This window comes from Xanthomonas sp. NCPPB 1754, assembly GCF_041475725.2.
Classification (GTDB): domain Bacteria; phylum Pseudomonadota; class Gammaproteobacteria; order Xanthomonadales; family Xanthomonadaceae; genus Xanthomonas; species Xanthomonas euvesicatoria.
Genome location: NZ_CM192982.1, coordinates 2,183,531 through 2,241,201, shown reverse-complemented (window position 1 = coordinate 2,241,201; position 57,671 = coordinate 2,183,531). Strand labels below are relative to the sequence as shown.

Annotated in this window: 30 protein-coding genes and 5 pseudogenes (2 of these 35 running past the window's edge); 32 read left to right on the top strand and 3 right to left on the bottom strand. The window is 64.6% G+C overall.

Annotated elements, in window-relative coordinates:
• Positions 1-2,665 (bottom strand): annotated as a pseudogene (locus tag ACCQ15_RS09850) (TonB-dependent receptor) (its annotated part extends 245 nt beyond the left edge of the window); the annotation flags it as partial.
• A gap of 808 nt (positions 2,666-3,473) precedes the next feature.
• On the opposite strand from ACCQ15_RS09850, the gene ACCQ15_RS09845 reads away from it, so the two are divergent.
• From ACCQ15_RS09845 to ACCQ15_RS09690, 32 genes and pseudogenes are all read left to right on the top strand, one after another.
• Positions 3,474-4,214 carry a flagellar motor protein gene (locus tag ACCQ15_RS09845; protein WP_008576379.1) on the top strand — a complete coding sequence of 247 codons (741 nt, stop codon included), beginning with the start codon at positions 3,474-3,476 and terminating at the stop codon, positions 4,212-4,214.
• 6 nt (positions 4,215-4,220) lie between these two features.
• Positions 4,221-5,195 carry a flagellar motor protein MotD gene (gene motD, locus ACCQ15_RS09840; RefSeq protein WP_011347247.1) on the top strand — a complete coding sequence of 325 codons (975 nt, stop codon included), beginning with the start codon at positions 4,221-4,223 and terminating at the stop codon, positions 5,193-5,195.
• A 1-nt stretch (position 5,196) separates the two neighbouring features.
• Positions 5,197-5,979 (top strand): ParA family protein, encoded by a 783-nt coding sequence (locus tag ACCQ15_RS09835; RefSeq protein WP_003489696.1) that lies wholly within the window; start codon positions 5,197-5,199, stop codon positions 5,977-5,979.
• A complete protein-coding gene (locus tag ACCQ15_RS09830; RefSeq protein ID WP_011347245.1) occupies positions 5,976-7,250 on the top strand; it encodes a chemotaxis protein CheW in 1,275 nt (424 codons plus the stop codon). Before ACCQ15_RS09835 ends, ACCQ15_RS09830 begins: the two co-directional genes overlap by 4 nt.
• 102 nt (positions 7,251-7,352) lie before the next feature.
• Positions 7,353-7,661: an STAS domain-containing protein gene (locus tag ACCQ15_RS09825; RefSeq protein ID WP_003489692.1), complete on the top strand. Its 309-nt coding sequence runs from the start codon at positions 7,353-7,355 to the stop codon at positions 7,659-7,661.
• Positions 7,658-8,023, top strand: coding sequence for a response regulator (locus tag ACCQ15_RS09820; protein WP_002806565.1), 366 nt, complete (start codon positions 7,658-7,660; stop codon positions 8,021-8,023). Before ACCQ15_RS09825 ends, ACCQ15_RS09820 begins: the two co-directional genes overlap by 4 nt.
• Positions 8,024-8,056: 33 nt before the next feature.
• A complete protein-coding gene (locus tag ACCQ15_RS09815; RefSeq protein ID WP_008577777.1) occupies positions 8,057-10,066 on the top strand; it encodes a chemotaxis protein CheA in 2,010 nt (669 codons plus the stop codon).
• Between the two features lie 243 nt (positions 10,067-10,309).
• Positions 10,310-10,978 (top strand): annotated as a pseudogene (locus ACCQ15_RS09810) (MCP four helix bundle domain-containing protein); the annotation flags it as partial.
• Positions 10,979-11,106: 128 nt separating this feature from the next.
• Positions 11,107-13,380, top strand: a complete 2,274-nt coding sequence (locus ACCQ15_RS09805) for a methyl-accepting chemotaxis protein (RefSeq protein ID WP_372381459.1) — start codon at positions 11,107-11,109, stop codon at positions 13,378-13,380.
• 322 nt (positions 13,381-13,702) lie between these two features.
• On the top strand, positions 13,703-14,236 hold the full coding sequence (locus tag ACCQ15_RS09800) for a hypothetical protein (protein WP_372353901.1): 534 nt from the start codon (positions 13,703-13,705) through the stop codon (positions 14,234-14,236).
• A 537-nt stretch (positions 14,237-14,773) separates the two neighbouring features.
• Positions 14,774-15,517 (top strand): annotated as a pseudogene (locus tag ACCQ15_RS09795) (cache domain-containing protein); the annotation flags it as partial.
• Between the two features lie 231 nt (positions 15,518-15,748).
• A pseudogene (locus ACCQ15_RS09790) lies at positions 15,749-16,951 on the top strand (methyl-accepting chemotaxis protein); the annotation flags it as partial.
• Between the two features lie 66 nt (positions 16,952-17,017).
• The gene (locus ACCQ15_RS09785) at positions 17,018-19,807 is read left to right on the top strand and encodes a methyl-accepting chemotaxis protein (protein WP_372381457.1); all 2,790 of its coding nucleotides are present in this window, start codon (positions 17,018-17,020) and stop codon (positions 19,805-19,807) included.
• Between the two features lie 300 nt (positions 19,808-20,107).
• Complete coding sequence (locus tag ACCQ15_RS09780; protein ID WP_372364023.1) at positions 20,108-20,869, top strand: transporter; 762 nt, start codon at positions 20,108-20,110, stop codon at positions 20,867-20,869.
• A 13-nt stretch (positions 20,870-20,882) separates the two neighbouring features.
• Positions 20,883-23,255, top strand: coding sequence for a methyl-accepting chemotaxis protein (locus ACCQ15_RS09775; protein ID WP_372381456.1), 2,373 nt, complete (start codon positions 20,883-20,885; stop codon positions 23,253-23,255).
• 220 nt (positions 23,256-23,475) lie between these two features.
• Positions 23,476-25,734: a methyl-accepting chemotaxis protein gene (locus ACCQ15_RS09770; RefSeq protein WP_042841309.1), complete on the top strand. Its 2,259-nt coding sequence runs from the start codon at positions 23,476-23,478 to the stop codon at positions 25,732-25,734.
• A gap of 501 nt (positions 25,735-26,235) precedes the next feature.
• Positions 26,236-28,494: a methyl-accepting chemotaxis protein gene (locus ACCQ15_RS09765; protein ID WP_372381555.1), complete on the top strand. Its 2,259-nt coding sequence runs from the start codon at positions 26,236-26,238 to the stop codon at positions 28,492-28,494.
• A gap of 577 nt (positions 28,495-29,071) precedes the next feature.
• The gene (locus tag ACCQ15_RS09760) at positions 29,072-31,183 is read left to right on the top strand and encodes a methyl-accepting chemotaxis protein (protein ID WP_338338562.1); all 2,112 of its coding nucleotides are present in this window, start codon (positions 29,072-29,074) and stop codon (positions 31,181-31,183) included.
• A 156-nt stretch (positions 31,184-31,339) separates the two neighbouring features.
• A pseudogene (locus tag ACCQ15_RS09755) lies at positions 31,340-31,632 on the top strand (hypothetical protein).
• A 193-nt stretch (positions 31,633-31,825) separates the two neighbouring features.
• Positions 31,826-34,084: a methyl-accepting chemotaxis protein gene (locus tag ACCQ15_RS09750; protein ID WP_372381455.1), complete on the top strand. Its 2,259-nt coding sequence runs from the start codon at positions 31,826-31,828 to the stop codon at positions 34,082-34,084.
• A gap of 107 nt (positions 34,085-34,191) precedes the next feature.
• Positions 34,192-36,666 carry a methyl-accepting chemotaxis protein gene (locus tag ACCQ15_RS09745; RefSeq protein WP_372381454.1) on the top strand — a complete coding sequence of 825 codons (2,475 nt, stop codon included), beginning with the start codon at positions 34,192-34,194 and terminating at the stop codon, positions 36,664-36,666.
• Between the two features lie 584 nt (positions 36,667-37,250).
• A complete protein-coding gene (locus tag ACCQ15_RS09740) occupies positions 37,251-39,512 on the top strand; it encodes a methyl-accepting chemotaxis protein (RefSeq protein ID WP_209260819.1) in 2,262 nt (753 codons plus the stop codon).
• Between the two features lie 207 nt (positions 39,513-39,719).
• Positions 39,720-41,981: a methyl-accepting chemotaxis protein gene (locus ACCQ15_RS09735; protein WP_372357065.1), complete on the top strand. Its 2,262-nt coding sequence runs from the start codon at positions 39,720-39,722 to the stop codon at positions 41,979-41,981.
• 649 nt (positions 41,982-42,630) lie between these two features.
• Complete coding sequence (locus tag ACCQ15_RS09730) at positions 42,631-45,300, top strand: methyl-accepting chemotaxis protein (protein ID WP_372381453.1); 2,670 nt, start codon at positions 42,631-42,633, stop codon at positions 45,298-45,300.
• Between the two features lie 620 nt (positions 45,301-45,920).
• Positions 45,921-46,706: a flagellar brake protein gene (locus ACCQ15_RS09725; protein ID WP_008571502.1), complete on the top strand. Its 786-nt coding sequence runs from the start codon at positions 45,921-45,923 to the stop codon at positions 46,704-46,706.
• A gap of 135 nt (positions 46,707-46,841) precedes the next feature.
• Positions 46,842-47,324, top strand: a complete 483-nt coding sequence (locus tag ACCQ15_RS09720; protein WP_003486339.1) for a chemotaxis protein CheW — start codon at positions 46,842-46,844, stop codon at positions 47,322-47,324.
• Positions 47,325-47,776: 452 nt separating this feature from the next.
• Positions 47,777-48,160 carry a hypothetical protein gene (locus tag ACCQ15_RS09715; protein WP_003486337.1) on the top strand — a complete coding sequence of 128 codons (384 nt, stop codon included), beginning with the start codon at positions 47,777-47,779 and terminating at the stop codon, positions 48,158-48,160.
• Positions 48,161-48,243: 83 nt separating this feature from the next.
• The gene (locus tag ACCQ15_RS09710) at positions 48,244-50,625 is read left to right on the top strand and encodes a methyl-accepting chemotaxis protein (RefSeq protein ID WP_057680744.1); all 2,382 of its coding nucleotides are present in this window, start codon (positions 48,244-48,246) and stop codon (positions 50,623-50,625) included.
• Between the two features lie 242 nt (positions 50,626-50,867).
• On the top strand, positions 50,868-51,728 hold the full coding sequence (locus tag ACCQ15_RS09705; RefSeq protein WP_372381452.1) for a CheR family methyltransferase: 861 nt from the start codon (positions 50,868-50,870) through the stop codon (positions 51,726-51,728).
• 2 nt (positions 51,729-51,730) lie between these two features.
• The gene (gene cheD / locus ACCQ15_RS09700; protein ID WP_003486330.1) at positions 51,731-52,327 is read left to right on the top strand and encodes a chemoreceptor glutamine deamidase CheD; all 597 of its coding nucleotides are present in this window, start codon (positions 51,731-51,733) and stop codon (positions 52,325-52,327) included.
• Entirely contained in the window at positions 52,324-53,400 is a 1,077-nt protein-coding gene (locus tag ACCQ15_RS09695) for a protein-glutamate methylesterase/protein-glutamine glutaminase (protein WP_003486327.1), read from the top strand. Before cheD ends, ACCQ15_RS09695 begins: the two co-directional genes overlap by 4 nt.
• Before the next feature lie 78 nt (positions 53,401-53,478).
• On the top strand, positions 53,479-55,767 hold the full coding sequence (locus tag ACCQ15_RS09690; protein ID WP_031422456.1) for a sensor domain-containing protein: 2,289 nt from the start codon (positions 53,479-53,481) through the stop codon (positions 55,765-55,767).
• A gap of 398 nt (positions 55,768-56,165) precedes the next feature.
• Here ACCQ15_RS09690 and ACCQ15_RS09685 read toward each other — a convergent pair whose 3' ends face one another.
• Together ACCQ15_RS09685 and acnB are read right to left on the bottom strand one after the other, a co-directional pair.
• A complete protein-coding gene (locus ACCQ15_RS09685) occupies positions 56,166-57,011 on the bottom strand; it encodes an alpha/beta fold hydrolase (protein ID WP_033478484.1) in 846 nt (281 codons plus the stop codon).
• A 194-nt stretch (positions 57,012-57,205) separates the two neighbouring features.
• Positions 57,206-57,671, bottom strand: partial view of a bifunctional aconitate hydratase 2/2-methylisocitrate dehydratase gene (gene acnB, locus ACCQ15_RS09680; RefSeq protein WP_029819309.1) — the 3' portion only. It continues 2,126 nt past the right edge of the window; 466 of the gene's 2,592 nt are visible here — the last part of the coding sequence; its start codon lies off the right edge, out of view — the gene reads right to left on this strand; its stop codon occupies positions 57,206-57,208.

Below are 57,671 nucleotides of genomic sequence, written 5' to 3'. Positions count from 1 at the left end.
GCACGGTGACCGGTTGCCCGTCGACCATCATGTTCACGTCGCTGATGACGTCGACCGCAAAGTTCTCCACGTTCTTGCGGAACAGTCCCACACCTGCCACCGAGCCCGGCTGGAAATACCATTCCAGCCCCAGGTCGAACTGGTTGGCCTTGTACGGCTCCAGGTTCTTGTTGCTGCCCGAGCCGTACCAGCCCTGCTCGCTGGCACCGCCGGTCAGGCGCCGGTCGGCCACGTACTCGGGACTGTAAAACTCCAGGCTGCCGGGCGCGGCGATGTCGTTGTAGCTGGGACGTGCGATCACCTTCGCGGCTGCCGCGCGCAGCAGCAGGTTCTCGGTCAGGTCGTAGGCCAGGTTGAAACTCGGCAGCACGTCGGTGTAGTTGCGGTCCAGCCCGCTGACCACGAACGACTCGGTGCGTTGCACGCTGTCGGACAAACGCCAGTAGCCTTCGGTCCCGCAATAGGTGTCGGCCGGGGCGCCGCTGGGCGTGGCGGCGCCCTGCTGGCAGGCCAGTGGATTGCCGTCGGCGCCATCGAAGAAGTAGTCGTTGTAGGCGGTCACCTTGTCGGTGGAATCGGCACGCTGGCCGGTGCGCGCCACCCGCACGCCGACGTTGCCACGCAGCCGCTCGGTGTGGAAGTTGAGTTGCAGGTAGGTGGAATAGATCTCCTCGTCGACGTTGTAGACGAAGTTGTCTTCGCTGCGGGTCTGCATCGCGCCGTAGGTCTGGTTCAAGTAGCCGATGTAGCCCGGGAAGTTGATCGCCGGGAACGCGCTGGCGTTGACGCCACCGGCCAGGTTGTCCTGCGCGAACAGCAGGCCCGGCGAGAACTGGGTGGCGATGGCATTGCAGCGCCCGTTCCAGTAGCGGTTGTCGTAGTCGCCCGGGTCGGTGCCCGGGCACACCCAGTAGTTGTTGCCGGTATTGCGGTGGATGCCGCCGTCGCGCCGTTTAATGCCGAACTGCAGCGAGTCGAAGACCTCGCCATCGAAATGCCAGGTGGTATCGATCTGTGCGTACTGCTGCTGATTGGTGTTGCGGGTCCAGGACGAGCCGGTCGAGCCCAGGTCGACCTGTAGGATGCCGTCGCGCAGGTTTTGCATCAGCTCCGGCGAGAAGGTCATGGACGGCGTGCCGGTCAGGTCCCAGGCGCTGGCGAAATTGCCGTTGCTCCAGCTGCCGTCGGCGTTCTGCAGGCGCGGCTTGATCGGTAAGGAAAACTGCAGCTCCGGCCCGCCCTTGGCCCAGGTGCGGCCAACCTTGAACGCCACGTCCACCTGCTCGCCACGCCATTCGCCGCCCAGGTCCACCGTCTGCGACTGCGATTTCTCGATGTTGTAGCTGCCGGTGATCTGCGGCGTCGGCACCGTGCAGTCGTCCGAGCCCCAGCCGCCCGGCGGCAGGCCGGCCGCGGCGGCCTGCGCCTCGCTGCAGTAGTAGGTCTTGCCCGGACGCAGGCTGTAGGCGGCGCCAGTGACAATCGTGCCGCTGGGATCGAACTGCAGCCGGTCGAGCAGGCGCCCGCCGCGCCAGTTGCCGTCGCCGTAATAGCGGGCAATGTTCCACTCGGGAATCTTGATGGTATTGGTCTGCGAATTCTGCGACAGGTCAAAGCGGAAGTAGTTCGCGGTCAGGGTCAGGTCGTCGGTGGGCTTGAACTGCAGGGTCAGTTGCCCGCCCTTGCGCTCGCGCTCCTCGCGCTTGGCGTCCAGGCTGACCGCCGTCGGCATCATGAAACCGGTGGCGTAATTGCCGTCCTGGTTCCAGAAACCGGTCCCGCCCCACCAGTTGGCGTTGAAGTTCGACGGATTGCCGTTGACGTCGACTGCCGGGCCGACTTCGTCGCGGCCGTACCACTGCCAGCTCTCGGTACTGGCATCGAGCGTACGTGCGGTGCGCTTTTGCTGCGTGTAGCCAACGAAGACACCGAAGCGGTTGTCCTTGTCGTGCCAGGAGTACGAACCGGAGAACTGGCCGTCGGTCTTCTTGCTGGTATCGGACCAGGTGCCCTCGGCGGAGACGAAGCCGGAATGTGGCTCCAGTTCCAGCGGGCGCCGCGTCTGCAGGATCACCGTGCCGCCGATGCCGCCTTCGTCGATGCGCGCTTCCGGGGTCTTGTACAGCTCCGCGCTGCCCAGCAGGTTCGACGGCAGCAGCGTGTAGTTGAACGAGCGCGTGGGGTCGCCGTTGGATTCGGCGGTGGCGATGTAGTTGCCGTTCAATTCGGTCAGCACCAGCTCCGAGGACAGGCCGCGCACGCTGACGTTCTTGCCCTCGCCACCGTCACGGCTGATGACCACGCCGGGCACGCGCTGCAGCGCATCGGCCACGTTCTTGTCGGGGAACTTGCCCACGTCCTCGGCAGTGATGACATCGACCACGGCGTTGGCGTTGCGCTTTTGCTCCAGACTTTTTTCGATCGCGTAGCGGTAGCCGGTCACCGTCACCGCGTCCAGGTCCGTGGCCTGCATCGCGGCCTGGCCCGTGGGCGCCGGCGTGCCGTCGGCCTGCTGGGCGGAAACAGTGGTGGAGGCGGCGCTCGCGAACAAGGCGATGGCGATACCGGCGTACAGCGTGCTGCGGTTGCGTGCGAATGGCGTGCAGTTCATTTCGGTCGTGCTCTCCCAATGGTGATCGGCCTCGGCGGCTTTGTATCGATCCAACGACCGGACAACAACGCCGCGCGAAGTAACGCAAAAACATCCGGCACCGTTGCGGCGCCCGGTTTTCCTGGTCTTCTCCCCTCTTCTGCGCGGATGCGATTAGATCGTTCTAATGCCGTGCAAACCTAAGTAGCACAGCCCATGCGCCAACGCATTCTGCCGCGCAGCAGGCCGGCGGCGTTGCAAGCGCCACGATTGCGGCCGGGCTCGCCACGCTTGCACGCGGCACGCTACAGCCTGCCTGCTGCAGCAACCGCTCGATCGCGGCCCGCAAGCGCCCTCGCCCGCAACCAGGCGCAAGCGGTTTACCGTGGCGCCTGCGCGCGTTCCATCACTCACCGAGCTCAGCGAGAAGCAGGGTCGAACTGCGTGTCGGCACCTCTTGCCCATGGCCACAGCACGTCGCTTGCCGGCTATCGCCATTACAGGGACGTGCGGTGATGGCGAGTTATCAAGAATGTTGCAGAGTCGAAGAGACGGTTCCCGGCCGCGCTCGCGCCCTCACCTAAGCCGGGGACCAGAAGCTGCGCATGGACGTACCCTCACCCCAACCCCTCTCCCGGCGGGAGAGGGGCTTTAGTGCCGCGTCGGTCGTGTCTTCCTGTGTCCGCCTCGGTAACGCATGGGCTGACCTGCGGCACCACTGAGTTCATCGCAGCCTTCTACGACCGGGGAACCGGTCCCCGCCCGCGCGATTGCCCGCAACGACGTCGGCAATTCGCAGACCCATCCCCCAGAACGACAACTTTCTGGCGCGCCAACCGGGCGCATCTATCAAGTCCGCCGGGCCTGGGCCGATACCGCATGCATGGACAGACTCAGCGTAATCGGACTGGTGCTGGCGATCGTGGCGATCGTGGGCGGCAGCGTGTTGAAAGGTGCCGGCATTTCGTCGCTGTGGTCGCCGGCTGCCTTCGTGATCGTCATCGTCGGCACGGTGGCGGCGATCCTGCTGCATACCTCGCCGGCGGTTTTCCGGCGCGCGTTCAAGATCCTGCGCTGGGTGATCCAGCCGCCGGCCAGCGATCGCCCGCAGTTGGTGGCGCGTATCGTCGAGTGGAGCAATATCGCCCGTCGCCAGGGCCTGCTGGGCCTGGAAGACCAGTTGCCGCGTCAGGACGATGCCTTTCTGCGCAAAGGCCTGCAGATGCTGGTCGATGGCGTGGAGCCCGAATCCATGCGCCACATGCTGGAAATCGAAGTGGACAACCAGGAGCGTCAGGATCTTGCCGCGGCCAAGGTATTCGAGGGCATGGGCATCTATGCGCCCACCCTGGGCATCATCGGCGCGGTACTGGGCCTGATGGCGGTGATGAAGAACCTGGCCGACCCGGCCATGCTCGGGCATGGCATCGCGGCAGCCTTCACCGCCACCATCTACGGCATCGCCTCGGCCAACCTGCTGTTTCTGCCGGTCGCCGCCAAGCTCAAGAGCGTGATCCATTGCAGCACCAATGAGCGCGAAATGGCGATCGAAGGCCTGATCGCCATCGCCCAGGGCGAGAACCCGCGCAACATCGAGTCGAAATTGGCAGGCTACTTGCATTAGCGCGTTATGGCCCGTCGTCGCAAACACCACGAAGAACATGGCAACCACGAAGCGTGGGCGATTCCGTATGCCGATCTGATGACGCTGCTGCTGGCGTTCTTCGTGGTGATGTACGCCATCTCTTCGCTCAACGAAGGCAAATACAAGGTCATGGCGCAAGCGCTGACCAGCGCCTTCGGTGGCTCGTCGAACAAGGCCAGCCCGGTGCAGCTGGGCAAGACCCAGACCCTGGGCGCCGATTACGACCGCCCATCCGTGATCAAGGCCGGCGCGCCGATGGCGGCTTCCAATGGCCCGACCGACCCCACCCTGCTGCCGTCGATGGCCGCGCAGATGCGCATGCCGGTGTCGCTGCGCAACCAGGCGCAACTGGCGCGCGCACAGCGGCAGATGGATGCAGTGGAGCAACAGCTGAGCAAGACGCTGGCCCCGCTGATCGACAAGCAACTGATCACCATCCGCCGCAACGATCTGTGGATCGAGGTGGAGATCAACAGCGACATCCTGTTCGGCACCGGCTCGGCCACCCTGGCCGGCGGCGCCCGCGGGACGTTGTCCACGCTGGCCTCGGTGCTGCGCGATGCGCCCAATGGCGTGCGCGTGGAGGGCTATACCGATAACCAGCCCATCGCCACGGCGCAATTCCCCTCCAACTGGGAGCTGTCTGCGGCGCGTGCGGCAAGCGTGGTGCACCTGTTCGCCGACGACGGCATCGCCCCGCAACGATTGGCGATGGTGGGCTATGGAGAATTCCGCGCACGTGCCGATAACAGCACTGAGGCGGGACGGAATGCGAACCGGCGTGTGGTGTTGATCATCCTCGCTGACTCGGCTGGCTCACTCGCACCCGATCCGCCATCGCAATTAAATGCGACCGCCGCCGGGGCGCCCAAGCTTCCCAAGTCTGACGGCGGCCAAACGGCCGTCACCACCGAAAGCGGCACAAGTTCCGTCCCCGCCGTAATTCAAGGAGTGCAGTGACATGCGTATCTGGGCAATCGCCAACCAAAAGGGCGGCGTCGGCAAGACCACCACGACGCTGGCATTGGGTCGCGGCCTGGCCGCGCTCGGCCACCGCGTCTTGTTGATCGACCTCGATCCGCACTCCTCGCTCACCCGCGCCTTCGGCGTGGCGATCGACCCGCCGCCGCGCGGGGTGCTGGACCTGTTCGGCACTCCGCCAAGCGACCTGGCCAGCCTGGCGCATGAAAGCAGCATTCCGGGCCTGTCGTATGTGTGCGCGCAAGCCGCATTGGCCACGCTGGAACGCCGCAGCGCCAACCAGCCCGGCCTGGGCCTGGCGCTGCAGAACGCCATGACCCGGCATGCCGGCCAGCACGACTACATCCTGCTGGACTGCCCGCCAACCCTGGGCCTGCTGATGATCAACGCACTGGCCGCCTGCGACCGCGTGGTGGTGCCGACCCAGGCCGAGCCGCTTGCCCTGCATGGCCTGGCCAGCATGGTGCGCACCGCCGACATGGTGCAGCGCTCGCGCCGGCGCGAGCTGCCGGTGTCGATCCTGCCTACGCTGTTCGACCGCCGCACCCGCGCCGGCACCGAAACGCTGAAGGAAATGCAGGCCACCTACGGCCCGGTCGTCTGGGAAGACGCGGTGCCGGTGGACACCCGAATCTGCAACGCCGCCGCCCTGACCGTGCCCGCCGTTGGCGGCGACTATCAGGGCCGCGGCCTGTCCGCGTATCGCCGTGCGCTGGAATGGGTGCTGGCCGATGACGCGATGCGTATGGAGCAAGCCGCATGAGCAACCCCACCGCCAACGGTGAATTGGACGATTATCTGGAAGGCCTGCTGCACGATGCGGGCGTGGAGAGCGTTGCCCCACCTGCGGCCACCGCAGCCACGGTCGAAACGCCGGCACTTGCGCATGCAGATCTTGCGCTGGCCGAGCCGCCGGTCGAGACGGCCGCACTTCCCGAAGCCGCTACCGTCTCCGAAGCTGCCACCTCCAACGCGATTGCCGCAGCGCGCAGCGCCGATGCGATCGCCGCCGATTTCCTGGCAGAAATGGACGCCGACCCGGCGTTCGCACCGCCGGTCAAGGCCGCGCCCAGCGCTGCCGACATTGCCGCCGACTTCCTGGCCGAAATGGACGCCGACCCGGCCTTCGCACCGCCGGTCAAGGCCGCGCCCAGCGCCGCCGACATCGCTGCCGACTTCCTGGCCGAAATGGACGCCGACCCGGCCTTCGCACCGCCGGTCAACGCCGCACCCAGCGCCGCCGACATCGCTGCCGACTTCCTGGCCGAAATGGACGCCGACCCGGCATTCGCCCCGCCGGCCAAGGCCGCGCCCAGCGCCGCCGACATCGCCGCCGACTTCCTGGCCGAAATGGATGCCGATCCGGCGTTCGGAACCGCGCCCACTGCAGTGGACCTGATCACCGCCGATCTGCTGGCAGAAATGGATGCCGACCCGGCCTTCGGGCTGGAGGCCGCACCGGTCGCGGTGCCTGCACCCGCCCCGGCACCGGCGCCCGCCCCGGCCCCCCGTGCGGCACCGGCGCCGGCACGCGCGCCGGCACCGACCGGGCTGCAGGCACTGCTGGCACCCGGCCAGGCCGACAAGATTCACGCCGAACGCCGCGCCAGCGAACGCAGCACCCGCTGGCTGCGTCTGCGCTGCGGCGAGCAGACCTATGCGCTGGAATTGCTCAAGGTGCAGGAAGTGGTGCTGCCGGTGCCGCTGCTGCCGCTGCGCGGCACGCCCAGCGCCATGCTGGGCATCATGAACCTGCGGGGCCAGGTGGTCCCGGTGATCGATCTGGGCATCCACCTGGGCTCTTCGCCGGTGGACATGGACCTGCAGACCCGCGTGGTGGTGCTGGAAGAAAACGGCGAAACCATGGGCCTGCGCGTGTCGGCCGTGGAAGACGTCACCAGCCTCACCGATCAGCAGATCGAGCCGCCGGACAACGCCCGGCTGTGCCGCATCTACAACAACCTGTTCCGCGGTGTCGCACGTCTGGGCCATCAGCCGATGATCCTGCTCGATGCCACCCATCTGCTGCATTGACGCGCGCCTAGCTTGCTCGCACCTGCACGCACAACGATTCACCGTTAAAGCTTTTCCGCCCCCCGCCGTTAGTACGCATAGAACCATCCGTTCGGAGCAACAATGAGCACAGTGACATTGGGTGAGGATCTCGGCATCGAGACCAGCGCCGACCTCAAGCAAAAGCTTGCCGGATTCCTCACCCAGGACGGCGACCTGGTGCTTGATGCCGGTGAAGTCCGACGCATCCACACCGCCAGCGTGCAGTTGCTCTGCGCCTTTGTGCAGAGCCGCCGCCAGGCCGGCCTGCACACCGAATTCGATGGCTGCAACGACACTTTTAGGGATGCAGCGCGTCTGCTCGGCGTCACCGACGCGCTCGGACTCCCCGCATCCAATGACAACCTGAAATCTGTGGAGAACGCCGCATGAGCGCACGTATCTTGGTGGTGGACGATTCGGCGTCGATGCGCCAGATGGTCTCTTTCGCCCTCACCTCTGCCGGCTTTGCCGTCGAAGAAGCCGAAGACGGCGCCGTTGCGCTGGGCCGCGCGAAGGGCCAGCGCTTCAATGCGGTGGTCACCGACGTGAACATGCCCAACATGGACGGCATCTCGCTGATCCGCGAGCTGCGCCAGCTGCCGGACTACAAGTTCACCCCGATGCTCATGCTCACCACCGAGTCGGCGGCCGACAAGAAATCCGAAGGCAAGGCAGCCGGCGCCACCGGTTGGCTGGTCAAGCCGTTCAACCCAGAACAGCTGATCGCCACCGTGCAGAAAGTTCTCGGTTAAACCCTCCTCGCTTCAGCTTCGGATTTCACGCCCATGAGCATGGACCTGCAACGTTTCCACGCCACCTTTTTCGAGGAAAGCCGTGAAGGGCTCGACGCGATGGAGGCCGGGCTGCTGTCGCTTGAAGAAGGCAACCGCGACCCGGAAATCATCAACTCGGTGTTCCGCGCCGCGCACTCGATCAAGGGCGGCGCTGCCACCTTCGGTTTCGACGCCGTCGCAGGGCTGACCCACGTGCTGGAGACGCTGCTGGACGAGCTGCGCTCCAACAAGCGCCAGCTCGAACCCAATGCGGTCGATGCCATGCTTGGCTCGGTCGATGTGCTGCGCGCCCTGTTGCGCGAAGCCGAACACGGCACCCCGGCCGATCCGGCTGCGGTCAAGGCCGTGCACACCCGGTTGAATGCCGTGCTCGCTGGCGAAGCGCCGGCCGCCGCGGCGGTCGCCAAGCCCAAGGAAGAAGAACCCGAAGCCTGGCACATCGGTTTCACGCCGGCGCCGTCGCTGTTCATGAGCGGCAACGACCCGCTGCGCATCATCCGCGAGCTCGAACACCTGGGCCCGCTGCAGATCGCCGCGCGTCTGGAGCGCATGCCGGGTTTTGAAAACATCGATCCGCTGGAAGCGTATCTGGCGTGGGACCTGGGCCTGATCGGCAAGATTCCGCGCAGCAAGATCGAAGACACCTTTGCCTGGGTGGTGGACGACTGCGAACTGGACATCCGCCCGATGGCCGTGCCCGGCCCGCCGCCGAGCCTGGCCGTGGACGCTCCGGCGGCCGCACCGGTTGCAGCCGTTGCCGCTGCACCGGGCGCCGCTGCCGAACCTGCTGCCGCCGCGGCGACACCGGCCAAGGCCGCCGCTGCCGAAGCCGAAAGCTCGATCCGCGTCAGCGTCGACAAGGTCGATGCATTGATCAATCTGGTCGGCGAACTGGTGATCACCCAGGCCATGCTCAAGCAGGTCTCCACCGGCCTGGACCCGGCGCATGCCGAACAGCTGTTCGCCGGCCTGGATCTGCTCGAGCGCAATACCCGCGATCTGCAGGAAGCGGTCATCGGCGTGCGCATGCTGCCGGTGGATGCGGTGTTCCGCCGCTTCCCGCGCCTGGTACGCGACCTCTCCAGCCGCCTCGGCAAGCAAGTGCGCCTACGCACCATTGGCGAAAGCACCGAGCTGGACAAGGGCCTGATCGAAAAGATCGCCGATCCGTTGGTGCACCTGGTGCGCAACTCGATCGACCACGGCCTGGAAATGCCCGATGCGCGCCGCGCCTCCGGCAAGGACGAAACCGGCACGATTACCCTGGCGGCATCGCACCAGGGCGGCCACATCGTGATCGAAGTCAGCGACGACGGCCGTGGCCTCAATCGCGCCAAGATCCTGGAAAAAGCGGCCGAACGCGGCATCGCCGTGCCGGACAACCCGACCGATGCGCAGGTGTGGGACTTGATCTTCGCACCGGGCTTCTCCACCGCCGATGCGGTGACCGACCTGTCCGGTCGTGGCGTGGGCATGGACGTGGTCCGCCGCAACATCCAGGGCCTGGGTGGCGAAGTGCAGCTGGAAAGCAACGCCGGCAGCGGTACCCGCGTGTTGATCCGTCTGCCGCTGACCCTGGCCATTCTGGACGGCATGACCGTTTCGGTCGCCGGCGAAACCCTGATCCTGCCGCTGTCCTACGTGCTCGAAGCCCTGCAGCCGGCACCGGAAGACGTCCGCGCGATGGCCGGCGACGGTCGGGTACTGCGGGTGCGTGGCGAATATCTGCCGATCCTCTCGCTCACCAATTACTACGGCTTCGGCGGGCAACAGTCCTCCAAGGAATCGCTGGTGGTGGTGGTCGAAGGCGACGGCCAGAAGATCGCGCTGGAAGTGGACGAATTGCTTGGCCAGCAGCAGGTGGTGGTCAAGAACATCGAGAACAATTACCGGCGGATTCCGGGCGTTTCCGGCGCCACCATCCTCGGCGATGGGCGGGTCTCGCTGATCGTGGACATCGGTGGCCTGGTGCGCTCGCTCAAGGTACCGCAAGCCGCGTAATGCACTCGCCGCGGCCTGGATGCCGCGGCGCAAGGCTCCACCACGCCATCGATGCACGATGGGTGCTGGAGCGATCGCCGGCAGTATGGGGACTGCCGGCATCAGCAACACCCGTCCGGCCCGACACGACCGGCGGAGATTCTGGCCCTTTGTCCGGATCTTTCGACGCTGCCATCGTCATTCGCCCAACCACTGACGGGCGCCCACGAGGCCAGTCGTTCTCTGCAATACGAGAAGACCGCTATGAACTGGTTCCGCAATCTTGCCGTTGCCCGCAAGTTGGCCGTGGCGTTTTCCTTTACCGCGTTGATCACCTTGAGCCTGGGCGGGTTTGCGCTCGTGCGCATGCAGTCCAGCGCACATCTGTTGCGCGAGATCGGCACCGTGTGGGCACCGGCCGTGCAGCAACTGAGCGAAATGCGCGCATTGCTCGGCGAATTCCGCACCTACGAACTTGCCCAGCTGGCACACGCCGACGATCCGAAGGCGGTGCAGAATTATTTCGAACGCATGGACAAGGCGCGCGCCGACGTCGCGACGGCGCAGGACGCCTACGCCAAGACCACCACGGCCGGCAGAGAGACCGAGTTGTACGACGAGGTCAAACTGAAACTGGACGCGTACTACAAGGCCAACGCCGCACTCAGCGCCGCGGTGCGTGCCGGCGATCTGGTCACTGCCAATCGCGTTTCCGATGAGCAATCGCGCCCGGCGCGGCGCGACCTGTTCGCGAAATTGGTCGAGCTGACCAAGTTCAACGTCGCCCACATGGACAGCGAGATCGCGCAGGCCGAGGCGACCTATCAACGCTCGGTGCAGGTCATGCTCGTGGCGATGGTGCTGGTCGTGCTGCTGGCTGCATTTGCCGGTTGGTTCATCGCCCGCAGCATCGCCGGCCCGCTCGCGTTGGCCATGCCTCGCGCTGGCCCCACCGAGCACCATGAACGCCAGCATGCTGCAATGCAACATGCGACTTCAGAATTCCGGGTGGCGAACGCTACCGGTGTATCTCTTTTCCACCCTCCCCAGAGAGAAACACCATGAAATTCCTGCATTCCATGACCGTCGGGCGACGCCTGGCGGTGGCATTCGCGTTGCTGATCGCGTTGCTTGCCGGCTCCACCGCCCTGGCGCTGTCCCAGTTCAAGACCGTCCAACATCAGGTCGCGATCATCGTCGAGGTCAATAACCGCAAGGCAGCGCTGCTCAGTCAGATGCGCGAGAGCAACATGCTCGGCGAGCGCTACATCCGCGACTTCATGCTGGCGACCCCGCAGCAGCGGCCCGCTGTCGATGCGCAGCTCAAGGCCAATCGCGAACATTACGCGCAGTTGTGGACCGCGTTGAAACAGCTGCCGACCAACAGCGACGGCCTACGTGCTCGGCAGGCCATCGAAGACAGCCTCACCGCTGCCCGCGCCACCAACAACCGGCTGCTGGGCCTGGTACGCGAAGGCGACCTGGAGGGCGCAAAGCAGCTGCTCAGTGGGCAGGCGCAGCCGTTGCTGGAGCGCCGCTCCAAGGCGATTGCTGCCGCGGTGGAATTGCAGAATCAGCAGAATGCCGCCGGCGCGGCCACCATCCTGGGCAGCGTGGCGCTGGCAAACCGTGCCTTGATCGCCTTCGGCCTGCTCGCGGCCGGCCTGGCCGCCGCGTTGGCGTGGCTGATCTCGGCCAGCCTGGTGCGGCCGCTGAAGCAGGCCACGCAGGTCGCCGATGCGATCGCCCACGGCGATCTGGATCACCCGATCGGCCCGCAGCCAGGCGATGAGCCCGGCCAGTTGTTGACCAGCATGCGCGGCATGCAGGAGCAGCTCAAGGCCGTTGCCGCCGCGCAGCAGGAGATGGCCCGCCAGCACGACAGCGGCAAGATCAGCTTCCGCATGGACCAGGATGCGTTTCCCGGGCAATACGGCAGCATGGTGCGCGATACCAATGCTCTGGTAGATGCGCATATCGCGGTCAAGCTCAAGCTCGCGCAGATCATGTCGCGCTACGCCATCGGCGACCTGAGCCAGGACATGGACCGCCTGCCGGGCGAAGAAGCCGTGTTGAGCGAGACCATGGACACCGTCAAATCCAACCTGACGGCGATGAACAGCGAGATCAAACTGCTGGCCCAGGCTGCGGCCGATGGCGACTTCAGCGTACGCGGCGATACGGCGCGTTTCCAGCACGATTTCCTGGCAATGGTGGAAAGCCTCAACCGGCTGATGGCCACCGCCGACGGTAATTTGGGCGCGCTGTCGAAGGTGCTGCAGGCCATTGCTGCAGGTGATCTCACCCAGCGCATGCAGGGCGAGTTCAACGGCGTGTACGCGCAGATGCGCGACGATGCCAACGCCACCACCGAACAGCTCTCCAGCATTGTCGGGCGCATCCAGCACGCCACGGTGTCGATCAATACCGCGGCCAGCGAGATCGCCGCCGGCAACAACGATCTGTCGCAGCGCACCGAACAGCAGGCCGCCAACCTGGAAGAAACCGCGGCCTCGATGGAGGAGCTCACCTCCACCGTCAGGCAGAACGCCGAAGGGGCACGCCAGGCCAACCAGCTTGCGATCGGCGCGGCGGCTGTGGCGTCGCAAGGCGGCGACGTGGTCGGCAAGGTGGTGTCCACCATGGCCGACATCGAAGTCTCGTCGAAGAAGATCGCCGATATCATCTCCGTCATCGACGGCATTGCCTTCCAGACCAACATCCTGGCGTTGAACGCCGCAGTGGAAGCGGCGCGCGCAGGCGACCAGGGCCGCGGATTCGCGGTGGTGGCCAGCGAAGTGCGCACGCTCGCCCAGCGCTCTGCCGGCGCAGCCAAGGAAATCAAGCACCTCATCGACGACTCGGTGAGCAAGGTCGCCGAAGGCTCCGTCCTGGTGGACCAGGCCGGCAAGACCATGGCCGACATCGTCGCCAGCGTGCAGCGCGTCACCGACATCATGGGCGAGATTTCTGCCGCCTCGCAGGAACAGTCGGCCGGGATCGAGCAGGTCAACCTCACCGTGACGCAGATGGACGAAACCACCCAGCAGAACGCGGCGCTGGTGGAAGAAGCCACGGCCGCGGCACGTGCAATGGAAGAGCAAGCCGGTCAGTTGTCCGATGCGGTATCGATCTTCAAGGTGCAGCAGGTCGCCGGTGTGGTGCCCGCGGCCAAGCGCCCTGCACCGCTGCGCCTGGCCGCTGCCACGTCGGCCAGCGTTGCCAAACGCGTGACCGGCTCGGCTGTTACAAAACCCAGCGCCGCCCCCGCCCCAGCGCAACGCCGGCTGGCTGCCGCGGCCGGCAACAGCGAGTCGAACTGGCAGGAGTTCTAAGCCCACTGCAGATACACGGCCGCCGGATCAGACGGCAGGTGGTCCCCAGGCCCCGGCAGCAATGTCGGGGCTTTTTTTTGGCGGGGAAAACCCTGCCGAGGCAGTGTCGCGTGTCGTTGTCGACAGCTTGCGGTGGGCGCATGAGGCTGTGCGCGTGCCTTCATCCGGCGCTGCGCACCGGCTTTCCCCGCAGGAGAAGGAAGTCATTGCGACGACCATGCAAGCGTGCCGCTGGTCGAAAATCGGTCAAGCGCAGGCTCGTGCGGCCGATACAACAAGCACTGAGGGCCGCATTGCCCGCGCTAGATCGAAGGACGTCCGCATGCACACCGCCAACTCCAACCGCTCTGCCCGCAACGTGCTGGGCTGTGTGTTCACCGTCGCGTTGCTGGCTGCGGGCGTCTCGTTGCCGCCCTCCTTCGCCGCCCCGGCAGCGCCGGTCTCGGTGCTTCTGGACAATGTGCCGGTTACTGCATTGCAGGCGCTGGCGGTGGATCTGGCGCAGTTGCGCGACGATCAACGTGCACAGCTTGCCGCCAGGCACGATGCGGCGCGTATCGAAGCCTACGACGAGCGTCTGGGCAATCTGCACCAGCGGATCGCACGGCATGCCGGCTACTTCCAGGCCACCGCGCCGCAGGGCGAACAGGCACGCAAATTCGCGCTGGTACAGCAGCAGCTGGGCAAGTATCTGGCACAGCACCGTCAGGCCAATCGCGCCCTGCACGAAGGCGACCTGCAATACGCACAAGCCTTGTCGCTGGGCCATAGCGGCGATACTCGCCACGTCTTGTGGACCGAACTGCAGAGCCTGCAGCAATCGGTCGCCAGCGTGAACGTCGCGCAGCGCAACTGAGCCGCTGCAGGCAAACCTTGCCACGCAGCGCCCGGGCAACATCACGCGTAGCACGCACCAGTTCACGCTGAACCATCACGCCTTATGCGGCTGAGTTCATCGGCGCGGCGACTGCACAATCTCCCGGCCCGCCCGCCGGTGCCGTTCACACCGTGCGCTGCCCGGTGCCGCATGCGCAGCGCCTGCGCCAGGACGCTGAGCGCCGTCACCGCATTGCCTGATGAATTCGCCGGGCAGCTGTGAGCCGTTCAATGGTCGCCGAAAGTGCAAACCGCCACCGTGCCCACGCCGTCGGCGATCGCGTGACAGCATGTCTTTCAGGCACTGTCTGGTTCGCTGTCATGCCCAGCGCGCTGCCACTGCGCCGAGCACGCAACGCGCCGTGCCAGCGCGTTAACGCACTGAGCAGAGCCACACCATTCGCAGGTCGACTCCGCCACGAATCGTCCGCCACCTGCGTTGTGTCCGGCTCAACATTTTCGGAATCAGGTCGCTATCCGACTTACAACGGCCACATTCCTTTGCTGGATATCTGCCATGACGCTGAAGACCACGGTTGCGAAAACGCTGGCCAATGTGCCGCTCAAGCGCAGGTTCTTCGCCCAGACTGCCCTGGTTGCGCTGGGCATCATTGCGTTGGCGGTGATCGCCGCACGCATGCAGTACGTCGACCTGACCGATACGCGCCGCGATGGGCTCAAGAGCCAGATCGAGATGGCGACTGCGGTGGTCAATGGCTATGCCGAGCGCGCCGAAAAGGGCGAGATCGACGTGGAGACCGCCAAAAAGAGTGCGCTGCATACCCTGTCGACCATGCGTGCACGTGGCGGTGTGGATTACATCTACGTCACCGACCAGACGCCGACGATGCTGATGCACCCCACCCGCCCGGACCTGGTCGGCAAGCCGTTGAGCGACGTGCTCAGCCCGGACGGCAAGCGCGTGTTTCCAGCATTCGTCACCGCAGCGCAGGCCGGCGGCGGCTATGTCGACTACACCTGGGCCAAGCCAGGGCAGAAGGATCCGGTGCAGAAAACCTCGTACGCGGCGCTGTACAAGCCGTGGGGCTGGGTGATCGGCACCGGCGTGTACCTGGACGACACCCAATCTCAGGCGCTGGTTTTCACCGGCATCGTTGCGCTCGCCGGTGGCGCCCTGGTGCTGATCAACCTGCTGGTGGGCTGGCTGATCGGCAATTCCATCCTGGAGCCGGTGTCGCGTGCCCTGGCGGCCATCAAGGGCGTGGCGCGCGGCGACCTGAGCGTGCGTACCGCCGAACACGGCACCGATGAAATCGGCCAGATGCTCAAGGCGACCGACGAGATGGTTCATACCTTGGAGCGCTTCTCCGCGCAGACCAAGGTGATGGTGCACATGCATGCCGGCGACGATGTCACCCACCGCATGCCGACCGATTTCCCGGGCGTCTACGGCGAGCTGGCCACCGGCATCAACACGATGATCTTCGAGCACCTGGATGCCATCGTCGATGCGATCGGCATCCTCAACGAGTATGCGCAAGGCGACCTGTCGCGCAATGCCGCGCGCCTGCCCGGCACGCGCGCGGTGCTGCATGAAGCGATGGACGCAGCCAAGGCCAGCCTGCTGGCGATCAACACCGAGATCAAACGCCTGGCCCAGGCCGCGGCCAACGGCGACTTCAGTCAGCGCGGCGATGCGACGCGCTTCAAGCACGACTCGGCGCGCATGATCAACGACCTCAACGCGATGATGGAGGTCAGCGACCGCAACCTGGGCAAGCTGTCCGAGCTGCTGGCGTCCCTGGCCGAAGGCGACCTCACCGCGCGCCTGGACGGCCAGTACCATGGCGTGTTCGCGCGCATGCGCGACGACGCCAACACCACGGCCACCCAACTGGCCGGCATCGTCGGGCGCATCCAGCAGGCCGCCAGTTCCATCACCGGCTCGGCCAGCGAAATCGCCGCAGGCAACAACGATCTGTCCCAGCGCACCGAACAGCAGGCCGCCAATCTGGAAGAAACCGCCGCCTCGATGGAGGAGCTCACTTCCACCGTCAAGCAGAATGCCGAAAGCGCACGCCAGGCCAACCAGTTGGCGATCGGCGCCGCCAGCGTGGCCTCGCAGGGCGGCCAGGTGGTGAGCCAGGTGGTGGACACCATGTCCGGTATCCAGACCTCGTCCAAGAAGATCGCCGAGATCATCAGCGTCATCGACGGCATCGCCTTCCAGACCAATATCCTGGCACTGAATGCCGCGGTGGAAGCCGCACGTGCCGGCGAACAAGGCCGCGGATTTGCGGTGGTCGCCTCGGAAGTACGCACGCTGGCCCAGCGTTCGGCCAATGCGGCCAAAGAGATCAAGCACCTCATCGACGATTCGGTGGGCAAGGTGTCCGAGGGCTCGCTGCTGGTGGATCAGGCCGGCAAGACCATGGCCGAGATCGTCTCTTCGGTGCAGCGCGTCACCGACATCATGAGCGAAATTTCTGCCGCCTCGCAGGAACAGTCGGCCGGGATCGAACAGGTCAACCTCACCGTCACCCAGATGGACGAGAGCACGCAGCAGAACGCGGCGCTGGTGGAAGAAGCCACCGCAGCGGCCAATGCCATGCAGCAGCAGGCGCAGCAGCTGGATGAGGCGGTGTCCAGCTTCCGGATCGTCGCTGCCACCTCCAAGACGTTCGGCCATGCCGGCACACGCGCGCCTGCGCGGGCTGCGCTGGCCGCCTACTGACCGCACATGCCCCGCTCCGGCGGGGTTGTCTTCTCCCTTTTCCTTTTTCCTTCCGCGGCTACGCCCATGACCTCGCCTTCCACCCACTCACGTTTCAGCGGACGCCTGGCGTACCGCCTGATGTTCGGTACGGCAGTCATTGCGTCGCTGTGCTTCGGTTTGACCGCAGCCATCACCTATTGGCAAAGCAGTCGCGCATTGAGCGCCTCTGCGCAGGCCACGATGCAAAATGCCGCGCGCTACCAGGCCGAGCAGATCGGCAGCGAGCTTGGCCAGGCGTTGACGACCGGCCAATCGCTGGCCACCACCTTGCTGGTGCAACGCGCCAATGGCGGCATCAGCCGCGACAGCGCCGCGGCAGTGGTGCACGACCAATTGCTGGACCACCCCGAGTGGGTCGGCATGGGCACCTTGTGGGAGCCACAGGCCTTCGATGGCAAGGACAGCGCATTTGCCAATGCCAAGGGCCACGACGCCACCGGCCGCTTCATGACCTACTGGGGACGCAGTGAGCAGACACTGGTCCGCGAGCCGCTCACCGATTACGAAACCCCCGGCCTGGGCGACTGGAATCTGAAACCGCGTGCACTGCTGCGGCAGACCGTGGCCGAACCCTACGATTACAAGATCGGCGGCAAGACCGTGCTGATGACCACCTTGTCCATGCCGATCCTGCAGGACGGCAAGTATCTGGGCGCGGTCACCGTGGACGTGGCACTGGCGGCATTGCAGCAGCGCCTTGGCGCCTTGCGCCCGATGCAGGACGGTTATGTCGAACTGCTCTCGCCTGCCGGCGTGGTGCTGGCATCGCACGACACCACGCGCATCGGCAAGCAGGTCACCGACGCACGCCACCGCACCATGCTGGAGGCGATCAAGGCCGGCAAGGACGCGTTGGATTTCACCCCCGATGCAGACGGCGCAGTCAGCGCCTACGTTCCGCTGCAGATCGGCAAGGCGCAAGAGCGCTTCGCGCTGGGCGTGGTGGTGCCGTATGCCACGATCATGCAGCAGGCGCATCACCTGCTGTGGACCATCCTTGCCGTCGGCCTTGGCTCGGCGCTGGTGCTCAGCGTGGCGCTGTTTGCGCTGCTGCGTCGCCAGGTGGTGCGGCCGCTGGAGGCCGCCGCGCACGTGGCCGATGCGATCGCCTCGGGCAAGCTCGACAACCAGATCGCCGTGCAGCGCCAGGACGAAGTGGGCCGCCTGATGGGCGCCATGCAACGCATGCAGAGCGACCTGCGCGAGCGCATCGAGCGCGATGCGCAGGTGGCCAACGAAAACCTGCGCATCCGCACCGCGCTGGAACATTCGGAAATGGAAGTACTGCTGGCCGACGAACAGCACAACGCGGTGTTCATCACCCAGGCGCTGCACACCTCGTTCAAGCAGGGCGAGCCCGCCTTTCATGCCAAGGGCCAGACCGGCTTCAGTGCCGATGCGGTGGTCGGCAAGCCGATGGACTACGTGTTCGGCAACGATGGCGAAGGCGCCGCGCGTACGCAGCGTCTGCGGCAGCTGCAGTCCACCACCACCGAGCGCTACCGCTTCGGGCCGGTGACGCTGGATCTGACCATGACCCCACTGTATGCCCCCGATGGCCGTCGTAGCGGCAGCATGCTGCTGTGGCGCAATATCAGTGCCGAAGTCAGCACCCAGCAGGAAGTGGCCGAGCTGGTGCAGTCCGCCTTGATGGGCGATTTCGGCCAGCGCCTGGCGCTGGACGACAAGCATGGGTTCTATCTGGAATTCGGCCGGCAGCTCAATGGCCTGCTGGAAACCACTTCGCTGAGCCTGGAGCGGATTTCCAGCCTGCTCAGTGCGCTGGCCGAAGGCGACCTCACCGTACGCATGGACGGCGACTTCCAGGGCGTGTTCGCCCGCATGCGCGACGATGCCAACGCCACGGTGGCGCAGCTCACCGGCATTGTCTCCGGCATTCAGACCTCGGCCACGCAGATCAGCGCAGCCGCCAGCGAAATTGCTGCCGGCAACAACGATCTTTCCCAGCGCACCGAACAACAGGCCGCCAATCTGGAAGAAACCGCGGCCTCGATGGAGGAACTCACCTCCACCGTCAAACAGAATGCCGAGCATGCGCGTCAGGCCAACCAGCTGGCCATCGGCGCAGCCGACGTGGCATCGCATGGCGGTTCGGTGGTGGCGCAGGTCGTCACCACCATGTCGGGCATCGAGACCTCGTCCAAGAAGATCGCCGAGATCATCAGCGTCATCGACGGGATCGCGTTCCAGACCAATATCCTGGCCTTGAATGCCGCCGTGGAAGCGGCGCGTGCCGGCGAACAGGGCCGCGGATTTGCCGTGGTCGCCTCCGAGGTGCGCACGCTGGCGCAACGTTCGGCCGGTGCTGCCAAGGAGATCAAGCACCTGATCGACGATTCGGTGAGCAAGGTGGAACAAGGCTCGTCGCTGGTGCATCAGGCCGGCACCACCATGAGCGAGATCGTCGCCAGCGTGCAGCGCGTCACCGACATCATGGGCGAAATCTCCGCCGCCTCGCAGGAGCAGTCGTCGGGCATCGAGCAGGTCAACCTCACCGTGACGCAGATGGATGAAGCCACGCAGCAGAATGCCGCGCTGGTGGAAGAAGCCACTGCCGCAGCGCGTGCGATGGAAGAACAGGCCGGCCAGCTGACCGAGGCGGTGGCGGTCTTCAAGCTCAATCATGCGGTCAAGCCCGTGCTGGCTGCGTCCACTGTCAAACCAGCGGTGCGCGCGGTGGTCACCACCAAGCCGGCAGCCGCCCGCGGCAAGCGCGTGGCGACACTGCTGCCTCACTCCGTGGGCAAGTCCTCCGGCACTGCCGGTCACGACAGCCAGTGGCAGGATTTCTAACCGCCCTGCGCGCAGTGGATTGCAAGCGAACACAAGCGTAATCGCACGCACGCAGCGTTACTTGCATTCCACAGCTGCATCCCGCACGGCGCGTCATCGGCGCGCCGTGCATGCCCTGCCCCTTCCGCTCGTCCGACGCGCATCAAGAATCATGCAGCGTTGCCGTTAGTGTGGATGACATCGACTGCCTGCGCCACACCGCAGCAGCCGGTCCAGCAGTGCATGCGTGCTGTCGCGACCAACGCAGCCAGCGCATGCATCCGGATAGTTGTTTCCGCAGGTCGTCACGCAAGGGATGCCATGAAGCCGTCTGTTATCGCCAGCTGTTTTGTGCTGTTGGGTGTGATGGGTCATGCCCGCGCTGAAGACCCGATCGCGACCGACCGCCCGGATTTCGTGGAATCCAGCCTCACCGTCGGCGACCGCCGCGTGCAGGTGGAAACCAGCGTCGCGTGGGAACGCGACGACGCGGTGAATGCATATTCCACGCCCACGCTGCTGCGCTACGGCCTGGGCCAGACCTGGGAATTGCGGCTGGAAACCGATGGCTGGCAGCGCATCGACCTGCCTGGCGATGCGCAGGTAAGCGGCATGTCCGACGTCTCGCTCGGCATCAAACATCACCTGGCCAGTTCCGACGATGGCAAGACCTCGCTGGCCTGGTTGCTGCATGTGGATCTGCCCAGCGGCGCGCAGGCATTGCGCGGCCATGGTGCGCGCCCCTCGTTCCGGCTGGTGGCCGAATGGGAGCTCAGCGACAGCATGTCCGCGGGCATGATGCCCGGGGTGATCTGGGACGACGATGGCCAGGGTAATCGATATACCGCCGGCATCTTCGGTGCCGTTCTCGGCAAGGCCTGGAACGACCGCGTGCGCTCGTTCGTCGAAGTGGCGTTGCCGCAGATCGCCAACAGCGACGATGGCGGCACCGTGGCCCTGCTCGATGTCGGCTCGGCCTGGCTGCTGAGCAACGACGTCCAACTGGACGCTGTCTACAGCCGCGGACTCAACGACCGCTCACCGGATCACGCGCTCGGCGTGGGCCTGTCTTTCCGCTTCTGACACGGGTTGCACCATGAAGATCATGCACATGCTGGGCGTCCTGGTGCTGGTGGCCGCATTGGCCCTGCTCGCCTTGGGTGGCGTGGGCTATAACGGCCAACGCGGCCTGCTCGATGCGATTGCCGCACAGGTCATCTCCTCCGATGCGCTGCGCAACCATATGCAGGCGGACATGATGCACGACGCCCTGCGCGGCGATGTCACCGCCGCGTTGCTTGCTGCCTCCACGAAAGACGATAAAGCCGTGGCGGCCGCGCGCAGCGCATTGGGCGAACACGCCGGCGAATTCCGCGAGTCGCTGGCAGCCAACCGCAAACTGCCGCTGGCCCCTGCATTGCGCGCCGATCTGGACGCGGTGACGCCGGCACTGCAGGCCTATATCGCATCCGCCGACCAGGTGGTGAAGGCTGCCGAAACGCAGGCGGACAGCGCAGCGGCCTACGCGGATTTCAACGATAAATTCGGCCAGCTTGAAACCCGCATGGGCGCCATCAGCGAGCGCATCCTGGCCTTGAACGAGGCCAGCCGCCGCCAGGCCGAGCAATACAGCCACCGCGTGATGTGGCAGCAGGGTAGCGCCGTGGTGCTGGCATTGGTGTGCCTGGCGCTGGCGGCCGGCTGGATTCTGCGCTCGGTGTTCGGCCTGCTTGGCGGCGAGCCGCAACTGGCCATGGCTGCCGCGCAACACATCGCCGAAGGCCGCCTGGACCAACCGATCCCGGTCGCCGCAAAGCACTCGCGCAGCCTGATGGCCGCATTGGCGCGCATGCAGCGCGACCTGCGCGAGCGTCTGGAGCGCGAGCGCAGCATCGCAGCCGAAAACCTGCGCATCCGCACCGCACTGGATAACGCTTCCACTGGCATGTACATCGCCGACCCGGACCTCACCATCATCTACACCAATGGTGCGCTGCAAAACCTGCTGCACACCTACGCAGACGATATCCAGGCCTGCGCGCCTGCGTTCAATCGCACCGCCAACCTGGTCGGCCAACCGGTCTCGCTGCTGGAAGTGGGCAACGCACAGGACGCGGAGATCTATCAGCGTCTGGACCGCCAGGGCGCTGCCCAGCGCGAGGTGCAGTACCGCAGCACCTGCATCGCACAGAACGTTTCGGCAATTCGCGACGAGGCCGGCGCGCATCTGGGCTTTGTCTGCGAGTGGCGCGACCGCACGGCCGAGGCGCGCGTGGAAATCGACGTTGCCGACGTGGTGCGCAGCGCCGCTGCAGGCGATCTTTCCAAGCGCATCGACAGTACCGGGAAACAAGGCTTTTTCCTGCAACTGGCGCAACAGCTCAATGCCTTGCTCGATGCCAACGCGGTCAGCATCGCCGAAGTGTCGCGCCTGCTGAGCGCGCTGGCCGACGGCGACCTGAGCGCGCGCATGCAGGGCCAGTTCCATGGCGTTTTCGCCACGATGCGCGACGACGCCAATACCACCGCCGAGCAACTGGCGCTGGTGATCGGGCGTATCCAGCAGGCCGCCGGCAGCATTCATACCGCCTCCAGCGAAATTGCTGCCGGCAACAACGACCTGTCGCAGCGCACCGAACAACAAGCGGCCAATCTGGAAGAGACTGCCGCCTCGATGGAAGAGCTCACCTCCACCGTCAAACAGAATGCTGAAAGCGCACGCCAGGCCAACCAGTTGGCGATCGGTGCGGCTGGTGTGGCTTCGCAGGGCGGCGCGGTGGTGGCGCAGGTGGTCACCACCATGTCCGGCATCGAAGTCTCATCGAAAAAGATCGCCGAGATCATCAGCGTGATCGACGGCATCGCGTTCCAGACCAACATCCTGGCGCTCAACGCCGCCGTGGAAGCGGCGCGCGCCGGCGAGCAGGGCCGCGGTTTCGCAGTGGTCGCCTCCGAGGTGCGCACGCTGGCGCAGCGGTCGGCCGGTGCCGCGAAAGAGATCAAACATCTGATCGACGATTCAGTGAGCAAGGTCGCCGAGGGCTCGCAGCTGGTCCATCAGGCCGGCACCACCATGGCCGATATCGTCGCCAGCGTGCAGCGCGTCACCGACATCATGGGCGAGATCGCTGCCGCGTCGCAGGAACAGTCGTCGGGTATCGAGCAGGTCAATCTCACCATCACCCAGATGGATGAGGCGACCCAGCAGAACGCCGCATTGGTGGAAGAAGCCACTGCCGCTGCGCGCACCATGGAGGACCAGGCCAGCCAGCTGGCGCACGCAGTGTCGCGCTTTACCCTGGCCGATGCGCCGCAGGCGCAGGCTGCAATGCCTGTGGCCACAATGCCCGCCGTGGTCGCCGTTGCCCGGGCAAGCAAGCCCAGCAGGCGTGCGCCGAGCGCTCGCAAGCCGGCAGTGAACGCGTCCGCGGCCACCGCCGGCAACGACAGCCAGTGGCAGGACTTCTGAGCAAGCCGGTGCGCGACGGCGGCCCGGATCTGGCGCCGTGACGCAGAGCGCTGTTTAGCGGCCCTGCGACTCGGCCACATCGCCGCGACAACTGTATTGCGGCGTTTTCGCGTAATCGGCAGGCGCTTGCCTGCCCGTTAATACTTCACAACTAAATAAGTTGGCGTTTCAGCCGTTAGCTTGCTGGATAACGCCGCTAGGCAATGTTTCGGAGCAAGTGATGAATAAGTTCAACGACTGGCCAATCCGCCGCAAACTCATGTTTGCCTTCTGTCTGAGTGCCGTGCTCACCGCATTACTGGGCGGTTTGGGCTTTTCGCGCATGAAGCAGATGCAGAGCGAAACCACCTTGATCAACCAGGACGTGGTGCCGGTGTTGAGCCGCCTGTCCGAGTTGCGCGGTTTTGCCGGCGAATTCCGCGTCTACGAAGTGGGCCAGTTCCTCAACCTGGAAGACCCGGAACGCTATGCGTATTTCTTCAAGCGCATGGATGAAATCCAGGCCAAGTACGCCGACACCCAGAAGCAGCTGGACGCCAAGATCGATGCGGCCTCGCCGTTGAAGGCCGAGTACGCCAGGCTCACCGATGCCAGCGCCCGCTATTTCGCCGCCAACCAGCAGCTGCGCAAGCTCTATGCAGAGCCCGACCGCGCCGCTGCGATGGAGTTTTCGCGCAAGCAATCGGGCGAGATCCGCAAGGAACTGTTCGCCTCGGTGGACAAGCTGTATGCACAGCAGTCCAAGGCGCTGGGCGACATGGTGACTGCCAGCGCCAGCTCGTTCAAGCTGACCAGCGCCGTGCTGCTGATCGGCACCTTGCTGATGGCGGCCTTGTCGGTGACCTTCGGTTGGTTGATCGCGCGCAGCATCACCAGCCCGCTTGCCAAGGCGCTGGGCGCCATCCAGGCGGTCTCGCGTGGCGATCTGGGCGTGCAGGTGGGCAAGACCAGCAAGGACGAGATCGGCCAGATGCTGGAGGCCACCGGTGGCATGACCCAGATGCTGCGCCGTTTCTCCGACGAAACCGCGCGCATGTCGCACCTGCATGCTGCCGAAGACATCACCCACCGCATGCCGGAAGATTTCCCCGGCGTGTACGGCAACCTTGCCACCGGCATCAACACGATGATCTTCGAGCATCTCGACGCCATCATCGATGCGGTGCGCATCCTCAATCAATATGCCCAGGGCGACCTGAGCGAAGATGCGCGTCGCCTGCCGGCCAGCCGCGCGGTGCTGCATGAAGCGATGGATGCGGCCAAGGCCAGCTTGTTGTCGATCAACACCGAGATCAAGCACCTGGCACAGGCGGCCGCCTCTGGCGATTTCAGTGCGCGTGGCGATGCGCAGCGCTTTAAGTACGACTTCGCCGTGATGGTGTCGGATCTGAACTCGATGATGGAAGTCAGCGACCGCAACCTGGGCAAGCTGTCGCAGCTGCTCGGCGCCGTGGCCGAGGGCGACCTGACCGCGCGCATGGACGGGCAATTCCACGGCGTGTTCGCACGGCTGCGCGACGACGCCAACGCGACCACCCAGCGCCTGACCGACATCGTGGGCCGCATCAAGCACTCCACCCTGGCGATCAACACGGCCGCCGGCGAGATTGCCGCCGGCAACAACGACCTCTCGCAACGCACCGAGCAGCAGGCGGCCAACCTGGAAGAAACCGCCGCTTCGATGGAAGAGCTCACCTCCACCGTCAAGCAGAACGCCGAGCACGCGCGTCAGGCCAACCAGCTGGCCATCGGCGCGGCAGGCGTGGCATCGCACGGCGGCAACGTGGTCGGCCAGGTGGTCACCACCATGTCCGGCATCGAAACCTCGTCCAAGAAGATTGCCGAAATCATCAGCGTCATCGACGGCATCGCGTTCCAGACCAACATCCTGGCCTTGAATGCCGCGGTGGAAGCGGCGCGTGCCGGCGAGCAGGGCCGTGGCTTTGCCGTGGTGGCCTCGGAAGTACGCACGCTGGCGCAGCGTTCGGCCGGTGCAGCGAAGGAGATCAAGGGCCTGATCGACGACTCGGTGAGCAAGGTGGCCGAAGGCTCGGCACTGGTGAATCAGGCCGGCAGCACCATGGCCGAGATCGTCTCCTCGGTGCAGCGTGTCACCGACATCATGAGCGAAATCTCTGCCGCCTCGCAGGAGCAGTCGGCCGGCATCGAGCAGGTCAACCAAACCGTCACCCACATGGACGAGGCCACCCAGCAAAACGCCGCATTGGTGGAAGAAGCCACCGCCGCTGCACGCTCGATGGAAGAGCAGGCACAGCAACTCACCGAAGCGGTAGCGCTGTTCCGCCTCTCGGCCGAACTGGAAGCGGTCACCCGCGCAACGCCGGTGGTACGCCAGATCGCCGCCAAGCGCCCGGTGGCGGCCAGCACGCCTGCCACCAAACCGCATGCCGCGCGTCCGGCGGGCCGCGCAGCAGTGGCAATGGCGCCGTCCAACGAATCCGATTGGTCCGAGTTCTAAGCGCGCGAGACGGCTGCGCTCACCGCCAAGTGGGCGCGACCTGTGCCGGGTCTGGCAAATACTACGTAGGTATGCGGATCCTGAAGTCGGTCTCCGAGTGTTGGACTATTCGCCATGTTGTACGGTCGTTAAATCAGCCGCATGGCCTTGAAATGGCAACTGTTATCGAAGCCGCGCCCTCAAAAAGCGCGGCTTTCATTTTGGCGCACTGTCGAAAACAGACTCTTCAGTACGATTCAATATAATATTTGGATAAATTTCATATTTAAATTAAATTTATACTGTAGAGCTCGCATTGCCAACCATAATCCACAGGGAAAACTCCGGCAGAATAAAAATTTATTTCACAAGCCTAACTTGAGTTATATTTTTTTTGATATCGAGGTATTCAGTAGATGCTCTCAAGCGCCGTTATTGGGCATAGCGAGACGTCAGACTGCACTCGACTGGCGTTTCCGCATCGCTTGCTTTTATCGCGCAACGCTTGCCAGGAACCCTGTCATGACCTCACTTCTTCAACGTTACAACGTCGGCCCACGTCTAGCGGCCGCCTTCGCTGTGCTGATTGTGCTGTCGGGCCTGATCGCCTTGATCGGTTATCGCGGATTGACGTCAGCACGTGCTTTGGTCGACGGCATCGTGAACCAGAACATGGCGAAGATTCGCCTGTCCAACGACATGATGAACGCCAATTTCATTATCGGCACGCAGCTGCGCAATCTGGTATTGCCTACCAGCGATGAAGAGAATCGCCAGTTCGTTGCCAAGATCCAGTCTGCGCGTGCCGACTACACCAAGGCGCGCGAAGCGTTGTATGCCATGCCGCCCTCAGAGCAAGGCAAGATCCTGCGTACGGAGATCGACGCCCGCCGCGCCGAAGTCAAGGGTTTGAATGACAAGGTCATCGATCTGGTGATGACCGGGCACAGCGACGAGGCACTTCCCTTTCTGCTGAACAAGGCGGCGCCCGCCATGCAGGTCTGGCAGGACAAAATTGCCGAAAACATCGCCCTGCAGGAGAAGCAGGCAGCAGACGCATCGGCTGTCGCATTCAAGTCCATGGACGACTCGCGCAAGCTGTTGATCGGCGGCTCGCTGCTGGTCGTGCTGCTGAGCGGCGCGCTGGGCGTGCTCATCACCCGCAGCCTGACCCAGCCGTTGAGCCGCGCGACCCGCGCCGCCGAATCCATCGCCGGCGGCCAGCTGGGTAACGACGTGGACACCCACTTCAACGACGAAGCCGGGCGCCTGCTCAAGGCGATGAGCAAGATGCAGCTGCAACTGCGCAGCCTGATCGACGCGCAGATCGAGATGGCCAAGCGTCATGAAGAAGGGCAGATCAGCTTCCGGATGGATGCCACTTTGTTACCGGGCGACTATGGAAACATGGCGCGTGGAACAAATGAACTAGTTGCAGGGCATATCGAAACAAAGATGAAGCTCATGCAGATCATGGCGAGGTATGCCGTCGGCGATCTAAGCGAGGACATGGAGCGGCTGCCGGGTGAGAAAGCGCTGCTGACCCGCACGATGGACGAAGTGAAGGCCAACCTGTCTGCGATGAACCACGAAATCAAGCACCTGGCGCAAGCTGCGGCCAATGGCGACTTCAGTGCCCGCGGCGATGCAGAGCGGTTCCAGTACGACTTCCGCGTGATGGTGGACAGCCTCAACACCTTGATGTCTACCGCCGACGGCAACCTGCAATCGCTCTCGGGCTTGTTGCAGGCGATCGCTGCCGGCGACCTCACCGCCCGCATGAGTGGCGAATTCCACGGCGTGTTCGCGCAGATGCGCGACGATGCCAATGCCACCGCCACGCAGCTGGCCGAGATCGTCAGCGGCATCAAGGCCTCGGCTACGTCGATCAGGGGTGCGGCAAGCGAAATCGCCGCTGGCAATCAGGACCTGTCGCAGCGTACCGAGCAGCAGGCTGCCAACCTGGAAGAAACCGCTGCCTCGATGGAAGAGCTCACCTCCACCGTCAAGCAGAATGCCGAAAGCGCACGCCAGGCCAACCAGCTCGCCATCGGTGCGGCCAAGGTGGCCTCGCAGGGCGGCGAGATCGTCAGCAAGGTGGTTGGCACCATGAGCGGGATCGAAGCCTCGTCCAAGAAGATCGCCGACATCATTTCCGTCATCGACGGCATCGCGTTCCAGACCAATATCCTGGCCTTGAACGCGGCCGTGGAAGCCGCACGCGCCGGCGAACAGGGCCGTGGCTTTGCGGTCGTGGCTTCGGAAGTGCGCACCCTGGCACAGCGCTCTTCGGGCGCGGCCAAGGAGATCAAGGACCTGATCGACGACTCGGTGCAACGGGTGGCCGAAGGCTCGGTGCTGGTGAACAGCGCCGGCACCACCATGGGCGAGATCGTGGCCAGCGTGCAGCGCGTCACCGACATCATGGGCGAGATTTCCGCGGCCTCGCAGGAGCAGTCTGCCGGGATCGAGCAGGTCAACCAGACCGTGACAAGCATGGACGAAACCACCCAGCAGAACGCTGCGCTGGTGGAAGAAGCCACCGCTGCAGCACGCGCAATGGAAGAACAAGCCCAGCAACTGACCGAAGCGGTGGCACTGTTCCGTCTGTCGGCGGACATGGAAACGGTGACCCGCACCGCGCCGGCGGTGCGCCAGATTGCCGCCAAGCGTCCGGTTGCGGTGAGCAAGCCTGCAATCAAGCCGCCTGTCGCGCGCCCGACGGCACGCGCCGCTGTCGCGTCGGTCGCAAACGACGCGTCCAATTGGGCCGAGTTCTAATACCGGCCCCGGGGCTGCACCTGGACACCGCGCTCGCCGGCGAGCGCGGTGTTTTTTTATGGGCAGTGCTTCTGGCGCCAGGCGCATTGCCGGGCATCACATGCGTCGCGGCAGCACGGCCGCATGGGGCTTGCGCACACACAAAAAACCTCCGGTGGCGCCTGCACTGACGCCCCGCCCCGGCTTTGCATGCGCTTGATCAGACCGGGGTGCCATCGCCAACAGCCCGCATCGGCAGAGCCCGCTTTTTTCGAACATAAATGCCATCGAAATTGCGTGACGAATGCGTGACGAAACTCTTCAGTCGAGAGTGGTTGCGCCGCTAGCTATGTCAGCAACGAGGCACGCCTGCGAGCGCGAGAACGCCTCACTGCACTGCGCCACCACACGGCCGATCACGGGGGACCGAACGGATGGCTCCCACTACTCAGATTGTTACCACCTCAAGGCACATTCGATGAAACAGCTAAGTCTTTCGACACAACTGGCACTGGGTTTCGGCACAGTTGTTCTTGTGCTCTTGATCGTCGCAACGGTAGGCCTACGTGGGCAGTCCCAGCTGTCGGACGCGGTGGCCATGAACGACCACACCTATCAGGTCATCGGCACCGGCCGCGCCATGTCCATTGCCACGGTCAACATCGAGACGGGCGCGCGCGGCTTTATGCTGTCCGGGCAGGACCAGCATCTCACGCCGTACAACAACGGCAAGGTGCAGTTCGAACAGGAATTCACCAACGCCAAGACCTTGACCGCCGACAACCCGGTGCAGCAGGAACGCCTGCAGCGCCTGCATGCGGCGTATGAGCAGTTCATGGGCTTTGAGGACAACCTGATCGCGCTGCGCGGCAAAAGCAGTGATACAGAGCTGTCCGCACTGCTGACGCAATTCAAGGCCGGCCATGAACGTGCGGCGATGGGCCAGATCCGTCAGCTGCTGGTCGACTTCGAAGCGCAGGAAAACGAATTGCTGGTCAAGCGCAGCGCAACCTTGAAGGCCGCCAAGGCCAGCAGCCGTTGGTCGATGATCATCGGCAGCGGCGTCGCGGTGCTGGTGGCGCTGGCCAGCGGCTGGCTGATCCGTCGTCGCCTGATCAATCGCCTGGGTGAGGCCTCGCACGTGGCCGATTCGATTGCCGCCGGCAACGTGTCCATCAGCGTGGACAGCAGCGGCACCGACGAGACTGGTCGCCTGCTCGCCAGCATGAGCAAGATGCAGCAGCAGTTGCAGAAAGTCTTGCACGGCCAGCAGGAAATGAAGCGCCGGCACGATCAGGGCGAGCTGAACTTCCGCCTGGACGAAGCAGCGTTTCCTGGCGACTACGCCACCATCGTGCGCGGCAACAACGACCTGGCCGCCTCGCATGTGGCCGTGATGATGCGGTTGGCGCAGATCATGGGCCAATACGCTGTCGGCGACCTGCGCGAAGACATGGAAGCCCTGCCCGGCGACAAGGCCGTGCTCAGCGACACCATGGCCAAGGTCAAGGGCAACCTGTCTTCGGTCAATCACGCCATCAAGCACCTTTCCCAATGCGCCGCCAATGGCGACTTCAGCGCCCGCGGCGATGCCGAGAATTTCCAGCACGACTTCCGGGTGATGGTGGACAGCCTCAACACCTTGATGGCCACTGCCGACGGCAACCTGCAATCCCTCTCGGGCTTGTTGCAGTCGATCGCTGCCGGTGACCTCACCGCCCGCATGAGCGGGGAGTTCCATGGCGTGTTTGCACAGATGCGCGACGATGCCAATGCCACCGCCGTGCAGCTGGCCGAAATCGTCACCGGCATCAAGGCGTCGGCCATCTCGATCAAGGCCGCTGCCAGCGAGATCGCTGCCGGCAACAGCGACCTGTCGCAGCGTACCGAACAGCAGGCTGCCAGCCTGGAAGAAACGGCCGCCTCGATGGAAGAGCTCACCTCCACCGTCAAGCAGAACGCCGAAAGCGCACGCCAGGCCAACCAGCTCGCCATCGGCGCGGCCAGCGTGGCCACCCAGGGCGGTGAGATCGCCGGCCAGGTGGTCGAAACCATGGCCGGCATCGAGGCCTCGTCCAAGAAGATCGCCGATATCATCTCCGTCATCGACGGCATCGCCTTCCAGACCAATATCCTGGCCTTGAACGCGGCGGTGGAAGCGGCACGTGCCGGCGAGCAAGGCCGCGGCTTCGCCGTGGTGGCTTCCGAAGTGCGCACGCTGGCGCAGCGCTCTTCCGGCGCCGCCAAGGAGATCAAGGACCTGATCGCCGACTCGGTCGAACGTGTGGCCGCCGGTTCGGTGCTGGTCAATACCGCTGGCAGGACCATGGGCGAGCTGGTGACCAGCGTGCAGCGGGTCACCGACATCATGGGCGAGATCTCTGCCGCCTCGCAGGAACAGTCGGCCGGCATCGAACAGGTCAACCAGACCGTCACCCAGATGGACGAAACCACCCAACAGAACGCCGCGCTGGTGGAAGAAGCCACTGCCGCCGCGCGCTCGCTGGAAGAACAGGCAGTCGGATTGACCGAGGCCGTGGCGGTCTTCAAGACCGAGCAAGGCACCACCAGCACGGTCCGCACGGCATCCGTCGCCAAGGCGGCGCCGGCCGTGCGCGCCAAGCTGACCTCGATCGGCGGCAGCGCTGCCGCCAAGCCGCGCGCGGTTGCTGCATCGACGACCGTCGACACCAGCTGGCAGGAGTTCTGATCAGCACGCACTGGCGTCGGTGGGAGTGCTCACTGATGCCGTGCGCCAGGCAGCCGCTCCACACATCAGTCGTTGCAACACGCAGGGCCCGAGCCAGCATATGCAACCCGCATGCGCTGGCTCGGGCCCTCATTGCATTGATGGGCGCCGCTGGCGATGGGCCAGACTGCTGCGCCCTGGAGGGCGTCGACTGCCAGCGCGAACCGCCAGGGCGACACGCGCCTGCAGCCGGCACGCGTCGGCTGACTTGCCCCTTTCTGATCGGCCCTTCCCCAAAGACCCACTGGAACATCAGCCGCAAGGTGGCATTGGCGCCCCGACCGGCGTGCATGTCGAGCGCCCTTCCCTTCGCGCGCGCTCATCGCTGCTGCACCTCGCCCGGCAGGGCCTTGCATCGGCACGCGTCGCTGCCCGCTTCCGTGAACGATGCCAGCTATAAAAAACGCTAAATAGCGAGCTCAAGTATACGACCAGGTCGCCGCTACCTGCCCTGCAATCGGGACGGAGCCGACGCACGCCAGCAGCGCCAGCGCCAGGCGTCATGCGGCCGCCCTAGCTTGCAGGGGGTGCCGACCGTGATCGCGAGGCCGCCGCCGTTGCCTCCAAGCGCCTCCCTCTCCTCCTTCCCGGCAGGTATGTTTCATGATCGGCTTTCTCCAACGCTATAACGTCGGTACCCGCCTTTCCGCAGCGTTCGGCTTTCTGATCCTGTTGTCCTGCGGCCTGGTGGTCGCGGGCCTGATGACCTTGGCGCAAGCGCGCGGGCGCATGGATTCGATCGTCAAGCGCAACATGACGATCCTGGAATATGTCGGCGAGATGCGCAGCGCCAGTGCGGACATTGCCGTCAACCTGCGCAACATCGTGCTGCCGACCACGCAGGAAGAGAACATCGGCTTCGCAAAAATCGTCGAGCAGCAGCGGCAGTACTACAGCGACATCCACGACAAGCTGTACGCCATCCCGCCGTCCGACGCCAATGGTGCGGCAATGCGTCGGCAAATCGATCTTGCCCGCGAAAAGGCGCGTGTCGCCAATCAGCAGGTGCTGGACCTAGGCATGAACGGCAAGCCCGACCAGGCGCTCAGGGCGCTGATGCAGCAGGCCGCACCGGCAAACCAGCAATGGCAGGACGCGCTCAATGCATATGCCGCACGCCAGCGCAGCCGTGGCGCGGCGGCCTATGCCGATGCAAACACCGCGATGGATCGTGGCCGGGCATTGCTGATCGCCGGCGGCCTTGCGGTGATCTTGGTCAGCAGCCTGCTGGCCTGGTGGATCACCCGCAGCCTGACCCAGCCGTTGAGCCGTGCCACCCGTGCCACCCGTGCCGCCGAGGCCATCGCCGAAGGTCGCCTGGACAGCGACGTGCACACCACCGCCACCGACGAGCCGGGCCGGCTGCTCAGCGCCATGGCCAGGATGCAGACGCAGTTGCAGCGTTTCTCCGGCGAAACCACGCGAATGATCGCGCTGCACGCCGACAAGGACATCAGCCACCGCATGCCGCAGGACTTCCCCGGCGTGTATGGCGAACTGAGCAAGGGCATCAACACGATGATGTTCGAGCACCTGGACGCCATCGTCGATGCCATCGAAGTGCTCAACGAATACGCACGCGGCGATCTGCGCCGCGATGCACGGCGCCTGCCAGGCAGCCGCGCGGTGCTGCACGAATCGATGGATGCGGCCAAAGCCAGCCTGCTGGCGATCAACACCGAGATCAAGCGCCTGGCCAGCGCGGCGGCTGCCGGCGACTTCAGCGCACGCGGCGATGCGCAGCGGTTCGAGCACGATTTCCTGCGCATGGTGCAGGACCTCAACGCGATGATGGAGGTCAGCGACACCAGCCTGGGCAGCTTGTCGGCACTGTTGCAATCGATCGCCGCCGGCGATCTCACCGCCCGCATGCACGGCAACTTCCACGGCGTGTTCGCCAAGATGCGCGACGACGCCAACGCCACCACCGAACAGCTCACGCGCATCGTGGTGCGGATCCAGGGCGCGGCCGGCAGCATCAGCGCGGCCACCGGCGAAATCGCCGCCGGCAACCAGGATCTGTCGCAGCGTACCGAACAACAGGCCGCCAACCTGGAAGAAACCGCGGCCTCGATGGAAGAGCTCACCTCCACCGTCAAGCAGAACGCCGAAAGCGCACGCCAGGCCAACCAGCTCGCCATCGGCGCCGCCCGCGTTGCGTCGCAGGGCGGGGAGATCGCCAGCAAGGTGGTCCAGACCATGAGCGGGATCGAGTCTTCGTCCAGGAAGATCGCCGACATCATCAGCGTCATCGATGGCATCTCGTTCCAGACCAATATCCTGGCGCTCAACGCCGCGGTGGAAGCGGCGCGCGCTGGCGAACAAGGCCGCGGCTTTGCCGTGGTGGCCAGCGAAGTGCGTACGCTTGCGCAGCGCTCCACCGCAGCGGCCAAGGAGATCAAGAGCCTGATCGACGATTCGGTGCAGCGCGTGGCCGAAGGCTCGCTGCTGGTGCACAGCGCCGGCACCACCATGGCCGAAATCGTGACCAGCGTGCAGCGCGTCACCGACATCATGGGCGAGATCTCCGCGGCCTCGCAGGAGCAGTCGGCCGGCATCGAGCAGGTCAACCAGACGGTGACCCAGATGGACGAAACCACCCAGCAGAACGCCGCGCTGGTGGAAGAAGCCACTGCCGCCGCACGCGCGCTGGAAGAACAGGCGCTCGGATTGACCGAGGCCGTGGCGGTCTTCAAGACCGACAGCAGTGATGCATCGCAGGCATCGCGTGCAGCCTCACGACGCCCGACAGCAGCGCCCGCGCTTTCGGCCAGGGCGGCGGCAGCCGGCCGCGCCCCTGCCGCCACGCTGCGCGCCGTCGTCGCTGCGCCCAGCAACGACAGCAGCTGGCAGGAGTTCTGAACAGATCGCCAGCACTGACTGAACCGGACGGGTCGGCAGCGCTGCTGATCCGTTAAAGGCGTACACCTCCTTAGCCGATAGCCTGCTTACATCCATGAGACGCAACAATGACCACCTCACCCACCCTGTCGCCGCAGACCGTTCCCGCTTCGCCACGCCGCTGGACCAGCCGTTGGGACGACCTGGCCATCGCCAGGAAACTCGGCATCATCGGCGTGCTTGCGTTGGTGGGGCTGGTCATTCCGGTGCTGCTCTATAGCGGCAAGCTCAATGAAAGCGTCGCCATCAGTAGCAACGAATTGCGCAGCTACGCGCCGCTTGGCCAAATGCTGGGCCTGATCACCGACCTGCACGCAGCCCATGTGGATAGCGGCAGCGCCGCCAAAGACGCCGCGCAGCGCGCCGAGCGCGATCTCGCCCAGCTGCTCGCCACCACGGCCGGCATGCCCGGCTTCGAACGCAGCCAGAAGCAATTGCTGGCCTTGCAGCAGCGCCATGTTGCCGGTGCCGCCGCAGAAGGCTACGCCGCCGTGAGCGAGCAGGCCTTCGCCGCGCTCGATGCATTGCGCGACGACAGCCAGCTGGTCTACACCCCGTACATCGAGAGCTACCACCTGGTGGTGTCCACGCTGATCTACAGCCCCGAGACCACCGAATCGCTAACCCGTCTGGACGCCGCCAGCGACCCCTCGCAGGCGGGCGACAGCCGCGCCATGCTGCGCGAGCAGCTCGATCAACTTGACCGAAACCATGTGCGTTTCCGCCATGAGCTGGACAAGGCGATGGGCTTGTTGGAACAGCCCGACCCCGCGCTGGCCGATGCCGCCAAGGCCGAAGCGACCCAGGCAAGCGCCGCACTGGCCGCACTGGGGTCCGCCCTGGACGGCAACGATGCCAAGGCAGACGCACAGTGGAATGCCGCACTCGATGCGCTGGGCCAGACCATGCGCGAACTCAGCAACGTGTCCCTGCAAGCGCTGCAGCGGCAATCCGAACGTCACCTGGTCGACGCACGCAACGCGATGTGGCAAGCGATCGCCGGCCTGTCGGTGCTGGCGCTGCTGATCGCCGCGCTGTGCTGGTACACCTTGTCGCGCCTGACCCGCAATGTGCGCCGTGCCGCGACGGTGGCCGCCAATATCGCGCAGGGTCGGCTGGACGATCAGGTCAGTGCCGCCGGCCGCGACGAAACCGGTCAATTGCTCGACACCATGCGCCAGATGCAAGGGCAACTGCAGCGCGTGCTCAGCGCGCAAAGCGAAATGGCGCAGCGCCACGATGCCGGCCAGATCAGCTACCGCATGCAGGCAGACAGTTTCCCCGGTGCCTACGCCACCATGGTGCACGACACCAACGCGCTGGTGGGCTCGCACATTGCGGTCAAGATGAAGCTTGCGCAGATCATGTCGCGCTATGCCATCGGCGACCTGAGCCAGGACATGGAGCGCCTGCCTGGCGAAAAGGCCGTGCTCACCGACACCATGAATACCGTCAAGGCCAACCTGTCGGCGATGAACAGCCAGATCAAGCTGCTTGCGCAGGCCGCAGCCAATGGCGATTTCAGCGTACGCGGCGACGCACAGCGCTTCCAGTACGATTTCCGCGCGATGGTGGACAGCCTCAATCACTTGATGGCCACCGCCGATGCGAATCTGCACGCGCTCTCGACGGTGTTGCAGGCGATTGCGGCGGGCGACCTCACCGCCCGCATGCACGGCGATTTCCATGGCGTGTTCGCGCGCATGCGCGACGACGCCAATACCACCGTGACCCAGCTGGCCAATATCGTCGGGCGCATCCAGCAGTCCACCAATGCCATCAACGATGCCGCCAGCGAAATTGCCACCGGCAATCAGGACCTGTCGCAGCGCACCGAACAGCAAGCGGCCAATCTGGAGGAAACCGCTGCCTCGATGGAAGAACTCACCTCCACCGTGCGCAACAACGCCGAGCATGCGCGCCGCGCAAACCAGCTGGTGGTCGGTGCGGCCACGGTCGCCTCGCAAGGCGGTGCGGTGGTGGGTGAGGTGGTGGGCACCATGGCCGGCATCCAGACTGCATCCAAGAAGATCGCCGACATCATCGGCGTCATCGACGGCATCGCCTTCCAGACCAATATCCTGGCCTTGAACGCGGCGGTGGAAGCGGCACGCGCGGGCGAACAAGGCCGTGGCTTTGCGGTGGTGGCCAGTGAAGTGCGCACGCTGGCGCAACGCTCGGCCGGTGCGGCAAAAGAGATCAAGCACCTGATCGAGGACTCGGTCAGCCGCGTCGAACACGGCAGCCAGCTGGTGGGCCAGGCCGGTCGCACCATGCAGGACATCGTCGATTCGGTGCAGAACGTCACCACCATCATGCATGAGATCAGCGAGGCCTCGCAGCAGCAGTCGCAAGGCATCGAACAGGTTGGCCAGACCGTCGCGCAGATGGACCAGGCCACCCAGCAGAACGCCGCGCTGGTGGAACAAGCCACCGCCGCCGCCCGGTCGATGGAAGAACAGGCGCAGCAATTGCGCGATGCGGTCTCGGTGTTCCAGTTGCAGGCCGGGTCTGCGCATCGTCGCCTGGGCCACGCTGCCTGAGGCAACGCCTGGCGGTCGATCGGCCCCTGGGACGCTGCGCGCAGGCCTGCGTCCCACCTTTCACTGCCCGCTGCCTGCATCGGTCAGGCACCGGCGCAACGGCCGCACATCATCAACGCGCACGCGCTTCGCCCAGTGCGATCGGCAGAGCGCTATTGCCAGCGCGCATGCGTCGAGCGGCCCTGCGCGAGCGCAGATCCAAGCCACACATGCCAAACCGCCCTGGATCCAGACGCCTGATGGGCTGTCAGGCCTGTGAGCAGGAAGTGAAGGCGCGATCTTTCAGAGCCCCAGGAATGCCCCGTTTGACAGGCATTTCCAGGCGGTTGTGCACACCAGGCTCACCTCGGTGACGCCAACCCATACGCGTCCGGGCTAGCGAGTTCAGCAGCACCGACAGGGCGCCGTTACCAACCTCAAGCACGTGTACCTGCCCTGCAATCGCTGGCGTTGCGACCTTTTGATGTCGCAACGCTCGATGGATCGGTTCGACGCATGCCCGCATCGGCGCCACCAGCGTACCCAGTACGCCTCCCCGCCCTGCGCACTGCCCCTTTCCTGCCCATCGCCCTCGAGATCCCAACATGATTGCTCTTCTTCAACGCTACAACGTCGGCAAGCGCCTGGGCTTCGCCTTCGGCACGCTGATCCTGCTGTCCTGCGCCCTGGTCGTCGCTGGCCTGTATACGCTGGCGCAGGCGCGCCAAAGCCTGGATACGCTCGCTAATCGCAACATGGTGATCGTCCAGCGGCTGCAGGAAATGAACAACGCGGTGTCGGTCATTGCCGTGCAGCTGCGCAACATCGTATTGCCGACGCCAGACGAAGAAAATCAACACTTCGTGGCGATCATCCAAGAGCAGCGCCGCATCTACAAGGAAGCACACGACAAGCTCTACACCTTCTCGGCAACGCCTGTAGCTCAGGCGCTACGTGAGAGGATCGATGCCAACAACCAGGCCGCCCGCGCGCTCAACCAGCAGGTGATCGACCTGGACCTGGCCGGCAAAACCGACGAAGCGATGCCCTTGCTGTTGCAGCGTGCCGCACCGGCCACGCAGGCATGGCAGGACGCGCTGCTGGAGTATTCGGCGCTGCAGCGCCAACGCGCCCAGGAAGCCAATGCGCTGGCCACCACGGCGATGGCCCGCGGGCGTGCCATGTTGATTGGTGGCGGCCTGGCGGTGGTGCTGATCAGCGGTTTGCTGGCATGGCTGATCACCCGCAGCCTGGTGGTTCCGCTGACGCGCGCCACGCGCGCGGCCGAAGCCATTGCCCAAGGCAACCTGGACAACGACGTCAGCGCGAACTCCAACGACGAGACCGGCCGCCTGTTGCATGCCATGGACAACATGCAGGGCCAGCTGCGCAATCTGATTGCCGCACAGCTGGGCATGGCCAAGCGCCATGAAGAAGGCCAGATCAGCTTCCGCATGGATGCCGGCGCGTTCCCGGGCGATTTCGGCCGCATGGCCAATGACACCAACGAATTGGTGGCCGCGCACATCAAGGTGAAGATGCAGACCATCCATCTGATCGAGCGTTATGCCATCGGCGACCTGTCCGAAGACATGCAGCAGTTGCCCGGCGAGAAGGCGGCCATCACCGCGGCAATGAACCAGGTCAAGCACAACCTGTCGACCATGAACACCGAAATCAAGCAGCTGGCGCAGGCTGCGGCCAACGGCGACTTCACCGCGCGTGGCAATGCCGAGCAGTTCCAGTTCGATTTCCGCATCATGGTGGAAAGCCTCAACACCTTGATGGCCACCGCCGACGGCAACCTGCAATCGCTCTCCGGCTTGTTGCAGTCGATCGCTGCCGGCGACCTCACCGCGCGCATGAGTGGCCAATACCAGGGCGTGTTCGCGCAGATGCGCGACGACGCCAATGCCACCGCCGAACAACTGGCCAGCATCGTCGGCCGCATCCAGATCGCAGCCGACGCGATCGGCCTGGCCTCGGGCGAAATCGCTTCCGGTAACCAGGATCTGTCGCAGCGTACCGAACAGCAGGCCGCCAACCTGGAAGAAACCGCCGCCTCGATGGAAGAGCTCACCTCCACCGTCAAGCAGAACGCCGAGCACGCCAGCCAGGCCAACCAGCTCGCCATCGGCGCCGCTGCGGTGGCCTCGCAAGGCGGCGATGTGGTGGCCAAGGTGGTCACCACCATGTCCGACATCCAGGGCTCGTCCAGGAAGATCGCCGAGATCATCAGCGTCATCGACGGCATCGCATTCCAGACCAATATCCTGGCCTTGAATGCGGCGGTGGAAGCGGCGCGCGCCGGCGAACAGGGTCGCGGCTTCGCCGTGGTCGCCTCCGAGGTGCGCACGCTGGCGCAGCGTTCGGCCGGTGCTGCCAAGGAGATCAAGCACCTGATCGACGACTCGGTCGAAAAGGTCACGCAAGGCGCAACCCTGGTCGATCAGGCCGGTACCACCATGGCCGAGATCGTCGCCAGCGTGCAGCGCGTCACCAACATCATGGGCGAGATCTCCTCGGCTTCGCAGGAACAGTATGCGGGTATCGAGCAGGTCAACCAGACCGTGACCCAGATGGACGAAACCACCCAGCAGAACGCCGCATTGGTGGAAGAAGCCACCGCCGCCGCACGCGCAATGGAAGAACAGGCGCAGCAGCTGACAGAAGCGGTGGCGGTCTTCAAGGTGGCTGCGCATGCACCGGTGGCACGTCGGTTGTCGGCCATTGCCAGCGCACCGGCCAATGCCCGCTTCGCGCCGCGCCCGGCAGCACGCGTCACCCCGGCGGCCGCATCGCCACGTCGCAGTCCTGCGGGCAACGCCACATCGGCCGCAGAGCTGGGCGATTGGCAGGAGTTCTGATCGCAAAGGCAGCGTCACGCACGGCAGTCGGTTGCGAACGACTGCCGTGTTTATTCCTGAGAACCAGCTGTATCAAGCTTTCGAGCTCACTCAATCGATTGCAGGCAGCGCCGATAACGCTGCTTTGGCGACAAGCAACGTGAGCGCAATGCGTTTTTCCAGCCTGTCAGCGCAACCGCATTCCACCTTTTAGAGCCGAGCGATTCCATGAACTCTCTTCTGCTGCGTTTCAATGTCGGGCCGCGCCTGGCTGCCGCCTTCACCGTGCTGATCCTGCTGTCCGGGTTCATCGCCTTCATCGGCTATCGCGGGCTGACCTCTGCACGTGCGCTGGTGGATGCCCTGGTGCACCAGAACATGACCAAGATCCGCCTCTCCAACGACATGATGAATGCCAACTACGTCATCGCCGCGGAGCTACGCAATGTCGTGTTGCCGACCAGCAACGAAGACAATCTGAAATTCATCGAATCCATCAAGCAGGCGCGCGCCGACTACGCGAAGGCGCACGATGCGCTGTATGCCATCCCGTCTTCGCCGCAGGGCATCGGCATCCGTACCGAGATCGACCGCCTCGGGCAGCCGGTGCGCGACTTGAACAACCAGGTCGTCGACCTGGTGATGTCTGGCCACAGCGATCAAGCATTGCCGCTGATGCTTACCCAGGCCGCACCGGCGATGCAGAAATGGCAGGACAAGATCGGCGAGAACATTGCCCTTCAGGACAAGCTCGCCTCCGAAGCAGCCGAAGTGGCATTGCAGTCCATGGACGATTCGCGCAAGTTGCTGGTGGGCGGTTCGCTGATGGTGGTATTGCTGAGCGGCACCCTGGGCTTGCTGATCACCCGCAGCCTCACCCGGCCGCTGAGCCGCGCCACCCGCGCTGCCGAAGCGATTGCCGAGGGCAGGCTCGATAACGCCGTGCATAGCGATGCCAGCGACGAAACCGGGCGTCTGCTGCAGGCCATGGACAAGATGCAGTCGCAGGTGCGCAACCTCATTACCGCCCAGCTGGACATGGCCAAGCGCCACGATGCGGGCCAGGTGAGCTTCCGCATGGATGCCGGCGTGTTCCCCGGTGACTACGGCCGCATGGCCGGCGACACCAATGCGCTGGTCGACAGCCACATCCAGGTCACCGCGCGCCTGGCGCAGATCATGGGCCGCTATGCGATCGGCGACCTCAGCGACGACATGGACGCCCTGCCCGGCGAACAGGCCAAACTCACCGAGACCATGGCGCAGGTCAAACACAACCTGGCCGCGATGAATCGGCAGATCAAGCAGCTGGCACAGGCCGCCGCGGCCGGCGACTTCAGTGCTCGCGGCGACGCAGTGCAGTTCCAGTTCGACTTCCGCATCATGGTCGAGAGCCTCAATCAGCTGATGGCCACTGCCGATGGCAGCCTGCAAGCGTTGTCGGGCATGTTGCAGGCCATTGCTGCGGGCGATCTCACTGCGCGCATGGATGGCCAATTCCAGGGTGTGTTTGCGCAGATGCGCGACGATGCCAATGCCACGGTGACGCAACTGGCCGGTATCGTCGGGCACATCCAGACCTCGGCGGTCTCGATCAATGCGGCTGCCAGCGAAATTGCCGCCGGCAACAACGACCTGTCGCAACGTACCGAACAGCAGGCCGCCAACCTGGAAGAAACCGCTGCCTCGATGGAAGAGCTCACCTCTACCGTCAAGCAGAATGCCGAGGGCGCACGCCAGGCCAATCAACTGGCGATCGGTGCGGCCAGCGTGGCGTCGCAAGGCGGCGAGGTCGTCGGCAAGGTCGTGGACACCATGGCGGGCATCCAGGCCTCGTCGAAGAAGATCGCCGACATCATCTCCGTCATCGACGGCATCGCGTTCCAGACCAATATCCTGGCCTTGAATGCGGCGGTGGAAGCGGCACGTGCCGGCGAGCAGGGCCGCGGCTTTGCCGTGGTGGCCAGTGAAGTGCGTACGCTGGCGCAGCGTTCCTCAGCCGCCGCCAAGGAGATCAAGGACCTGATCGGCGACTCGGTGCAGCGCGTCACCGACGGCTCGCAGCTGGTGGACCAGGCGGGCCGCACCATGGCCGAAATCGTCTCATCGGTGCAGCGCGTCACCGACATCATGGGCGAAATTTCCGCTGCCTCGCAGGAGCAGTCGGCCGGCATCGAACAGGTCAACCTCACCGTCACGCAGATGGATGAGGCCACCCAACAGAACGCTGCCCTGGTGGAAGAAGCCACTGCCGCCGCGCGCGCGATGGAAGAACAGGCACAGCAACTCACCGAAGCGGTGGCGGTCTTCAAGGTCGATGCGAACGCACCGGTGGCACGCAAGTTGTCAGCCATCGCCAGCGCCGTGAGCCACCAGCGGCCGGCGACGCGCCCGGCTGCACGTGCCGCCGTGGTCGCGGCGACACCGCGGCGCGTGGCAGTGAGTGCAACCACGTCGACCGTTGGCGATGGCAATTGGCAGGAGTTTTAAGCGACGGCGCCGGAGCCCACCGGTCGCCGGCAGTGGCGGGCGACCGGCACCGCCAGCGGGATCGTTTTTAGTCGCGGTGGTGCATTCGGCCGCCGTACTCATCGTCAACCGGTCGCAGCTGCCGATGCGCGTTTCACGCAACACCGTTGTCCAGCAACACAGACGTTTCGAGAGCCTTTGATCCGCGCTCCGCAGATCTTGTGGGCCGCTTCCCTTGCGAGGGGAAGCGGCCCTTTTTTTTTGCTGCCATCCCGGAGTAAGACCGACAGACCGCACCAGCGCTCTTCAGGCGAAGCGGTGCGTAGCAACCGAGGATGTGAGCCAATTCCGGCTCCGGCCATAACCGCCTGGCGACTGCGCAACCCTCGCATTGGTTGCCCAGGATGTTGCTCGGACGGGCGGCCGCAACGCGCCATTTCGCCCGCCGTATGCGGCCCGTCGCCTCCCTCAAGGACACTTTTGGTTTCACCCAAAATTTACAATCGTCGGTGACAAGGTGGACGATGTGAAACCGCTTTCAGCCAGCGAATGCTGAATGGAATGCCTAATTTTGTGCTGATTTCAACGGGAACAATCAATTTCGAGCATAAACGGCCGCTACCAAGCTCACGCATTCGTAACGCCCTCCCCCGGGCAAGGTCGATTCCTCATGCATTCCTTCAAGCGCCTCTCGGTCGGTACGCGGCTCTCCGCACTGCTCACGCTGGTCATCGCCATTTCGCTGGGGCTGCTGGCCCTGACCATCTATCGCCAGTCCGCTGGCGATATCGAATCGCAGGTCAAGGCCGAGCTGCGCTCCAGCACCCGACTGATGCAGCAGTCGGTGGCGATGTACGACGTCACGCTCAGCGAAGGCACCCAGCGTCTGGGCAGCGTGTTCGACGACATGCTCCCCACCGGCGCGCGCGAACTCGATAGCGCCAGCACGGTCACCATCGGCGAGCAGAACACCCCCTCGCTGCGTGCCGGCAAGCAGGCATTGAATCTCAATTTCGACGCCGTGGACCGCTTTGCCAAGGCGACCGGCGGCGTTGCCACGATCTTCGCCCGTACCGGCGACGACTTCGTGCGCATCACCACCTCGCTGCGTAACAAGCAGAACGAACGCGTCATCGGCACCCTGCTCGATCGCAAGGGCAAGGCCTACGCCGCCCTGTCGCAAGGCAAGAGCTTCACCGGCCAGGCGCAGCTGTTCGGCGAGCAGTACATGACCCATTACCAGCCGCTGCGCGATGCCGCCGGCGAGGTCATTGGCGCGCTGTTCGTCGGGCGCAACTACACCCAAGGCCTGGCCGCGCTCAAGGCCCAGGTCAGCACCACCAAACTGGGCCAGGACGGCTATTTCGTCATTGCCGACATGGCGCCGGGCGATCACCAGGGCCAGATCATCGCGGCTCCGCCGGGCACCCCGGCCACATTAGCGGCACTGGTGCCGGCCGAACAGCAGGCCCTGTTGCAGGCAGTGCTGGACGGCAAGCAGCCCAGCGCCAACCTGCAGCTGCGCGATGGCAAGGGCGCCAGCCAGGCCTTCGAAGTCACCGCACAGCGCTACGCGCCGTGGCAGTGGGCAGTGATTGGCGCGCAGCCGCGCAGTGCCATCGACGGCCCGCTGGACGCGCTGATGGGCAGCATGCTGCTGTTCTCGCTGGTGGTGCTGGCACTGTGCATCGCGGTGGTGTTCATCGCCGCGCGCAAGATGGTCACCCGCCCGCTGCTGGCAGTGGAACGCGTGCTTGGCGACGTGGCGGCCGGCCGCCTGGACAACGCGATTGACATCGACCGGCATGACGAACTCGGTCGCCTGCTGCTCAACGCGCGCACCATGCGCGATGACCTGCGCGCGCGCCTGGAACGCGACCACCTGATCGCCAGCGAAGCACTGCGCGTGCGCACCGCCTTGGACGACGTCAGCACCAATGTGATGATCGCCGACGCCGAGCGCCGCATCATTTACGTCAATCGCCCGCTGCAGCGCATGCTGTCGGAGATGCAGGACGTCCTGCGGCACGATCTTCCCAACTTCGATGCCGCTGCACTGGGCAATACCCGCATCGACCAGTTCCATCGCAATCCCGAGCAGGCACGCCTGCTGGATCAACTCAAGAGTACGCACACCGCACAGGTCGAAATCGGCGGCCGCATCGTGCACGAAGTGGTCAGCCCGGTCGTGGCTGCCACCGGCGAGCGCATGGGCTATGTGGTCGAATCGAGCGACCGTACCCAGGAAGTGCAGGTGGAACAGGAAGTCGCGCACGTGGTGGAAGCCGCCGCGGCCGGCGACCTCAGCGAGCGGATCGACGTGCGCGGCAAGCAGGGCTTCCTGTTGCTGCTGGCCCAACAGCTCAACACGCTGCTGGACAACAACGCAGACGGTCTGTCGCGCGTCTCCGCCCTGCTCTCGTCGCTGTCGCAAGGCGACCTGACCGCACGCATGGACGGCGCGCTGCAGGGCGTCTTCGCCACCATCCGCGACGACGCCAACGCCACCGCCGACCAGTTGGCCGGTATCGTGCGCCGCATCAAGGACTCGTCGCTGACGATCAATTCGGCCGCCACCGAAATCGCCACCGGCAACGGCGACCTGTCGCGTCGCACCGAACAGCAAGCGGCCGCGCTGGAAGAAACCGCAGCCTCCATGGAAGAGCTCACCGCCACCGTCAAGCAGAACGCCGACAACGCCGACCAGGCCAATCGCCTGGTGCTGGATGCTGCCGGTGTGGCGGCAAAGGGCGGCGATGTGGTGAACCGCGTGGTCACCACCATGGCCGATATCGACGCCTCGTCGAAAAAGATTGCCGAGATCATCAGCGTGATCGACGGCATCGCCTTCCAGACCAATATCCTGGCCTTGAACGCGGCGGTGGAAGCGGCGCGTGCCGGCGAGCAGGGTCGTGGCTTTGCTGTGGTGGCCTCGGAGGTCCGCACGTTGGCACAGCGCTCGGCCGGCGCGGCCAAGGAGATCAAGCACCTGATCGAAGACTCGGTCACCCGCATCGGCAACGGCGCGGCACTGGCTTCCGAAGCCGGCAGCACCATGCAGCAGGTGGTGACCTCGGTACAGCGCGTCACCGACATCATGGGCGAAATCACCAGCGCTTCGCGCGAGCAGGCCGCAGGCATCACCCAGGTCAACCAGACCGTCACCCAGATGGACGAAACCACCCAGCAGAACGCCGCGCTGGTGGAAGAAGCCACTGCCGCCGCGCGCTCGATGGAAGACCAGGCCGCACAGTTGGTGGATGCGGTGGCAGTGTTCCGCCTGGAGCCACAGGACCGCCTGAGCACCCTGCTGTCCAACGCACGCCATGCCTACAGCTGAGACGGCAACGACGATTCATTGCAGCCAGATCACAGCATCGAGGGCGCGCTGCCCTCACCGCCCGCGGGACATGCCATAAAACCGTCCATGGCGGCTCGATGGCGGCATCCATGCCGCCAACGGTCCGGCAACCGGCAAGGACACCGCGCCAGACAGTTTTCCGGTGGCGGTGCTGAAGTGTTAGGACACCGCTTCGCGCGGCTTGTGGTTGCTGGTTGCGGTGTTGAAACCCTGCACATCGACCAACGCGACTGGTCCTTGCCCGCCCAACGTCGCGGGACCCTTGGCGGCATGGATGCCGCCACGGAGCTTAGGGACGCACTTGCAGCGTGTCCTGCGATGGTGGGCGGGCAAGGACCCTGCAGCCAACACAAAGACATTGAAGGCGCGGTGCCTAACCCGCTAGTTCGCTGGTGGCGTATTGAAGAGCGAAGACCTCGCGCCAGACCTTGGCGCTTGCTTGGCTGAACGCGCTGCACACAGACCATCGCGGCTGCGCCTGGCCACCGATCGGCATAGAGTTTGGTCGGCCGCCTTAAAGATTTGGCTTTGCCGCCGATATCAAGGCGACGCCGGGACAACCCGCCAGGCGCCTTCCCGCTTCTACTGTGCTTGTGCCCATGTCCCAAGGCGATACCTCAGAGCTGGACCACGACGCCGATCACCTCGTCGAAGGTGACGAGCGCTACCTGCTGCGCAACAAGCGGCAGATCCGTGGATTGCTGCGCCAGCTGCTCGACCAACGCGCCATCGTGACCATGCATGTGGCTGGCCGCGACATGGCCGTGCCCACCGCCGTGCTGGAAGTGGACGAAGACGACGACTGCGTGATCCTGGACGGCAGCCATAACGATGCCTCCAACCGCGCCATCGAGGGCGCCAAATACCTGCTGTGCTACGCCCAACTGGAACGGGTGAACATCCGCTTCCGCCTGGAAAAGGCCGAACGGATCGAGCGCGATATCCACGTCGCCTTCCGCGTCGACCTGCCTGCCGCGATGTACCACATGCAGCGGCGCGAATCGTACCGGCTGGAAACGCCGATCACCGATTCGCCCGTCTGCACCATCCGCCAGGAAGCGGCGCAGGGAAACGAGTTCAACCTGCAGCTGCGCGTGATCGACATCAGCAGCGGCGGCCTGGCGGTGTCCCTCACCGACGGGATGCCCTTGCTCGAATTGCAACGCACCTACCGCAACTGCATCCTGCAATTGCCCGACACCGCCCCGATCACGCTGCCGCTGACCGTGTGCAGCCAGCACAAGCAGGCCCTGCCCAACGGCAGCGAAGGCTTCCGGATCGGCATGCAGTTCAGCGACCTGCCGCGCGGCGCCGACGAAACCATCCAGCGCTACATTTTCCGTGTCGACCGCCAGCGCAATGCGCGCAAGAGCGGCGTGTTCTGAACCCTCGCGTACCACGCGGGGCCGGCACCTAAAGTTGCCGCCTACCCCGCCGATGTTGCTAGGGCATCCCGCATCCGTCTCTGCTGCCGCAGTCCTGCCTCAACCCGACACTTAGCCGCAACGCCCGGAGTTTCCATGAACGATAAAAGCACTGCCACCGGCACAGGTGGTGAATTCCTCAGCTTCGCTTTGGGCGAAGAACACTACGGCGTGGATATCCTGAAGGTGCAGGAAATCCGCGGCTACGATTCGGTCACGCGTCTGCCCGACGCGCCGGACTACATCAAGGGCGTGATCAACCTGCGCGGCACCATCGTGCCGGTGATCGACCTGCGCCTGAAGCTGCGCCTGAAAGAAGCGCGCTACGACGCTTTCACCGTGATGATCGTGCTCAACGTCGAGGACCGCGTGGTCGGCATCGTCGTGGACAGCGTGTCCGACGTGATTCCGCTCAACGACGACCAGATCCGTCCTACCCCCGAATTCGGTGCGTCGGTCGACACCCGTTTCATCTCCGGTATCGGCACCCAGGACGATCGCATGTTGATCCTGCTGGATATCGAAACCCTGCTGGACAGCACCGAGCTGGGTCAGCAGCTGGTGGAAGAAGCCGCCTGATTCAAACGGCTGCGTTGCCTCGCCTGCGGTCGCCGGAGAGGTGTAGAGGAATGCAGGAGCCGCCATGTACGACAAGCGGCTACCAAACGACTGCCAGGCCGCCAGAACGCGCGTGGTCGGCGCTCCGAATCCCGATGTCGCACATGTGCACTCCGGCTTCTGCGCCCCTCGCCACTGTTGGCTGATTCGCTCCGTTCGGTAGCCGCTTTTCAGCGTATGCGGTGGCACCCTGCACCCACTGCACCGCTCCGGCGGCCGCAACGCTTTTGTGCAATCGCATTTACGACGATCGCGTGTCAGGAAGCTCCCGACACGCGACGCACCACTCGATGGAAATGAGATAAAAATCACGTTTTCCGGATTCAAGTTGAACGGCGGTTAGCCGATAGCTGAATGAAGCCCGCGTCCACACAACGGGTCACCGTTCGACTTTTGATTTCTGGAGAATCCCAATGAAGTTCCTGCTCTCGCTCCTCCCCGTCGCTGCTCTCGTGATCGTTGCTCCCACGCTGTCGGCCCAGTCGCAGGAAATGATTCCGCCGGAAATGGCGACGCGCTTCGTCGGCAAGGACGGCATGGTGTGCGGCAAGGTCGAAAAGGCCAAGTACGCGCAGAGCTCGGAAGGCGAACCCACCTTCCTGTACATGGGCGGCATGTTCCCGCGCCACACCTTCTCCGCACGCATCGACGGCGCCAACCGCGGCAAGTTCAGCTTCGCCCCCGAAACGCTCGAAGGCAAGGACGTCTGCGTCCTCGGCAAGATCCAGCGCGACAGTTCGCGCGCCGAAATCGAAGTCAGCTCCCCGGCCAGCCTGAAGCTCGCCACCATCAAGTAATCGCCTCGCACATCGCCACGCCCTCGCGCGTGGCGATGTGCTGTTGCGGCTATGCGGACTGACTTCTACGGGGAATCGTGTCAATGCAATGGATCAACAATCTGAAACTGATGCCCAAGCTGATGCTGGCGTTCGGCATCGTGCTGCTGATCATGCTCGTCCAGGGCGTCATCGCCTATTCGGGCCTGGCTTCGCTCAATAACGTCACCCGCGACCTGGCCGGCAACACCATGTCCAGCGTGCGCGAGGCGGGCGATCTGCGCGGCATGCTCGGCGAATACCGGAATGCGGCCTACCAGAACCTGGTGCGCGCCAGCGATTCGGTCAAGCAGGAAGCCAAGGTCCGCGCCAAGAAGCTCAATGGCGAGATCGAAGCCACCATCAAGGGCTACCCGCGTCTGATCGAAAGCCCGCAACAGAAGAAGCTGTTCGACGTGTTCGTGGCGGACTGGAAGAAGGCATCGGCCTCCTATGCCAGCGTCGACGAAATGATGGAGCTGAATCTGCCCGACGACGCCATCGACACCTTCGTCGGCGAGACCCGTACCCTGCACAACAAGGCCAAGGATTCGCTGGCTGCCTTGATTGCCGAAGACAACCTGCTCGCGCAGGCGGCCAAGACCAAGGCCGAAAAGGTCCACGCTACCTCCGTCACGCTGACCCTGGTGGTGTTGTTGATCGGCATCGCCGGCGGCCTGGGCCTGGCCTTCCTGTTCGCCCGTTCCATCGTCAAGAGCATGCGCGGCGCGGTCACCACGGCCACCGAAATTGCCGGCGGCAAGCTGGACGGCCAGATCAACGTACAGGGCCAGGACGAAGTGGGCGAGTTGATGCGCTCCATGCAGCGCATGCAGCGCGACCTGAAGGAACGCATTGAACGCGACCAGGAGATTGCCGACGAAAACCTGCGCATCCGCACCGCGCTGGACAAGTCCTCGACCGGCACCTTCATCACCGATCCAGAGCGCGTGATGATCTACGCCAACGACGCCTTCAAGAAGATCGTGGCGCAGTACGAAAGCAGCATCCGCCTGGCATCGCCCGAATTCGACGCAAGCAAGGTCATCGGCCAGCACATCAGCTACCTGGGTTTGTCGGATGCGACCGTGCGCAAGGCCATTGCCGCACTGGAACGCGATGGCGTCACCAGCTTCGAAGAGCGTTTCGGCGAAGTGGTGCTGGCGCAGACCGTCACCTCCATCAAGAACGAACAGGGCGAGACCAGCGGCGAAGTCTGCGAATGGCGCGACCGCACCATCGAAGTGCAGGTGGAAGAAGAAGTGGCCCGCATCGTGCGCGCTGCCGCCAGTGGCGACATGAGCGGGCGTGTGGAAACCGACGGCAAGCAGGGCTTCTTCCTGCAGCTGGCGCAGCAGCTCAACGGCTTGCTGGATGCCAATGCCGGCAGCCTGGAACAGATTTCGACCCTGCTGTCCGCGCTATCGCGTGGCGACCTGACCGTGCGCATGCATGGTGAGTTCAGCGGCGTGTTCGCGCAGATGCGTGACGATGCCAATGCCACCGCCGAGCAGCTGGCCGACATCGTCGGGCGCATCAAGATGTCGTCCACTGCGATCAATTCGGCCGCTGGCGAAATCGCTTCGGGCAACAGCGACCTGTCGCACCGTACCGAGCAGCAGGCCGCCAATCTGGAAGAAACCGCCGCCTCCATGGAGGAGCTCACCTCCACCGTCAAGCAGAACGCCGAAAGCGCCCGTCAGGCCAACCAGCTTGCCATCGGCGCCACCGGCGTGGCTTCGCAAGGCGGTGAAGTGGTGTCGCAAGTTGTCACCACCATGTCCGGCATCGAAGCCTCGTCCAAGAAGATCGCCGACATCATCAGCGTCATCGACGGCATCGCGTTCCAGACCAATATCCTGGCGTTGAATGCAGCGGTGGAAGCAGCGCGTGCCGGCGAACAGGGTCGCGGTTTTGCTGTGGTCGCCTCCGAGGTGCGCACGCTGGCACAGCGTTCGGCCGGTGCGGCCAAGGAGATCAAGGGCCTGATCGACGACTCCGTGCACAAGGTGGCCGAAGGCTCGGCACTGGTGCGCAAGGCTGGCGCCACCATGGCCGACATCGTGGCCAGCGTGCAGCGCGTGACCGACATCATGGGCGAGATCTCTGCCGCTTCGCAGGAGCAGTCGTCCGGCATCGAGCAGGTCAACCAGACCATCACCCAGATGGACGAAACCACCCAGCAAAACGCTGCGCTGGTGGAAGAAGCCACTGCTGCCGCCCGCTCGATGGAAGAGCAGGCAGGTCATCTGGCCGAAGCGGTGTCGGTGTTCAAGCTGGACGACTCGGCTACGCAGGCGCCACAAAGCGCACGCGTCCGGCCGATCGCCTCGCGCCCGGTTGCAGTGAAGAGCGCCGCCAAGCCGGTGGCACGCGCAGCAGCAAGCGCGTCGCGGCCAGCCAAATCCCAGGCCGCACTGGCCGACGGTAACTGGCAAGAGTTCTGATTCACCGCTGTCACCACAACGCCCCGGCACTGCCGGGGCGTTGTGCATTTGGGACAGGCACCTGCGTTGATCCCCGCGTACGCTGCGGCAGCACGCCGATGGGGCATCTTTGCCTCTGTGCGCCCATCGCCAGCCGCCGTCCCCATCGGACGAGCTAGCGAGCCCAACCGCGCCCAATCCACGCATTGGCGCTTCAGTTGCGCGGCTCCGTGGCCGATATCCAGTTATAGCTCACGACGCGTATGGATATGACGACAACGACTTCCGCTTCAGACACACGCGAATTTGATTTCGGCGACCGCGACTTCAAGCGTGTCTGCGACCTGATCTACCAGCGTGTCGGCATCGCACTGGCGCCGGCCAAGCGCGACATGGTGTATGGCCGCTTGTCGCGTCGTCTGCGCGTGCTCGGCCTGCGCTCGTTCCGCGACTACCTCGACCAGCTCGAAGCCGGCAACGATGAAGAAGAGTGGCAGGCATTCACCAATGCGCTGACCACCAACCTGACCTCGTTCTTCCGCGAGCCGCACCATTTCGACAAGCTGCGCGAAGAACTGCAAAAGCGCGCCTCGCAGGCGCCGTTGAAGATCTGGTCGTGCGCCGCCTCCACCGGCGAGGAGCCCTACTCCATCGCCATCACCGCCTGCGAAGCCTTCGGCACGCTGACCCCGCCGGTGAGCATCGTCGCCACCGACGTCGACACGCAGGTACTGGAAACCGCCTCGCGCGGTGTCTATGCCATCGACCGTGTCGCCTCGCTGGATGCAGCGATCAAGCGCAAGTACTTCCAGCGCGGCAGCGGCCCCAATGAAGGCAAATGCCGGGTCATTCCAGCGCTGCGCCAGCTCACCGAATACCGCCAGTTGAATCTGCTGGCACCGCGTTACGACGTCGGCGGTCCGTATGCGGCACTGTTCTGCCGCAACGTGATGATCTACTTCGACAAGCCCACCCAGCGCGGCATCCTGTCGCGCCTGGTCAGCCACATGGGCGAGGACGGCCTGCTCTACACCGGGCACTCGGAGAACTACCTGCACGCGGCCGATCTGATCCAGCCGTGCGGGCGCACGCTGTATCGGCGCGCACCGCGCGCAGGAGCCTGAGCATGAGTACTGCCGTGCAAGTCGACGACGTCATGCGCTACCGCGATTCGCGGTTCCAGACCATTGCCGCCAAACTGCTGCCCACCCAATACCTGGTGGTGGACGACGACACCGCGTTGACGACCACCTTGGGATCGTGCGTTGCAGCCTGCCTGCGCGACCCGGTGCTCAAGATCGGCGGCATGAACCACTTTCTGTTGCCCGAAGGCCAGGTCGGCGACGGAGCGCCCACGCGCTACGGCAGCTATGCCATGGAGTTGCTGATCAACGACATGCTCAAGCGCGGCGCGCACCGCAAACGCATCGAAGCCAAGGTCTTCGGTGGCGCCAACGTGCTGAAGGGCTTCACCAGCAACCCGGTCGGCACCCGCAACGCCGAGTTCGTGCGCCAGTACCTGCAGGCCGAACATATTCCCATCATCGCTGAAGATCTGTGTGGCATCCATCCGCGCAAGGTGTGGTTCTTCGCGACCACTGGCCGCGTCGTCGTGCAGCGCTTGCCGCACGCACACGAAGCCGAAGTCGCCGCCACCGAATCGGCCGTGCGCGCCCGTCTGTCCAAAGCACCGGTTACCGGTGGAGTGGAGTTGTTCGAATGACGCTGGAAACCCCTGTGCGTGTATTGATCGTCGACGATTCGGCGGTCGTGCGTCAGATGCTCACCGAGATTTTATCGCGCGACGCCGGCATCGAAGTGGTCGGCTCGGCCGCCGACCCGTTGCTGGCGCGCGAAAAGATCAAGCGCCTCAATCCGGACGTCATCACGCTAGATGTGGAAATGCCGCGCATGGACGGCCTGGTATTTCTGGAAAACCTGATGCGCCTGCGCCCTACCCCGGTGGTGATGATTTCATCGCTGACCGAGCGCGGTGCCGACACCACCTTGCAGGCCCTGTCGCTGGGCGCCGTGGACTTCGTGTCCAAGCCCAAGATCGACGTCGCACGCGGGTTGGAAGGCTACGCCGAAGAGATCGTCAGCAAGGTCAAGATGGCCGCCAAAGCCAAGGTCAGCGCACTCAATCGTCCGAGCGCGCCCAAAGTCACGCTGGATATGCAATCGGCACCGGTGGCCGGCAGCGCGCTGCGCTTTCGCACGACCGACCGCTTGATCGCCATCGGCGCCTCCGCCGGTGGTACCGAAGCGCTGCGCGTGGTGCTCGAACACATGCCCGCCGATGCGCCCGCGGTGGTGATGACCCAGCATCTGCCTGCCAGCTTCAGCACCGCATTCGCCGAGCGCCTCAACCGCCACTCGGCCATGTCGGTACGCGAAGCCACCGATGGCGAGGCCATCCTGCCTGGCCATGCGTATCTGCCGCCGGGCGGCCAGCATCTGCGCATCATTCGCGACGGTGCGCGCTGGCGCTGCCGCATCGACGATGGCCCGCCGGTCAATCGCCACAAGCCGGCAGTGGACGTGCTGTTTCGTTCTGTTGCCGCCAATGCCGGCCCGAATGCGGTGGGCGCCATCCTCACCGGCATGGGCGACGACGGCGCACGCGGCCTGCTGGAAATGCTGCAGGCCGGCGCGCCGACGCTGGTGCAGGACGAAGCCAGCAGCGTGGTCTGGGGCATGCCCGGTGCCGCGTACAAACTTGGCGCCGCGCAGGAAGTGGTGCCGCTGGACCGCGTGGCCGAGCGCTTGCTCGCATTGTCGGCGCAGGCGCGCTGATCCGGCATGGCCGCGCATCCCTCGCACCCGACCAACCCAACGCTTCCTCCGGCACCGGGAAGCGCGGTGGGCGCTGGCGTGGATGCAGCGATGGACCGCACCCCGCTGACGGCTGAGCCGATCCATGCCAACGCCCCAGGCACGGGCCAGATCAGGCCCGGCCCGGTCACCGCCGGCATGGCCAAGGCCGGCGAACAGCCCGACCAACGCCGCGCGCGTCTGCTCGCCGAAGCCCTGGATGGCAGCAGCAGCGCCATTCTCATCTGCGACCTGCAATCGCGCCTGCTGTACGCCAACGACGGCTTCCAGCGCATGTTCGGCTACACCGAAGCCGAGCTGGTCGGTCTGCGTCCCTCCGATGTCCTGACCCGCGCGCAAAGCGACCAAAGCGAGGTCGCTCGCGTTCGCGATCGCGCCGATGCCTTGCAGCACACCCGTGCCGACCTGCTGGTCTATCGCAAGGACGGCACGCCGCTGTGGATCTCGCTGAACTTCAACCCGATCTACGACGCCAACCACGCTCCCTCGCATTACGTGGCGGTACTGACCGACATCACCGACACCAAGATGCACGAGGTGTTGCAGCACCGCGTGCTGGAGGCCCTGGTGCAGGAACGCCCGTTGATCGAGGTGATGACGCTGATTTGCACCGAGGTCGAACGCATCGCACCGGATGTGCTGGCCACGGTGATGAGTGCGGACAATCAAGGTCGCCTGCATTCGCTGGCTGCGCCCAGCCTGCCGCCCGAATACGCCGACGCAGTCAACGGCTTGAAGATCGGCCCGGGCACCGGCGCCTGCGGCACCGCGGCCTGGCGCGGTCGCGCGGTGATGGTGGAAGACATCGCCACCGACCCATTGTTCGAGGCGTATCGCGACACGCTATTGCCTTGGGGCCTGCGCGCCTGCTGGAGCACGCCGATCCGCTCCAACAGCGCGCGCGTGCTCGGCACCTTCGCGCTGTATTACCGCAAGCCGCAACGTGCCGATGCCTGGCATATGCGGCTCACCGATTTGTGCCAGCAGCTGTGCACATTGGCGCTGGAACGCGAGCAGATCCGCCAGCGCGTGCATCAACTGGCGTTCTACGACACGCTCACGGGCCTTCCCAACCGCATCATGTTCAGCGCGCGTGCCGAGCAGGCACTGACCCAGGCCGAATACGCCGGCGAACCGGCCGCGTTGATGTTCATCAACATCGATCGCTTCAAGCTCATCAACGATAGCCAGGGGCACGCCGCAGGCGATGGCCTGCTGCGCGATATCGCCTTGCGCGTCAACGACCAGATCACCGCCACAGCGATGCTGGCGCGGCTATCCGGCGACGAGTTCGCGCTCGCGCTGCCGCAATGCAGCGCAGAGCAGGCCAGCGCCGCCGCCGAGCGTTTGTTGGTCAGCATCGCCAGTCCGCTGCCGGTTGGCCATATGACCGTGCATCCCTCGGCCAGTATCGGCGTGGCGATGTTTCCCGAGGATGGCCACGACATCAACATCCTGCTGCGCCATGCCGACTTGGCGATGAATCGCGCCAAGAAGGAAGGCGGTGGGCGCTTCCGCTTTTTCAGTTCCGACATGAACCGCATGGCGCAGGAACGCGTGGCCTTGGAGGCCGAGCTGCGCCAGGCCATTGGCCGCGATCAATTGCAGCTGCACTACCAGCCGCAGATGCACAGCGCCGCGCCGCATGCCCTGTATGGTGTGGAAGCGCTGCTGCGCTGGAATCATCCGCAACTGGGCGCGGTATCGCCGGCGCGGTTTCTGCCGGTGGCTGAAGAGCAAGGCATGATGCCGCAGCTCAACGCCTGGGTACTGCGACGTGCCTGCGAACAGGTCGCGGACTGGCGCCAGCGTGGCGTGCCGGTGGCGCGCGTGTCGGTAAATCTGTCGGCAAGCGGCTTCGAAAGCCCGCGCATGCTTCCCGACCTGCTGCAGCTGATCGCCGAACTGGGCGTGCAGCCGTCCGATCTGACCCTGGAATTGACCGAAAGCGTGATGCTGTCCGGGCAACCGGGCGTGCTGGAAAACCTGCACGCCATTCGCGAAGCCGGCATCTCGCTGTCGCTGGACGATTTCGGCACTGGCTATTCCAGCCTGAGCCACTTGCATCGCCTGCCGATCGACGAACTCAAACTGGACATGAGCTTCGTCCGCGATATCGAACACAGCGAAGACGCGCGCGCGCTCACCACCTCGGTGCTGCGCATCGGCGAGCACCTGCGCAAGCACGTGGTCGCCGAAGGTGTGGAAAACGAAGCGCAGCGCCTGTTCCTCGCCGACCTGGGTTGCGAGGTGCTTCAGGGCTATCTGTTCTCGCGGCCGCTACCGGCCCAGGCACTGGAAGCCTGGCTGGGCGCGCAACCGTCATAACGCAACCGTCGAACGATCACCGCTTTGAACTTCCTTCCAGCCAGGAAAGGCGGGCCATGGCGTGGCAAGTCATGAGCCTCCTCCTGCAGAAGAGCAGCGCTGCAAGCCCTTCCCTACGAAAGAGGGCTTTAAGCCCCTCTCCCCGCGGGAGGGAGTGGGGTGAGGGTAAGGCCAACCACGCATCGCGCCGACGCCGTACCCGCATCCGCCCCGCGGGCACCTTCTCCTCCATAAAGGAGGAGAGTGTCCCGACCGGAGAAGGGAAACATCATCCTGACAACTGCGGCGCTTCAGCCATCTCCAACGAGAGAGCGCTTCAAGCCCGCCTCCTGTCCGTAAAAAGTGAGGCGGCGAGAAGGAACCAGTCGCCTCATCCCTCGTCGGGCGAGGTCATTACCTCATCCCACTCGCATCAGCTCCACCTCGGTCTCACCCACCGTCCGCTTCAGCCATCCCAGCAACTGCGCGTTGACGAAGGCCGGGTGTTCCAGCGAGGCGATATGGCCTGCGTCCGGGATCAGCTCGTAATCGCAACAGATTGCCTCGGCCATCATCCACACCTCTTCGGGCGGGCGCGGAATGTCCTCGGCGCCACCGAGCAGGAAGGTATTGGCCGGATCCAGCGCGGACAGGGCATCCAGGCGGTCGGCTCGGCCGAAGATCAGCCGGCCCAGCGGCACGATGGATGCGCGCAACTGCTCGGCCGACATCGCCGCCAGACGCTGCGCGAAGGCGGCCGGCAATGCCGAGCTCAGATCGATACCAGGGCGGAAGAAGATCGGCACGATCGCCTCGATCAGCGCAGGCGTCACCTGCCCGGCCGTCTCGATGGCATCAAGCAGGCCGAAATAGCGCGCACGCGTGGCGGCTGGCTCGGCGCCCAGGAAAGTATCCATCAACACCAGGCTGCGCACGCGCTCCGGCGCCATCAGGGCAAGCTCGGCGGCCCACATGCCGCCCACCGACAGGCCGACCACCGCGCACTGCGGCAACTTCAGTGCGTCCAGCAGGGCCAGCATGTGCCCGGCAAGATCGCCGATCTGCTGCGTGCCGTGCGGCAACGGACCTGACTGCCCGTGTCCCCATAGCTCGGGAACGATGACCTGGTAATGCTGCGACAGCGCCTGGATCTGCGGCTCCCACATCGCAGCGTCCCAGAGATAGCTGTGGCCGAGCAAGACCGGGAAACCGCGGCCATGTTGCGTGTAATGCAGGGTTTGACCGGAGATTGTGCAAGTGGGCATGGGCATCAACGGGCAGTGGTAGAGCGGCGGGACTCTAGACCTGCGCACTTCAGATTTTTGTTGCAATGCCACAATCCAGTCAGCTGGTATTTGCTTTAACGCCGGGCATCGTGACGACTACACGAAACCATTGCCCGAAAAGCGAAATACCCGGCAGTGCCGGGCATTTCGGGACAGCAAACCTGCCGGAAGAATCAGGCGGCGACGGTCTCTGCCACGTCCTGATATTCCTGGATCTGATCGAAGTTCATGTAGCGGTAGATCTGATCGCCACTGGTCTTGATCACGCCGACATCCGCCATGTACTCGTCCTTGGTCGGAATGCGGCCCAGGCGCGAGCAGATTGCCGCCAGTTCCGCCGAGCCCAGGTACACGTTGGTATTGCGGCCCAACCGGTTCGGGAAATTACGCGTGGAGGTCGAGAACACCGTGGCGCCCTCGCGTGCCTGCGCCTGGTTACCCATGCACAGCGAGCAGCCCGGCATTTCCATGCGCGCACCGGCCGCGCCGAAGGTGCCGTAATGGCCTTCCTTGGTCAGCTCGGAGGCGTCCATCTTGGTCGGCGGTGCCACCCACAGGCGGGTCGGGATGTCGCGCTTGCCTTCCAGCAGCTTGGCCGCGGCACGGAAGTGACCGATGTTGGTCATGCACGAGCCGATG

What these genes read in the sequence shown, in the direction of transcription:
- ACCQ15_RS09720 (WP_003486339.1), top strand. Translation starts at nt 46,842, where the DNA reads ATGAACGATAAAAGCACTGCCACCGGCACAGGTGGTGAATTCCTCAGC.
- ACCQ15_RS09800 (WP_372353901.1), top strand. Translation starts at nt 13,703, where the DNA reads ATGCACACCGCCAACTCCAACCGCTCTGCCCGCAACGTGCTGGGCTGT.
- ACCQ15_RS09835 (WP_003489696.1), top strand. Translation starts at nt 5,197, where the DNA reads ATGCGTATCTGGGCAATCGCCAACCAAAAGGGCGGCGTCGGCAAGACC.
- ACCQ15_RS09780 (WP_372364023.1), top strand. Translation starts at nt 20,108, where the DNA reads ATGAAGCCGTCTGTTATCGCCAGCTGTTTTGTGCTGTTGGGTGTGATG.
- ACCQ15_RS09685 (WP_033478484.1), bottom strand. Translation starts at nt 57,011, where the DNA reads ATGCCCACTTGCACAATCTCCGGTCAAACCCTGCATTACACGCAACAT.
- ACCQ15_RS09820 (WP_002806565.1), top strand. Translation starts at nt 7,658, where the DNA reads ATGAGCGCACGTATCTTGGTGGTGGACGATTCGGCGTCGATGCGCCAG.
- ACCQ15_RS09825 (WP_003489692.1), top strand. Translation starts at nt 7,353, where the DNA reads ATGAGCACAGTGACATTGGGTGAGGATCTCGGCATCGAGACCAGCGCC.
- ACCQ15_RS09815 (WP_008577777.1), top strand. Translation starts at nt 8,057, where the DNA reads ATGAGCATGGACCTGCAACGTTTCCACGCCACCTTTTTCGAGGAAAGC.
- ACCQ15_RS09750 (WP_372381455.1), top strand. Translation starts at nt 31,826, where the DNA reads ATGATCGGCTTTCTCCAACGCTATAACGTCGGTACCCGCCTTTCCGCA.
- ACCQ15_RS09770 (WP_042841309.1), top strand. Translation starts at nt 23,476, where the DNA reads ATGAATAAGTTCAACGACTGGCCAATCCGCCGCAAACTCATGTTTGCC.
- ACCQ15_RS09715 (WP_003486337.1), top strand. Translation starts at nt 47,777, where the DNA reads ATGAAGTTCCTGCTCTCGCTCCTCCCCGTCGCTGCTCTCGTGATCGTT.
- ACCQ15_RS09705 (WP_372381452.1), top strand. Translation starts at nt 50,868, where the DNA reads ATGGATATGACGACAACGACTTCCGCTTCAGACACACGCGAATTTGAT.
- ACCQ15_RS09765 (WP_372381555.1), top strand. Translation starts at nt 26,236, where the DNA reads ATGACCTCACTTCTTCAACGTTACAACGTCGGCCCACGTCTAGCGGCC.
- ACCQ15_RS09845 (WP_008576379.1), top strand. Translation starts at nt 3,474, where the DNA reads ATGGACAGACTCAGCGTAATCGGACTGGTGCTGGCGATCGTGGCGATC.
- motD (WP_011347247.1), top strand. Translation starts at nt 4,221, where the DNA reads ATGGCCCGTCGTCGCAAACACCACGAAGAACATGGCAACCACGAAGCG.
- ACCQ15_RS09730 (WP_372381453.1), top strand. Translation starts at nt 42,631, where the DNA reads ATGCATTCCTTCAAGCGCCTCTCGGTCGGTACGCGGCTCTCCGCACTG.
- ACCQ15_RS09740 (WP_209260819.1), top strand. Translation starts at nt 37,251, where the DNA reads ATGATTGCTCTTCTTCAACGCTACAACGTCGGCAAGCGCCTGGGCTTC.
- cheD (WP_003486330.1), top strand. Translation starts at nt 51,731, where the DNA reads ATGAGTACTGCCGTGCAAGTCGACGACGTCATGCGCTACCGCGATTCG.
- ACCQ15_RS09725 (WP_008571502.1), top strand. Translation starts at nt 45,921, where the DNA reads ATGTCCCAAGGCGATACCTCAGAGCTGGACCACGACGCCGATCACCTC.
- ACCQ15_RS09710 (WP_057680744.1), top strand. Translation starts at nt 48,244, where the DNA reads ATGCAATGGATCAACAATCTGAAACTGATGCCCAAGCTGATGCTGGCG.
- ACCQ15_RS09695 (WP_003486327.1), top strand. Translation starts at nt 52,324, where the DNA reads ATGACGCTGGAAACCCCTGTGCGTGTATTGATCGTCGACGATTCGGCG.
- ACCQ15_RS09775 (WP_372381456.1), top strand. Translation starts at nt 20,883, where the DNA reads ATGAAGATCATGCACATGCTGGGCGTCCTGGTGCTGGTGGCCGCATTG.
- ACCQ15_RS09745 (WP_372381454.1), top strand. Translation starts at nt 34,192, where the DNA reads ATGACCACCTCACCCACCCTGTCGCCGCAGACCGTTCCCGCTTCGCCA.
- ACCQ15_RS09760 (WP_338338562.1), top strand. Translation starts at nt 29,072, where the DNA reads ATGAACGACCACACCTATCAGGTCATCGGCACCGGCCGCGCCATGTCC.
- ACCQ15_RS09805 (WP_372381459.1), top strand. Translation starts at nt 11,107, where the DNA reads ATGAAATTCCTGCATTCCATGACCGTCGGGCGACGCCTGGCGGTGGCA.
- ACCQ15_RS09735 (WP_372357065.1), top strand. Translation starts at nt 39,720, where the DNA reads ATGAACTCTCTTCTGCTGCGTTTCAATGTCGGGCCGCGCCTGGCTGCC.
- ACCQ15_RS09830 (WP_011347245.1), top strand. Translation starts at nt 5,976, where the DNA reads ATGAGCAACCCCACCGCCAACGGTGAATTGGACGATTATCTGGAAGGC.
- ACCQ15_RS09785 (WP_372381457.1), top strand. Translation starts at nt 17,018, where the DNA reads ATGACCTCGCCTTCCACCCACTCACGTTTCAGCGGACGCCTGGCGTAC.